The 55,628-nt window shown below is 67.5% G+C and carries 61 protein-coding genes, 1 tRNA gene and 2 pseudogenes (1 of these 64 only partly in view); 45 read left to right on the top strand and 19 right to left on the bottom strand.

What is annotated here, in order from left to right:
• Window positions 1-1,716 carry the 3' portion of an ATP-dependent helicase gene (locus QM714_RS08875; protein ID WP_415099588.1) on the top strand. Its footprint begins 1,557 nt before the window's first position, so 1,716 of the gene's 3,273 nt are visible here — the last part of the coding sequence; its start codon lies beyond the left edge, outside the window; its stop codon occupies window positions 1,714-1,716.
• On the top strand, window positions 1,713-4,898 hold the full coding sequence (locus tag QM714_RS08870; RefSeq protein ID WP_415099586.1) for an ATP-dependent helicase: 3,186 nt from the start codon (window positions 1,713-1,715) through the stop codon (window positions 4,896-4,898). Before QM714_RS08875 ends, QM714_RS08870 begins: the two co-directional genes overlap by 4 nt.
• 9 nt (window positions 4,899-4,907) lie before the next feature.
• Here QM714_RS08870 and deoD read toward each other — a convergent pair whose 3' ends face one another.
• Window positions 4,908-5,618: a purine-nucleoside phosphorylase gene (deoD, locus tag QM714_RS08865; protein ID WP_415099584.1), complete on the bottom strand. Its 711-nt coding sequence runs from the start codon at window positions 5,616-5,618 to the stop codon at window positions 4,908-4,910.
• A 30-nt stretch (window positions 5,619-5,648) separates the two neighbouring features.
• Here deoD and nudC point away from each other — a divergent pair, with 30 nt between their 5' ends.
• Window positions 5,649-6,569, top strand: coding sequence for an NAD(+) diphosphatase (gene nudC, locus QM714_RS08860; RefSeq protein WP_415099582.1), 921 nt, complete (start codon window positions 5,649-5,651; stop codon window positions 6,567-6,569).
• A gap of 21 nt (window positions 6,570-6,590) precedes the next feature.
• On the opposite strand, the gene QM714_RS08855 is transcribed toward nudC, so the two are convergent.
• Window positions 6,591-6,836 (bottom strand): mycoredoxin, encoded by a 246-nt coding sequence (locus QM714_RS08855; protein WP_415099580.1) that lies wholly within the window; start codon window positions 6,834-6,836, stop codon window positions 6,591-6,593.
• A gap of 78 nt (window positions 6,837-6,914) precedes the next feature.
• On the opposite strand from QM714_RS08855, the gene QM714_RS08850 reads away from it, so the two are divergent.
• The 5 genes from QM714_RS08850 (at window position 6,915) to QM714_RS08830 (ending at window position 11,056) form a co-directional block, all read left to right on the top strand.
• Window positions 6,915-8,984 (top strand): ATP-dependent helicase, encoded by a 2,070-nt coding sequence (locus QM714_RS08850; protein WP_415099578.1) that lies wholly within the window; start codon window positions 6,915-6,917, stop codon window positions 8,982-8,984.
• Between the two features lie 110 nt (window positions 8,985-9,094).
• Window positions 9,095-9,313, top strand: coding sequence for a hypothetical protein (locus QM714_RS08845; RefSeq protein WP_415099576.1), 219 nt, complete (start codon window positions 9,095-9,097; stop codon window positions 9,311-9,313).
• A gap of 117 nt (window positions 9,314-9,430) precedes the next feature.
• Window positions 9,431-9,775 carry a WhiB family transcriptional regulator gene (locus QM714_RS08840; RefSeq protein ID WP_415099574.1) on the top strand — a complete coding sequence of 115 codons (345 nt, stop codon included), beginning with the start codon at window positions 9,431-9,433 and terminating at the stop codon, window positions 9,773-9,775.
• 73 nt (window positions 9,776-9,848) lie between these two features.
• Window positions 9,849-10,013 carry a hypothetical protein gene (locus QM714_RS08835; protein ID WP_415099572.1) on the top strand — a complete coding sequence of 55 codons (165 nt, stop codon included), beginning with the start codon at window positions 9,849-9,851 and terminating at the stop codon, window positions 10,011-10,013.
• Window positions 10,014-10,153: 140 nt separating this feature from the next.
• Complete coding sequence (locus QM714_RS08830; RefSeq protein ID WP_415099570.1) at window positions 10,154-11,056, top strand: TOMM precursor leader peptide-binding protein; 903 nt, start codon at window positions 10,154-10,156, stop codon at window positions 11,054-11,056.
• A gap of 126 nt (window positions 11,057-11,182) precedes the next feature.
• Here the strand turns inward: QM714_RS08830 and QM714_RS08825 are convergent, their stop codons facing one another.
• Window positions 11,183-11,341, bottom strand: a complete 159-nt coding sequence (locus tag QM714_RS08825) for a DUF5679 domain-containing protein (protein WP_415099568.1) — start codon at window positions 11,339-11,341, stop codon at window positions 11,183-11,185.
• A gap of 464 nt (window positions 11,342-11,805) precedes the next feature.
• On the opposite strand from QM714_RS08825, the gene QM714_RS08820 reads away from it, so the two are divergent.
• The gene (locus QM714_RS08820; protein ID WP_415099566.1) at window positions 11,806-12,861 is read left to right on the top strand and encodes a PHP domain-containing protein; all 1,056 of its coding nucleotides are present in this window, start codon (window positions 11,806-11,808) and stop codon (window positions 12,859-12,861) included.
• Between the two features lie 10 nt (window positions 12,862-12,871).
• Complete coding sequence (locus tag QM714_RS08815; RefSeq protein WP_415099564.1) at window positions 12,872-13,444, top strand: M48 family metallopeptidase; 573 nt, start codon at window positions 12,872-12,874, stop codon at window positions 13,442-13,444.
• Here the strand turns inward: QM714_RS08815 and QM714_RS08810 are convergent.
• Together QM714_RS08810 and QM714_RS08805 are read right to left on the bottom strand one after the other, a co-directional pair.
• Complete coding sequence (locus QM714_RS08810) at window positions 13,409-13,939, bottom strand: NUDIX hydrolase (RefSeq protein WP_415099562.1); 531 nt, start codon at window positions 13,937-13,939, stop codon at window positions 13,409-13,411. The two genes, QM714_RS08815 and QM714_RS08810, sit on opposite strands and share 36 nt — an antisense overlap.
• Before the next feature lie 10 nt (window positions 13,940-13,949).
• Window positions 13,950-15,254, bottom strand: coding sequence for a zinc-dependent metalloprotease (locus QM714_RS08805; RefSeq protein ID WP_415099560.1), 1,305 nt, complete (start codon window positions 15,252-15,254; stop codon window positions 13,950-13,952).
• 62 nt (window positions 15,255-15,316) lie between these two features.
• Between QM714_RS08805 and QM714_RS08800 the strand changes: the two genes are divergently transcribed.
• The 7 genes from QM714_RS08800 to QM714_RS08770 all read left to right on the top strand — a co-directional run bounded on the left by QM714_RS08800 (window position 15,317) and on the right by QM714_RS08770 (window position 21,219).
• On the top strand, window positions 15,317-15,778 hold the full coding sequence (locus QM714_RS08800) for a molybdenum cofactor biosynthesis protein MoaE (RefSeq protein WP_415099558.1): 462 nt from the start codon (window positions 15,317-15,319) through the stop codon (window positions 15,776-15,778).
• 65 nt (window positions 15,779-15,843) lie between these two features.
• The gene (locus tag QM714_RS08795; protein ID WP_415099556.1) at window positions 15,844-16,104 is read left to right on the top strand and encodes a hypothetical protein; all 261 of its coding nucleotides are present in this window, start codon (window positions 15,844-15,846) and stop codon (window positions 16,102-16,104) included.
• A 36-nt stretch (window positions 16,105-16,140) separates the two neighbouring features.
• Window positions 16,141-17,199 carry a PDZ domain-containing protein gene (locus QM714_RS08790; RefSeq protein ID WP_415099554.1) on the top strand — a complete coding sequence of 353 codons (1,059 nt, stop codon included), beginning with the start codon at window positions 16,141-16,143 and terminating at the stop codon, window positions 17,197-17,199.
• Window positions 17,196-17,735, top strand: a complete 540-nt coding sequence (locus QM714_RS08785) for a PPA1309 family protein (protein ID WP_415099552.1) — start codon at window positions 17,196-17,198, stop codon at window positions 17,733-17,735. The genes QM714_RS08790 and QM714_RS08785 overlap by 4 nt, the downstream gene beginning before the upstream one ends.
• Window positions 17,732-20,686, top strand: coding sequence for a UPF0182 family protein (locus QM714_RS08780; protein WP_415099550.1), 2,955 nt, complete (start codon window positions 17,732-17,734; stop codon window positions 20,684-20,686). The genes QM714_RS08785 and QM714_RS08780 overlap by 4 nt, the downstream gene beginning before the upstream one ends.
• A 48-nt stretch (window positions 20,687-20,734) precedes the next feature.
• The gene (locus QM714_RS08775) at window positions 20,735-20,989 is read left to right on the top strand and encodes a hypothetical protein (protein WP_415099548.1); all 255 of its coding nucleotides are present in this window, start codon (window positions 20,735-20,737) and stop codon (window positions 20,987-20,989) included.
• Window positions 20,990-21,009: 20 nt separating this feature from the next.
• Window positions 21,010-21,219 (top strand): dihydrofolate reductase family protein, encoded by a 210-nt coding sequence (locus tag QM714_RS08770; RefSeq protein WP_415099546.1) that lies wholly within the window; start codon window positions 21,010-21,012, stop codon window positions 21,217-21,219.
• Here the strand turns inward: QM714_RS08770 and QM714_RS08765 are convergent.
• From QM714_RS08765 to QM714_RS08755, 3 genes are all read right to left on the bottom strand, one after another.
• The gene (locus QM714_RS08765) at window positions 21,199-22,386 is read right to left on the bottom strand and encodes an MFS transporter (RefSeq protein ID WP_415099544.1); all 1,188 of its coding nucleotides are present in this window, start codon (window positions 22,384-22,386) and stop codon (window positions 21,199-21,201) included. The genes QM714_RS08770 and QM714_RS08765 overlap by 21 nt on opposite strands.
• Before the next feature lie 39 nt (window positions 22,387-22,425).
• On the bottom strand, window positions 22,426-22,848 hold the full coding sequence (locus QM714_RS08760; protein WP_415099542.1) for a DUF222 domain-containing protein: 423 nt from the start codon (window positions 22,846-22,848) through the stop codon (window positions 22,426-22,428).
• Between the two features lie 244 nt (window positions 22,849-23,092).
• Window positions 23,093-23,407, bottom strand: a complete 315-nt coding sequence (locus QM714_RS08755) for a hypothetical protein (RefSeq protein WP_415099540.1) — start codon at window positions 23,405-23,407, stop codon at window positions 23,093-23,095.
• A gap of 200 nt (window positions 23,408-23,607) precedes the next feature.
• On the opposite strand from QM714_RS08755, the gene QM714_RS08750 reads away from it, so the two are divergent.
• The 9 genes from QM714_RS08750 to QM714_RS08710 all read left to right on the top strand — a co-directional run bounded on the left by QM714_RS08750 (window position 23,608) and on the right by QM714_RS08710 (window position 27,646).
• The gene (locus QM714_RS08750; protein ID WP_415099538.1) at window positions 23,608-23,796 is read left to right on the top strand and encodes a hypothetical protein; all 189 of its coding nucleotides are present in this window, start codon (window positions 23,608-23,610) and stop codon (window positions 23,794-23,796) included.
• 30 nt (window positions 23,797-23,826) lie between these two features.
• The gene (locus QM714_RS08745; RefSeq protein ID WP_415099536.1) at window positions 23,827-23,982 is read left to right on the top strand and encodes a hypothetical protein; all 156 of its coding nucleotides are present in this window, start codon (window positions 23,827-23,829) and stop codon (window positions 23,980-23,982) included.
• Window positions 23,983-23,990: 8 nt separating this feature from the next.
• Window positions 23,991-24,479: a hypothetical protein gene (locus QM714_RS08740; RefSeq protein ID WP_415099534.1), complete on the top strand. Its 489-nt coding sequence runs from the start codon at window positions 23,991-23,993 to the stop codon at window positions 24,477-24,479.
• A 15-nt stretch (window positions 24,480-24,494) separates the two neighbouring features.
• Window positions 24,495-24,568 (top strand) — tRNA-Met (locus QM714_RS08735).
• 182 nt (window positions 24,569-24,750) lie between these two features.
• The gene (locus QM714_RS08730) at window positions 24,751-24,969 is read left to right on the top strand and encodes a helix-turn-helix transcriptional regulator (protein ID WP_415099532.1); all 219 of its coding nucleotides are present in this window, start codon (window positions 24,751-24,753) and stop codon (window positions 24,967-24,969) included.
• 6 nt (window positions 24,970-24,975) lie between these two features.
• The gene (locus QM714_RS08725) at window positions 24,976-26,178 is read left to right on the top strand and encodes a tyrosine-type recombinase/integrase (protein ID WP_415099530.1); all 1,203 of its coding nucleotides are present in this window, start codon (window positions 24,976-24,978) and stop codon (window positions 26,176-26,178) included.
• Complete coding sequence (locus tag QM714_RS08720) at window positions 26,168-26,563, top strand: hypothetical protein (protein ID WP_415099528.1); 396 nt, start codon at window positions 26,168-26,170, stop codon at window positions 26,561-26,563. Before QM714_RS08725 ends, QM714_RS08720 begins: the two co-directional genes overlap by 11 nt.
• Window positions 26,560-26,883: a hypothetical protein gene (locus QM714_RS08715; protein ID WP_415099526.1), complete on the top strand. Its 324-nt coding sequence runs from the start codon at window positions 26,560-26,562 to the stop codon at window positions 26,881-26,883. Before QM714_RS08720 ends, QM714_RS08715 begins: the two co-directional genes overlap by 4 nt.
• Window positions 26,884-26,902: 19 nt before the next feature.
• Complete coding sequence (locus tag QM714_RS08710) at window positions 26,903-27,646, top strand: hypothetical protein (RefSeq protein ID WP_415099524.1); 744 nt, start codon at window positions 26,903-26,905, stop codon at window positions 27,644-27,646.
• Here QM714_RS08710 and QM714_RS08705 read toward each other — a convergent pair.
• The 6 genes from QM714_RS08705 to QM714_RS08680 form a co-directional block, all read right to left on the bottom strand.
• Window positions 27,643-28,953 (bottom strand): hypothetical protein, encoded by a 1,311-nt coding sequence (locus tag QM714_RS08705; protein ID WP_415099522.1) that lies wholly within the window; start codon window positions 28,951-28,953, stop codon window positions 27,643-27,645. The two genes, QM714_RS08710 and QM714_RS08705, sit on opposite strands and share 4 nt — an antisense overlap.
• A complete protein-coding gene (locus tag QM714_RS08700) occupies window positions 28,953-29,249 on the bottom strand; it encodes a hypothetical protein (RefSeq protein ID WP_415099520.1) in 297 nt (98 codons plus the stop codon). The genes QM714_RS08705 and QM714_RS08700 overlap by 1 nt, the downstream gene beginning before the upstream one ends.
• A 122-nt stretch (window positions 29,250-29,371) precedes the next feature.
• Window positions 29,372-29,947 (bottom strand): hypothetical protein, encoded by a 576-nt coding sequence (locus QM714_RS08695; RefSeq protein WP_415099518.1) that lies wholly within the window; start codon window positions 29,945-29,947, stop codon window positions 29,372-29,374.
• Window positions 29,948-29,957: 10 nt separating this feature from the next.
• Complete coding sequence (locus QM714_RS08690; RefSeq protein ID WP_415099516.1) at window positions 29,958-30,389, bottom strand: single-stranded DNA-binding protein; 432 nt, start codon at window positions 30,387-30,389, stop codon at window positions 29,958-29,960.
• A gap of 398 nt (window positions 30,390-30,787) precedes the next feature.
• Complete coding sequence (locus tag QM714_RS08685; RefSeq protein ID WP_415099514.1) at window positions 30,788-31,192, bottom strand: hypothetical protein; 405 nt, start codon at window positions 31,190-31,192, stop codon at window positions 30,788-30,790.
• A 20-nt stretch (window positions 31,193-31,212) separates the two neighbouring features.
• Window positions 31,213-31,701 carry a type IV secretory system conjugative DNA transfer family protein gene (locus QM714_RS08680; protein ID WP_415101028.1) on the bottom strand — a complete coding sequence of 163 codons (489 nt, stop codon included), beginning with the start codon at window positions 31,699-31,701 and terminating at the stop codon, window positions 31,213-31,215.
• Window positions 31,702-31,705: 4 nt separating this feature from the next.
• On the opposite strand from QM714_RS08680, the pseudogene QM714_RS08675 reads away from it, so the two are divergent.
• Window positions 31,706-32,149, top strand: a pseudogene (locus QM714_RS08675) (transposase); the annotation flags it as partial.
• 82 nt (window positions 32,150-32,231) lie between these two features.
• Here QM714_RS08675 and QM714_RS08670 read toward each other — a convergent pair.
• A complete protein-coding gene (locus QM714_RS08670) occupies window positions 32,232-32,684 on the bottom strand; it encodes a MaoC family dehydratase (RefSeq protein WP_415099512.1) in 453 nt (150 codons plus the stop codon).
• A 77-nt stretch (window positions 32,685-32,761) separates the two neighbouring features.
• Complete coding sequence (locus QM714_RS08665) at window positions 32,762-33,538, bottom strand: SDR family NAD(P)-dependent oxidoreductase (protein WP_415099510.1); 777 nt, start codon at window positions 33,536-33,538, stop codon at window positions 32,762-32,764.
• Window positions 33,539-33,660: 122 nt separating this feature from the next.
• Between QM714_RS08665 and QM714_RS08660 the strand changes: the two genes are divergently transcribed.
• The 11 genes from QM714_RS08660 (at window position 33,661) to QM714_RS08610 (ending at window position 44,747) form a co-directional block, all read left to right on the top strand.
• Entirely contained in the window at window positions 33,661-34,461 is an 801-nt protein-coding gene (locus tag QM714_RS08660; RefSeq protein ID WP_415099508.1) for a FadR/GntR family transcriptional regulator, read from the top strand.
• A gap of 30 nt (window positions 34,462-34,491) precedes the next feature.
• On the top strand, window positions 34,492-35,361 hold the full coding sequence (locus QM714_RS08655; protein WP_415099506.1) for a cyclase family protein: 870 nt from the start codon (window positions 34,492-34,494) through the stop codon (window positions 35,359-35,361).
• 33 nt (window positions 35,362-35,394) lie between these two features.
• Window positions 35,395-36,042, top strand: coding sequence for an ABC transporter permease (locus QM714_RS08650; protein WP_415099504.1), 648 nt, complete (start codon window positions 35,395-35,397; stop codon window positions 36,040-36,042).
• Window positions 36,039-37,160 carry an ABC transporter ATP-binding protein gene (locus QM714_RS08645; RefSeq protein ID WP_415099502.1) on the top strand — a complete coding sequence of 374 codons (1,122 nt, stop codon included), beginning with the start codon at window positions 36,039-36,041 and terminating at the stop codon, window positions 37,158-37,160. Before QM714_RS08650 ends, QM714_RS08645 begins: the two co-directional genes overlap by 4 nt.
• A gap of 86 nt (window positions 37,161-37,246) precedes the next feature.
• The gene (locus QM714_RS08640; protein WP_415099500.1) at window positions 37,247-37,936 is read left to right on the top strand and encodes an ABC transporter permease; all 690 of its coding nucleotides are present in this window, start codon (window positions 37,247-37,249) and stop codon (window positions 37,934-37,936) included.
• 53 nt (window positions 37,937-37,989) lie between these two features.
• Window positions 37,990-38,967 (top strand): glycine betaine ABC transporter substrate-binding protein, encoded by a 978-nt coding sequence (locus tag QM714_RS08635; protein WP_415099498.1) that lies wholly within the window; start codon window positions 37,990-37,992, stop codon window positions 38,965-38,967.
• Window positions 38,968-39,047: 80 nt separating this feature from the next.
• Window positions 39,048-39,890 carry a 3-keto-5-aminohexanoate cleavage protein gene (locus tag QM714_RS08630; RefSeq protein WP_415099496.1) on the top strand — a complete coding sequence of 281 codons (843 nt, stop codon included), beginning with the start codon at window positions 39,048-39,050 and terminating at the stop codon, window positions 39,888-39,890.
• Complete coding sequence (locus QM714_RS08625; protein ID WP_415099494.1) at window positions 39,865-41,859, top strand: AMP-binding protein; 1,995 nt, start codon at window positions 39,865-39,867, stop codon at window positions 41,857-41,859. Before QM714_RS08630 ends, QM714_RS08625 begins: the two co-directional genes overlap by 26 nt.
• Entirely contained in the window at window positions 41,856-42,659 is an 804-nt protein-coding gene (locus QM714_RS08620) for an SDR family NAD(P)-dependent oxidoreductase (RefSeq protein WP_415099492.1), read from the top strand. Before QM714_RS08625 ends, QM714_RS08620 begins: the two co-directional genes overlap by 4 nt.
• 90 nt (window positions 42,660-42,749) lie before the next feature.
• A complete protein-coding gene (locus tag QM714_RS08615; protein ID WP_415099490.1) occupies window positions 42,750-43,970 on the top strand; it encodes an acetyl-CoA C-acetyltransferase in 1,221 nt (406 codons plus the stop codon).
• Between the two features lie 15 nt (window positions 43,971-43,985).
• The gene (locus QM714_RS08610) at window positions 43,986-44,747 is read left to right on the top strand and encodes an SDR family oxidoreductase (RefSeq protein ID WP_415099488.1); all 762 of its coding nucleotides are present in this window, start codon (window positions 43,986-43,988) and stop codon (window positions 44,745-44,747) included.
• Window positions 44,748-45,367: 620 nt separating this feature from the next.
• On the opposite strand, the pseudogene QM714_RS08605 reads toward QM714_RS08610, so the two are convergent.
• A pseudogene (locus tag QM714_RS08605) lies at window positions 45,368-45,706 on the bottom strand (DUF4192 family protein); the annotation flags it as partial.
• A gap of 371 nt (window positions 45,707-46,077) precedes the next feature.
• Window positions 46,078-46,371, bottom strand: coding sequence for a hypothetical protein (locus QM714_RS08600; RefSeq protein WP_415099486.1), 294 nt, complete (start codon window positions 46,369-46,371; stop codon window positions 46,078-46,080).
• A 94-nt stretch (window positions 46,372-46,465) separates the two neighbouring features.
• Between QM714_RS08600 and QM714_RS08595 the strand changes: the two genes are divergently transcribed.
• The 5 genes from QM714_RS08595 (at window position 46,466) to QM714_RS08575 (ending at window position 52,407) form a co-directional block, all read left to right on the top strand.
• Window positions 46,466-47,743 (top strand): tyrosine-type recombinase/integrase, encoded by a 1,278-nt coding sequence (locus QM714_RS08595; protein ID WP_415099484.1) that lies wholly within the window; start codon window positions 46,466-46,468, stop codon window positions 47,741-47,743.
• 195 nt (window positions 47,744-47,938) lie between these two features.
• Window positions 47,939-49,561, top strand: a complete 1,623-nt coding sequence (locus QM714_RS08590) for a hypothetical protein (protein WP_415099482.1) — start codon at window positions 47,939-47,941, stop codon at window positions 49,559-49,561.
• Window positions 49,528-50,133 (top strand): tyrosine-type recombinase/integrase, encoded by a 606-nt coding sequence (locus tag QM714_RS08585; RefSeq protein ID WP_415099480.1) that lies wholly within the window; start codon window positions 49,528-49,530, stop codon window positions 50,131-50,133. Before QM714_RS08590 ends, QM714_RS08585 begins: the two co-directional genes overlap by 34 nt.
• Window positions 50,133-50,393: a hypothetical protein gene (locus tag QM714_RS08580; RefSeq protein ID WP_415099478.1), complete on the top strand. Its 261-nt coding sequence runs from the start codon at window positions 50,133-50,135 to the stop codon at window positions 50,391-50,393. The genes QM714_RS08585 and QM714_RS08580 overlap by 1 nt, the downstream gene beginning before the upstream one ends.
• 400 nt (window positions 50,394-50,793) lie before the next feature.
• Complete coding sequence (locus QM714_RS08575; protein WP_415099476.1) at window positions 50,794-52,407, top strand: hypothetical protein; 1,614 nt, start codon at window positions 50,794-50,796, stop codon at window positions 52,405-52,407.
• 460 nt (window positions 52,408-52,867) lie between these two features.
• Here QM714_RS08575 and QM714_RS08570 read toward each other — a convergent pair whose 3' ends face one another.
• Window positions 52,868-53,761, bottom strand: a complete 894-nt coding sequence (locus QM714_RS08570; RefSeq protein ID WP_415099474.1) for an abortive infection family protein — start codon at window positions 53,759-53,761, stop codon at window positions 52,868-52,870.
• Window positions 53,762-54,241: 480 nt separating this feature from the next.
• Here QM714_RS08570 and QM714_RS08565 point away from each other — a divergent pair, with 480 nt between their 5' ends.
• On the top strand, window positions 54,242-54,448 hold the full coding sequence (locus tag QM714_RS08565) for a helix-turn-helix transcriptional regulator (protein ID WP_415099472.1): 207 nt from the start codon (window positions 54,242-54,244) through the stop codon (window positions 54,446-54,448).
• Complete coding sequence (locus tag QM714_RS08560) at window positions 54,441-55,628, top strand: tyrosine-type recombinase/integrase (RefSeq protein WP_415099470.1); 1,188 nt, start codon at window positions 54,441-54,443, stop codon at window positions 55,626-55,628. The genes QM714_RS08565 and QM714_RS08560 overlap by 8 nt, the downstream gene beginning before the upstream one ends.

Raw genomic sequence — 55,628 nt, 5'->3', positions numbered from 1 at the left:
ATCCCCGACCCGTCCTCAGGAGAGCGACGGGCAGGTGCACTGGCGCGGCTGCTCGCCGACACCCGGGCCGCGCTGGAGGCCGGAGCCTCGGTCGAGGAGCTGCTCTGGCTGCTCTGGGACGGCACCGCCTGGCCGGATCGGTTGCGCGCCGCGGTCGGTCGCGGCGGGCTGACCGCACGGTTGGCGCACCGCGATCTTGATGCGATCGTGGCGCTCTTCGACGCCGCCGCGCGGACCGAGGGCCAGCGTGGTCACACCGCGGCGGCGGCGTTCTTGGACACCCTGCGCGCCCAGCAGATCCCCGCCGACACGCTGGCCGAGCGCGGCGTCCGCGACGACTCGGTGCGGCTGCTCACCGCCCACCGGGCCAAGGGCCTGGAGTGGCCGTTGGTCGTCGTCGCGCACGTCCAGGAAGACAGCTGGCCCGACCTCCGTCGCCGCGCCACGCTGCTCCGGGCGGACCGGATCGGGCCCCACGGCCTGGTCCCGCCGGTGTCGGTGCGCGACCTGCTGGCCGACGAGCGACGGCTGTTCTACGTCGCCTGCACCCGCGCACGTGAGCGACTGGTGGTCACCGCGGTCGCCTCCACCGACGACGAGGGCGAGCAGCAGTCCAGGTTCCTCGAGGAGCTCTATCCCGACGACGACGGGCACCGGATCAGCCATGTCGCCGGCCGGCCACGCCGACCGCTGTCCCTGGCCGGTCTGGTCGCCGAGCTGCGGCGTACTGTCTCCGACACCGACGCCGCCGAGCCGCTGCGGCAGGCCGCGGCCATCCGTCTCGCGCGGCTGGCCGAGGGGCAGGCAGCCGTGCGGGTGCCGGCTGCCGACCCGGCCACCTGGTGGGGCACCCGCGCCTGGAGCCGGTCGGAGACGCCCGTCCGCGACCCCGACGAGCCCCTGCCGATCAGCGCCAGCGAGCTGACCGCCATCGGCACCTGTCCGGCGCAGTGGTTCTTGCAGGCCGAGGCCGGGGGAGCGCGGCTGACCACGCAGGCCCAAGGCTTCGGCAACGTCGTGCACGCACTCGCCGACCGGATCGGCGGAGGCGATGAGCCCGTCACCGACGACCTGGTCGACCGACTCATGGAGCACGTGGACCAGATCTGGGGACAGGTGCCGTTCCGAACCCCGTGGTCCGGCGAGCGCGAGCGCGCCGAAGTCGAAGCAGCGTTGCGGCGCTTCCTCGCCCACCACGACCGCGCCGACGCCCGTCGACTCATCGCGACCGAACAGCGCTTCCGCACCACCGTCGACCTGCCGGACGGGCAGCGGGTGATCTTGCAGGGGTACGCCGACCGCATCGAGATCGACCACGAGGGCCGAGTCGTCGTGGTCGACCTCAAGACCGGCAAGGGCGCGCCGACCCAGGCCGAGGTCGCCGAGCATCCGCAGCTCGGGCTCTACCAACTCGCCGTCGAGAGCGGTGCATTGGAGGAGGTGCTGGCTGAAGAGACCGAGGTGGCACGTCCGGTGCAGGCCGGTGGCGCCGAGCTCTGGCAGTTGCGCCAGGAGCTGCGGACCGGCATGCGCGTGCAGGTTCAGCCGCCGCAGGCACCCGACGAGGAGGGGGTGCGCATGGTCGAGCGACAGCTGATGGATGCGGTGGGCCGGCTGCGCACCGAAGACTTCCCCACCCGGCCCGGATCGCACTGCGACTACTGCACCTTCGCCCGGTTCTGCCCGGCCCTCAGCTCCGGGACGGCGCTGTCGTGAGCTCGTCTCGAACACTGAAGACGCCCGCCGACCTGCAGGCGGTGATGCACACCGACTACCAGGTCAGCGACCAGCAGTGGGCGGCGATCAGCGCCCCGCTGGAGCCAGCGGTCGTCATCGCCGGCGCCGGGTCCGGCAAGACCTCGGTGATGGCAGCCCGGGTCGTCTACCTCGTCGTCACCGGGCAGGTGCGCCCCGACCAGGTCCTGGGTCTCACCTTCACCACCAAGGCTGCGGCCGAGCTGCGCACCCGTATCCGCTCCGCCCTCGATCGGGCCGGTTTCTCGCGAGGTGACCTCACCGACGACGGCGCCGAGGAGATCCTCGAGCCGGTGGTGGCGACGTACAACGCCTATGCCTCTGCCCTGCTCGCCGAGCACGGGCTCCGGATCGGTCACGAGCCGGACACCCGGGTGATCGCGGACGCCGCTCGCTATCAGCTCGCCGGCCGGGTGATCGACCGTCACGACACACCGGTCCGGCTGCTGTCGGACAGTCCCAAGCACGTCATCGACTACGTGCTGGCGCTCGACGGCTCGCTGGCCGAGCACCTGGTCACTCCCGTGCAGTTGCGGGCCTTCGACGCCCGCGAGGCGCCACTCTTCGACGCCGAGCTCACCGGTGCGGTCAAGGCCGACGTGGCTCGCGCGTTCGGGCGTCGCGCGGAGGCCCTCGATCTGGTCGAGGAGTACCGCTCTCTCAAGGCGGCGCTCGGCCTGATGGACTTCTCCGACCAGATCGCACTGGCGGCCCGGCTCGCGGAGGAGCATCCGGCGGTGGGTGCCCTCGAGCGGGAGAAGTTCCGGATCGTGCTGCTGGACGAATACCAGGACACCTCGGTGGCGCAGGCGCTGATGCTACGCGGGCTCTTCTCCGGCGCGACGGCGGCCGCGGGGCGAGGCCACCCGGTCACCGCGGTCGGCGATCCCAACCAGGCGATCTACGGCTGGCGGGGCGCCTCGGTGTCCAACATCTTGCGCTTCGGAGAGGACTTCTCGACCGCTGCCGGCAGCCCCGACGTGGCGGCGTACCCCCTCACCGTCAACCGCCGCTCCGATCGCCGGGTGCTCGAGGCGGCCAACGCGCTCGCCCGGCCGCTGCTGGACGGCTTCGCCCAGGTGCAGCCGTTGGAGCCGGGTGGCGACGGGATCGGCTCGGTGCAGGTCGTCGTGCACGAGACGTACGCCGACGAGCTGGACTGGCTGACCACGGCGGTGCAGGCCGCCCACGACGGCTCGACTCGCGAGGTGGGGGAGCGGTGGCGCGAGATCGGCGTGCTGACCCGCGACAACGCGCACGCGGCCGACGTGTTCGACGCGCTCACCGCTGCCGAGATCCCGGTCGAGATCGTCGGCCTGAAGGGGCTGCTGCGGCTGCCGGAGGTCGGCGAGGTGCTCGCCACGCTGACCCTGGTGTCCGACCTGACCGCCAACAGCGAGCTGCTCGCGCTGCTCACCGGGCCGCGCTGGGCGGTCGGCCCCCGTGACCTGGCGCTGCTGGGCCGGCGGGCCGAGGAGCTGGCCGCCGGCCGAAGGGGCCGGGTCGAGAGCGCGACCCTCGACGAGGCACTCGCCGCCGCGGTCGCCGGCGCCGACCCGACCGAGGTGCCTGCTCTCTCCGACGCGCTGGAGGATCCTGGCGGGCTGTCCTATTCCACCGAGGCGCGGGAGCGGTTCGGTCTGCTGGCCGCGGAGCTGCGGATGTTGCGTGCCCACGCAGGCGAGCCGCTGTTGGAGCTGGTCCGGCGGATCATCGACGTCTGCGGCATCGATGTGGAGCTCGCCTCGTCGGTGAGTGAGGCGACCCGAGCCCGTCGGGAGAACCTCGACCTCTTCGTCAAGGCGGTCGCGGAGTTCCAAGCCGTCGACGGTGCGGTCACCCTGCCGGCGCTGCTGGCCTGGCTGGAGGCCGAGCAGGACGGCCAGGGCCTCGACATCGCCACCCCGTCCGAGGCCGACTCGGTCAAGCTGCTCACCGTCCATCGGGCCAAGGGCCTGGAGTGGGACCAGGTCTTTCTGGTCGGGGCCTGCGAGGAACGCTTCCCCAACACCCGCAGCCGTGGCATCTGGCCCAACCGTGTCGAACTGCTGCCCACCCCGCTGCGCGGCGACCGACGCGACCTGCCCGCACTCGGCGGTCACGACAAGGCGGCGATCGAACGACTCCGCCTCGACACCAAGCAGCACGAGCAGACCGAGGAGCTGCGGTTGGGGTACGTCGCCCTGACCCGCGCCCGGCATGCCCTGGTGGTGTCGTCGTTCCTGTGGACCGAGGGACGCAAGAGTCCGCTCGGTCCCTCGCCCTATCAGCAGACCCTGCGCGAGGTCCTCGCCGGCTGGGATAACCAGCCGCTGGCCTGGCGCGACAAGCCCGAGAAGGGCACCCCGAACCCACTGCAGGCCAGCGTGCGCGAGGTGCCGTGGCCGGTGACCGAGCAGACCGCCGAGGCCCTGCGCCGACTCGCCGCTGCCGAGTTGGTGCGGTCGGTCGACCCCACGACCGAAGACCCGGAGCTGGACACGGTGCAGGCCGCCCAGGTCGCCGAGTGGGACGAGGAGCTGGACCGGTTGCTCGCCGAGGCGCGCCGCGAGGTCGCCACCGAGGTGGCGGTTCCGCTGCCGCCGACCCTCTCCGCGACCGCGCTGGGTCGGCTCCGTGAAGACCCTGCCGCGTTCGCCGCCGAGCTGGTCCGCCCGATGCCTCGTCGCCCGTCACCAGCGGCCCGGTTCGGCACCCGCTTCCATGCCTGGCTCGAAGCACGCTTCGGTCAGCAGGACCTGATCGACCCCGACGAGCTGCCGGGCCGGGCCGACGCGGGCATCGACGACGACGCCGACCTGGACGCGCTGATCGAGCGGTTCGAGCAGGGTCCCTTCGCCGACCGGCCCCCGCACCGGATCGAGGCGCCGTTCTCCCTGGTGCTGGCCGGACAGGTCATCCGCGGCCGGATCGACGCGGTCTACCGCGAGCCGGACGGCTCCTTCTTGATCGTGGACTGGAAGACCAACCGCGCCGCCGACGCCGATCCGCTCCAGCTGGCCATCTATCGACTCGCCTGGGCCGAGCTCCAAGGTGTCCCGCTCGACCGGGTCCGGGCGGCTTTCCACTACGTGCGCACCCAGCAGACCATCGAGCAAGCCGACCTCCCTGACCGTGCGGCCCTGGAAGCCCTGGTCAGCTGACGGCCGCGGTCAGCTGAAGGCGGCGCCGAGGGCGATCTCGATCATGGTGCCGAAGGTCTGCTCCCGTTCGCCGGACGTGGTCTCCTCGCCGGTGAGGATGTGGTCGGAGACGGTGCACACGCACAGCGCGCGCCGACCGTGCTGGGCGGCAAGGGTGTAGAGCGCGGCGGCCTCCATCTCGACGGCGAGGACGCCGTACTCCGCCATCCTTGCCGACAGCTCGGGGCGCGGGTGGTAGAAGGAGTCGGAGGAGAGGATCAGGCCGACCCGGATCTCGTGGTCGTGCTGCAGCGCCTGGCTGACGTCGTACGCCGCCCGCAGCAGGCCGAAGTCCGCGACCGGGGCGTAGTCGAGCCCCTCGAAGCGGATCCGGTTCATCGAGGAGTCGGTGCAGGCACCGATGGCCAGCACGATGTCGCGCAGCGCGAGCCGCTCCGTGAGCGCGCCGCAGGAGCCGACTCGGATGATCGTCGAGACGTCGTACTCCTCGAAGAGCTCGTTGGCGTAGATCGCGAACGACGGCTGGCCCATCCCCGAGCCCTGCACCGAGACGGGGTGCCCTCGCCAGGTGCCCGTGAAGCCGTACATGCCGCGGATCTCGCTGTAGCAACGGGCATCGTCGAGGAAGGTCTCCGCGATCCAGCGCGCCCGGAGCGGATCGCCCGGCATCAAGACGGTAGGTGCGATCTCGCCGGGCGCTGCGCCGATATGGGTGCTCATGAGGGCACAGCGTAGGTAACCTCGGCGGACGTGACACAGCCGCATCTCCATCTCGCCGTCCCCGCGCACGACCGGACCGCCGCACGCCGCACCGATCAGGCCTGGCTCGAGGCCCGCTGGGCAGATCCGCGGACCCGCGTGCTGGTGGTCGCTGGATCTCGGATCCGAACCGTCGGCGACCGGGTGCCTTGGGTCGAGCCGAGCGTCGCGGAGCAGGCCGGCGACGGCCTGCGGGTGCTTCTCGGCGAGCGGGACGGGCGGACCTGGTTCGCGCTGGTGATCGACCCGGCGACCGCGCCGGGCGACCGGACCGAGTGGCTCGGTCTGCGGGCGCTGCTGCCGCAGCTGGCCTCGGTCGACGTCGAGGACGCGCCCCTGGTGCTGCACGCGCTCGGGCTCGCCGAGTGGCTGTTGGTGACCTGCTTCTGTCCACGCTGCGGCGGGCGACTGGTGCCGGGCGCTGCCGGCCACCAGCTCGACTGCCCCGACTGCGGCCGATCGCAGTTCCCCCGCACCGACCCGGCCGTGATCATGGCGATCGCCCACGGTGACCCCGGTTCACCCGACGAGCAGATCCTGCTCGGCCACCAGGCCGTCTGGCCGGTTGGTCGCTTCTCTACGCTCGCGGGATTCCTGGAGCCGGGTGAGTCGCTCGAGGACGCCGTCCGCCGCGAGGTGTTGGAGGAGGTCGGTGTCCCTGTAGGCGAGGTGACCTACCAGGGCAACCAGGCCTGGCCGCTGCCGGCGAGCCTGATGCTGGGCTTCACCGGCCGCGCGCTGAGCACCGAGATCGTGGTCGACCAGCACGAGATCGAGGAGGCGCGCTGGTTCACCCGCGCCGAGCTGCTGGCACACGCCGAGTCCGGCGAGGTCGCGTTGCCGGCGCCGATCTCGATCAGCCGGTCGCTGATCGAGACGTGGTACGGCGGCCCGCTCCCGGGCCGTTGGTGATCAGGCCCGGCGTGGTCAAACTCAGGCCTCGGCCAGGCTGGCCAGCTTCTCCTTGACCATGATCAGCGACGGGTTGGTGACGGCCGAGCCGTCGGAGAAGACCAGGGTCGGGACCACCTGGTTGCCGTCGTTGACCTGCTCCACGATGGCGGCGGCCTCGGGGTGCTGCTCGATGTCGACGACCTCGTAGGCAATGCCCTCGCGGTCGAGCTGCGACTTCAACCGGTGGCAATAGCCGCACCAGGGGGTGCTGTACATCGTGAACATCGAGAACTGTCGCCTCCGCCATCTAGGGTTGCCTGCGAGCCAATCACGCTAACCACCTCGGTCCCGGAGTTGTTCCCTGTGTCCACGTCCGCACCCACGGAAGTCGCCCTGCTGGGCGCGCTCGATCCCGAGCAGCGGCAGGTGGCCGAGGCGTTGCGGGGACCGGTCCGGGTGCTGGCCGGGGCGGGCACCGGCAAGACCCGGGCGATCACCCACCGGATCGCCTACGGCGTCGCGACGGGCGTCTACGTGCCGACCGAGGTGCTTGCGGTCACCTTCACCACCCGGGCGGCCGGTGAGATGCGGGGTCGTCTGCGCCGCCTCGGCGCCGGCGGGGTGCAGGCCCGCACGTTCCACTCCGCGGCGCTGCGCCAGCTGCGCTACTTCTGGCCGTTGACGCGGGGCGGTGAGCTGCCGACGCTGACCGAGTCGAAGATCGGGATGCTGGTGGCCGCGGCCCGGGGGCTGCGGGTGAAGACCGATCAGGCTCTGCTGCGCGACCTCGCCGCGGAGGTCGAATGGGCCAAGGTGAGCAACGTCGGCCCTGAGGACTACGCCCGGATCGCACCCGGGCGGGGCCGGCTGGTCGCGGCGCTCGACCATGCGACGGTGGCCAAGGTCTTCGAGGCCTACGAGGAGGTCAAGCGCGCCCAGTCCCGGATGGACATGGAGGACGTGCTGCTGCTCACCGCTGGTCTGCTGGCCGAGGAGGAGCGGGTCGCTGCCCAGGTGCGCCGGCAGTACCAATGGTTCGTCGTCGACGAGTTCCAAGACGTCTCGCCGATCCAGTCGGCGCTGCTGGACCTGTGGCTCGGCGGCCGCGACGAGATCTGCGTGGTGGGCGATCCCGCGCAGACGATCTACTCCTTCGCGGGCGCCAACGCCCGCTACCTCACCGACTTCCCGACCCGCCATCCGGGCACGACCTCCATCGAGCTGGTCCGCAACTATCGCTCCACTCCTCAGGTCGTCTCGGTCGCCAACCGGATGCTGGCGGGCACACCGAGCCGCAGCGTCGAGCTGCGGGCGGTCGAGCCCGCCGGTCCCGAGGTGACCTACGCGTCCTATCCCGACGAAGTGGCCGAGGCCGAGGCAGTCGCCGCGGCGGTCGAGCGGCTGCGCGACAGCGGGACACCGGCCGCCGAGATCGCCGTACTCTTGCGGATCAACGCGCAGACCGAACCGTTCGAGGAGGCGCTTGCCGGCCGCGGACTGCCCTACGTCGTCCGCGGGGCGGCCCGCTTCTTCGACCGACCCGAGGTGCGCCAGGCGGTGACCCTCTTGCGCGGTGCCGCCCGCGCCGGTGAAGGTGGCGACGATCTGGTCGCCGCGGTGAGTGGGGTGTTGGCCGGCATGGGCTGGACGCCCGAGGCGCCGGCCGGTCGCGGACAGACCCGCGATCGGTGGGAGTCGCTGCAGGCACTGGTCGACCAGGCAGCCGAGCAGAAGTCGACGACGCTCGCCATGTTCGTCGACGACCTCGACCGGCGCGCCGCCGAGCAGCATGCGCCCGTCGCCGACGGGGTCACCCTGGCCACGCTGCACGCCGCCAAGGGGCTGGAGTGGGACGCGGTGTTCCTCTGCGGACTGCAGGAGGGCACCCTGCCGATCGTGTACGCCGACACGCCCACCGCCATCGAGGAGGAGCGCCGCCTGCTCTACGTCGGAGTCACCCGGGCCCGTCAGCACCTGGCCATGTCGTGGGCGCTGGCCCGCAACCCCGGCGGCCGCGCCCAGCGCCGCCCCTCCCGCTTCCTGGACGGCCTGCGCCCCGCCGACGACAGCTGGGGTCAGGGGGGTGCCAACGCTCGACGCTCCAAGCAGCGGCGGGCAGTCATGTGCCGCGAGTGCGGCAAGCCGCTCGCGACCGCCCGCGAGAAGAAGGTCGGCCGGTGCGGCGACTGCCCGGCTTCCTACGACGAGGAGCTCTACGAGCGGCTACGAGCGTGGCGGCTCGGACGCTCCCAGGCCGACGGGGTGCCCGCCTTCGTCGTCTTCACCGACGCCACCTTGCAACTCATCGCCGAGCACTGCCCGACCACCGAGGCCGCTCTACTCGCGATCAGCGGCATCGGTCGAGCCAAGCTGGACCGCTACGGCGACGACGTCTTGGCCCTGCTCGGCGACGAATCCGCGAAACCCTCTTAAAAGAATTGCCTGCCTGCTGGGCGGACGGTAAGTTATCCGAGGCAGCAAACCACTGTGCGCATCAGGAGCCTGACAAACTCTGCGCCCGATCACCGAAGGAGGTGGCCCACATGAGCAACATCGCGATCCTGGCGGCGAACCCGTCTTCCATCTGCGTGCCCACGTATGGCCGCGCCTTCGGCATGTCTGCCCGCTTGCGTGCGGATGTCCTCGAGGTCAGCGACCTGCGGGGCATCACGGGCGAGCACACCTTCGTGAAGCCGACTGCCACCGGCGTTGCCCGGGGCGACTTCTGGGGAACCTCTGCCTGGAGACCACCGATCTGTTGAGACCAACATGTCGGCACCTCCAGGCCGCGGAACCCACACGAAGGGTTCCGCGGCCTTTTGTTTTCGCAACACCTGTTTCGCACCACCAGCCAGCGATCAGTATGAGGAGGAGAACCGATGTCCATCAGCGTTCTCGATCGAGCCGACGAGACCGCCGAACGGTCCCTACTGGGTCCGCAGTCTCTGGGAGGCCTGCACGACACCGTCACCTGCTCCGCCACGGAGCTGCTGCCGTGCCGTGCCGGTGACCCGGAGCTGTGGTTCGCCGAGTCCCCGAGCGACGTGGAGCTCGCCAAGGCGCTCTGCCTGGACTGCCCGGTCCGTGCACTGTGCCTGCAGGGCGCTCTCGAGCGTCGCGAGCCGTGGGGCGTGTGGGGTGGGGAGCTCTTCCTGCAAGGCGTCGTCATCCCCCGCAAGCGGCCCCGTGGCCGGCCGCGGAAGGACGCCGTCGAGGCGGCCTGACGCCATGCGGCGTGACTCGACAGATCCAGCAGCAAGCACGAACACAGACATGAATCGAGAAGTGGAGAAGACAATGAATCTCATGAACGAGGACCTCGCGCGCGCACAGATGTCCGCGCGCCTGGGAGAGGCGCGTCAGTTGCGGCGTGGCCACCAGTTGGCCCGCTCTCGCCGCTTGAGCCGCAAGGCCGAGCAGGCAGCGCAGCAGGCGCGACTCGCCCTCGCCCGCGCGCTGTAACGGATTCACCGAACAGCCCTGATCGCGGGCAACACCCGGAGCCGGGCACGACCACGTGAGGTCGTGTCCGGCTCCCTCTCATTTCGAAAGCTGTGGACGGCGAACGACGCGGAGGCGGCGTGCTGTGTCAGGGTGCCGCCATGATCGACTCGAGTGGGTTGCCGCTTCGCCCGATGCTGCGCCCCGGCGTGCGGGCGGTCCGCAACGACGACCACCACCTGCGCATCGGCCTCGGCCCCGGCGCAGTGGTGCTTCCCGACCGACCCGAGGTGCGCGCCCTCCTCGCCGCGATGATCGACGGGCGCGACCAGGTGAGCTGGGACGAGGCCGTGCTGCCACACGGGATCCGGCTCGCCGAGGCAGGTCTGCTGGTGGACGGCGCCGACTTCTGGTCCGCCGTACGCCGTTGGCGGGCCCGCGGTGTCACCGACGCGGTCGTCGCCGACGAGTTCACTCACGGCCCCGGAGCCACCGACCGGCTGGAGAGCCGCATGATCGACGCTGTCGCGCTGAGTGTGCCGACACCGTGGCGTCCGGCGCTGACCAAACTCCTAGGCGATGCGGGGATGCGGGTGACGAAGCCACACAGCCGTCGCCCGCCGCTCGCCCGACTGATCGGCTCGCTCGGTGAGATCCGTCGCGAGTCGCTCGACCCGCTGATCCGCGCAGGCGCCCCGCACCTGCTCCTCACCGTCGTGGAGGGCCGGGTCACGGTCGGACCGTTCGTGCTTGCGGGCCGGACGGCCTGCCTGCGGTGCGTGGACGCGCACCTGGCCGACATCGATCCGCGGAGGCCGCTCGTCTCGGAGCAGTACGCCGACCCGGTCGCCGACCGGCTGGTGCCCGAGCCGGTGGACCCGCTCCTGCTCTCGCTGGCCCAGGCGATGGCGGTGCGAGACCTGGCGACCTTCGCGGGAGGAGAAGAGCCAGCCACCTGGTCGCGTGTCATCGACGTGGATCGCTCGCTGCGGATGCCGATCAGGAGATTCGGCCGACACCCGCACTGCGGATGCGGCTGGGACGAGCTGCTCGACGTCGGTTGACGGGTGGCATCGGAGTGGCCTACCAATGCTCCGAGTCCAACTTGCCCACCACATGCACAGCGGCGCCGCCTGGCCGTTGACCGGCCAGCCGACGCCGCTGAGAGTTCATGGGTCAGCGTGAGGCGATCACGCCTTGCCGAGGATGCGGTTGAGGTTGGTGCCGCACACCGGGCAGACGGCCTTGGCCATCCTGGTGCCCTTGTCGTTCACCCTGACCTCACCGTCAGCCTGGCGCTTCTCCTTGCACTTCACGCAGTAGAACTCGCCGCTCCAGGTCTCCGCCATGACGGCCTCCTTGCCTAGTTACTCGTTCGGTCGTCGCGACGGGGTGTCCGGGGAAGCCCGTCGGAGCCCGAACGGCTGCGCCATTCGGACCGTCTTGAACCCTAACCCACGCCCGTCGCGACACGTGGGAGGCACACCGCCGCGGCCCCCAACAAGAGAGGAGGCCCCCGCCGCTCATCGAGACACTTGCCTTCCCCTTGCGAGCGTCTCTTTGTGCGGCCGGGGCCCCATCTGGCGGCAACGCTAGGAGGTCGGTCGGTCGCCGGTCAACTGCGGGTCGTCCGGCTCCCGACGGCGCTGTGGAGAGACCTGTGGAGAGCCTGTGTAGAACCCCCGACAACCGGTGGAAGAGCGGGGGATGAGCGGCCCGCAACTGTGGAAACCGCGGCGACGGATCCGCCGTACGCCGCGATGACCAGCCACAATGGAGTCCACCGGTTGTGGAAGAAAGAAAGTCGCCCAACGTGTCAGAGTCCGGACCAGAAGTGCACCCCGTCGTCGCGCTGCGCCGGATGGCGTTCTTGTTGGAGCGTGCGCGCGAGGACACCTACAAGGTGAAGGCCTTCCGCGCAGCTGCCGCCACCTTGCTGCCGCTGTCGGACGAGGAGCTTCGTGACCATGTCGAGGCGGGCACCCTGACCACCCTGCCCGGCATCGGGGCCAGCACGGCGCGCGTGGTCGAGGAGGCCGTTTCGGGGATCACGCCGACGCGGCTGGTCGAGCTGGAGGAGCAGTACGGCGGTCCGGTCACCGCGGCCGGCGCCGAGCTGCGCGCGCGGCTGCGGGGCGACCTGCACTCACACTCGGACTGGTCCGACGGCGGCTCACCGATCGAGGAGATGGCCTTCACGGCGATCGAGCTGGGCCACGAATACCTCGTGCTGACTGACCACTCGCCTCGGCTCAAGGTCGCCAGGGGGCTCTCGGCCGAGCGGCTCACCCGCCAGCTCGGGGTGGTCGATGCGGTCAACGAGCACCTCGATGGTGGCTTCACGCTGCTCAAAGGGATCGAGGTGGACATCCTCGAGGACGGCCGTCTCGACCAGACCGACCGGATGCTGGAGCGATTGGACGTGCGGGTGGCCAGCGTGCACTCCAAGCTGGCGATGGAGCGAGAGGCGATGACGCGCCGGATGGTGAGCGCGATCGCCAACCCGTTCACCAACGTGCTCGGCCACTGCACCGGTCGACTGGTCACCGGCAACCGAGGCACCCGACCACCGAGCCGCTTCGACGCCGAAGCGGTCTTCACCGCCTGCGTCGAGCACGACGTCGCCGTGGAGATCAACTCGCGGCCCGAACGTCGCGACCCGCCCACCCGCCTGCTCGAGCTGGCCCGCGACCTCGGCTGCCTGTTCTCCATCGACTCCGACGCCCATGCCCCCGGACAGCTCGACCTGCTCGGCTTCGGCTGTGCTCGCGCCGAGGCGGCCGGCATCGATGCCGACCGGATCGTCAACACCTGGCCCCAAGAACGTCTCCTCGACTGGGCGGCAGGCGGCGTCGGTGGTCCTGGGTAGCGTCGCCGATATGACGAGCCAGGAGGTAGAGGTGCGGCGCTCGCGCCGCCGGCGCCGGACGGTGTCGGCCTATCGTGATGGCGAGAAGATCGTCGTGCTCGTGCCCGCCTCGCTCACCCGCGCCCAGGAGGCCGAGTGGGTGGAGACGATGGTCAAGCGCGTCGAGCGCAGCGAGGCTCGTCGGCGTCCCTCCGACGACGACCTGATGCAGCGTGCCCAGCAGTTGAGCCGCAAGCACCTCGACGGCCGGGCCCGGCCGGCCACCGTGCGGTGGGTGGACAACCAGCAGGCCAGGTGGGGCTCCTGCACTCCCGCGGACCGGTCCATCCGGCTATCCAGCCGGCTGCAGCCGATGCCGGCGTGGGTCGTCGACTACGTGTTGGTGCACGAGCTCGCCCACCTCCTCGTCGCCGGTCACGACGCCGAGTTCTGGGCGTGGGTCGACCGCTACCCCCAGGCCGAGCGCGCCAAGGGCTATCTGGACGGCTTCTCGGACGCCGCTCGCCTGAAGAGTCCGGATCTGGCCGATGGGTTGGCCACCGACGAGTCAGCGGACGAGAGCGAGCCGGACCAGCTCTTCTAGCTCGGGGTTCGGCAGGGCGTCGACCGGGAACCAGCCCAGTCGGAGTGACTCCTCGCTTGCCCGATGATCGGCGTCCTCGGGAGCGATGGCTAGGAAACGTACGTCGAGGTGGCGGCTGCCGCCCCGCGGATCGCAGAATGGCACGGCGTGCTCGCTCAGCTGCACGGGCGTCGGATCCAACACGAGGCCGGACAGGCCGGACTCCTCGGTGGCCTCACGCCGTGCGGCGCCGACCAGCGTGCCGTCGTCGGCCTCGCAGTGACCGCCGAGCTGGAACCACCGCCGGGCCTTCGCATGCAGGGTCAGCAGCACCTCCGAACGGTCCGCGGAGACGACCAGCGTGCTCGCGGTGAGGTGATCGGGATAGCAGCTGCGGCGCAGGCCATCGGGGTGCGCGACCAGATGCTCGACGTACCGCTCGCGTAGCCGCTCCTGCTCCGGCGTCGGCGCGGACCAGGCCTCGAGCGTGGACAGCGCGTCGGCGTGCAGCGTCACAGCGCGAGAGTCACGCGTCGTCGTCGCTGCCCAGACCCCCATCGAGGAGATTCTGCAGCTCGGCGTCGAACTCCTCGGCGGTCATCGTCGCCGGGGCGCTCGCCCCCTCGCGGAAGCCGAGCGGGTCGTCCAGGTCGTCCGCGGACGGCAGCAGGTCGGGGTGCATCCAGACCCCGTCCCGCGCCTCGGCGCCTTGCCGGGAGCGCAACGAGCCCCACAGGGTGGAGGCGTCGCGCAGCCGCCGCGGCCGGAGCTCGAGGCCGACCAGGGCGGCGAAGGTCTCCTCCGCCGGTCCGCCAGCGGCACGCCGTCGGCGGATGGTCTCCTGCAGTCGGGTGGCGGTGGGCATCCGGCCCTCGGTCGCCTGCCCGACGACCTCATCGACCCAGCCCTCGACCAGCGCCAGGGTGACCTCCAGCCTCGACAGCGCAGCCTGCTGGGCGGGGGTGGGCTTGGGCTCGAACAGACCGCCCTGCATGGCGTCCTGCAGCGCCGCCGGGTTGTTGAGGTCCAGCCCGCGCATCTGGTCCTCCAGCCCCGTCACGTCGATCTCGATGCCACCGGCGTAGTCCGCGACCGCCCCGATCAGGTGGTCGCGCAGCCAGGGCACATGGGCGAAGAGCCGCTGGTGGGCCGCCTCGCGCAGGGCGAGATAGAGGAGTACGTCGCTCTGCTCGAGGTCCATCCCCTCGGCCCACGTGGTGATGTTGGTGGACAGCAGCGCCGCCTGGCCGGTCGGACCTAGCGGCAGTCCGATGTCGGAGGCCGACAACACCTCGCCGGCCAGTCCGCCCAGCGCCTGACCGACCTGCGTCGCGACCATCAGGTCGGTGACCTTCTCCAGCATGCCGAGCAGCGGGCCGGCCATGGACTGCGCCTCGGCGGGGAGGGCATTGCCCATCGCCGAGACAAGATGACCGACGACCGGGTCCACCAGCACCTTCCAGACCTGCTGAGTGTTGACGATCCATTCGGCCCGGCTCCACGCCGCCGTCGTCTGCACGCCCGACGGGAAGCCGGTGGCGCCGTCGAGCCAGTGGTCGGCCAACTGGACGGCGTCCGCGATGGCGTCCTTCTGGCGCTGGGTGGGTGAGGGGTCGGGCTGCTGCGCGACCAGTTTGCGTGAGGTGTCGATGGCCAGGTCCCAGTTGATCGGGCCGTCGTGCGGCTGCATCAGGGACTGCATCTGGCTGAACAGGATGGTCAGGTCGGGCATGCCCGATCCGCTGAAGAACTGCTCGAACGGGGTGCCTCGGAAGGGGTTCTGGTCCGCCGGGCCACTTTCGTCGGACGGGTCGGCGGGGTCGTTGCTCATGTCTCCAAGGTACCTGGCGGCCGTCGTACGACGTCGCGGACGCGATCCCATAGGCTCGCCTGGTGACCACAGATGACGGCGGGGCAGAAGGGGGCACCGTCGCCGAGCGGGTCCGGTTGGTGGCCTTGCGGGACGAGCCGCTGAGCGTGGACGAGGCGCTCGCGGCGATGGCCGACGCCAGCAGCGGAGGGCTCAGTCTCTTCGTCGGTCGGGTGCGCGACCACGACGGCGGTCGTGGCGTGACCTCGCTGGACTACTCCGCGCATCCGACCGCTCTGGACCGGATGCGCGAGGTCTGCGAGCGGATTGCCGAGGAGCACGATGTCCGTGCCGTGGTGGCGATCCACCGGGTCGGACACCTCGACGTCGGCGACATCGCCGTCGTCACCGCCACCGCGGCGGCGCATCGGGGTGACGCCTTCACGTCCTCCCGGGCGCTGATCGACACGCTCAAGGCCGAGGTGCCGATCTGGAAGCACCAGCGCTTCGGCGACGGCTCGGAGGAGTGGGTCGGCACTCCCTGACGCCCATCTCCGGCTGATGCGCGTGTCCGGCCTGCTGGGCCGTTGACGCCACCTACCCTGGGGCGATGGAGATCCTGCTCTGGCTGGTGCCTGCGGCCGTCGTGACGACGGCCGCCATGGTGTGGGCGGCGTGGGTCGGCCGCGACCAGAGCAACCACGACGAGGATCGGGTGCGCACCGCCGCGCGGCTGGGCCGGGCGCTGGCCAGTGACCGGCCGGTCCGCTATGCGCCCCGACCGGCCCCGCACACCGAGAGCAACGGGGTGGCGATCCGCCCTCCGAGCACGGTGGACTCCGAGCCGGAGACTGGTCGACGGGCCTCCTGACCGGCACTGGTGGGGGCGGATGAGAGGCTTGGCCGCATGAATCAGCGGCTCAACGTCACCTTGGTGGCGGTGGCGCTGTTGGTCGGCCTGTTCTTGGCAGCGACGTTGCTGCCGGTGCCCTACGTCACCTACTCACCGGGGCCAACGGTGAACGTGCTCGGCGAGAAGGACGGCAAGGAAGTGATCCGGGTCAGCGGGCACAAGACGTTTCGCGACGACGGCGAGCTGAGGATGACTACCGTCCTGGTCACGCCCGCCGACGGCAGCGTCAGCCTGTGGAGGGCGATGGAGGCCTGGCTCAGCCCCGAGGAGGCGGTCTATCCGCGCGAGGTGCAGTATCCCGCGGGCGAGACCGCCGAGCAGTCCAACCAGGAGTCGGCCGCCCAGATGGCCAGCTCCCAAGACACCGCTGTGGCCGCTGCGCTCACCGAGCTCGGCTTCGAGGTCACTCCGATCATCCAGGTGCTCGCTGTTCAGGAGGGGCTGCCGGCCGAGGGCAAGCTGAAGGTCCACGATGTCCTCCTCCGCATCGGCGACACTCGGCTCAAGACGGCGCAGGACGTGGTCGACGCCGTGACCGCCGTCGCGCCCGGGCAGCCACTGAACTTCGTGGTCCGGCGTGGTGGCAAGCGGGTGAGCGTCGAGGTCACCCCCACGACCGTCGACGGGCAGACCCGAGTCGGCATCCAGCCTGGAGTGGTGGGCTACAAGTTCCCGTTCCGGGTGAGCCTCAATGTCGGCCCGAACATCGGCGGTCCGAGCGCTGGCCTGATGTTCTCCCTCGGCATCTACGACACGCTCACCCCCGGCTCCCTCACCGATGGCCAGAACGTAGCCGGCACTGGGACGATCACCGACCACGGCAAGGTCGGCCCGATCGGGGGCATCCAGCAGAAGATCGTCGCCGCGCGTGACGCCGGTGCCCGGCTGTTCTTGGTGCCGTCCACCAACTGCGGCGAAGCCCGGGGCGCGCCGAACGGCGACATGCGCCTGGTCCGGGTCCGCAAGCTCGACGACGCGATCGACTCGGTCGAGGCCTGGACGAAGGATCACGACGCCACCTTGCCGACCTGCGCCGCGAAGGGAGCGGGATGAGCGATCCGCTGACCGACCTGGGGCTGGCCTCGGCGGTGCGTGAGCTCGAGGCCCACGCCGCCGAGAGCGGCTGGGATCAGCCGGCGCGCCTGTTCGCACTGGTGCCCACCGCCGACCTGGTGCGCCGCGAGCCGACGCTGGCGGCAGCGCTAGGCCTCATGGACGGAGAGGCCCCGGGAGCGCTGACCCCGATCGAGCAAGAGGTCACCGACGAGCAGCTGGAGCGGCTCCTGCAGACGATCAGCTGGCCCGACGAGGTCCTCGGCTGCGCCGCCGTCGTCGAGAGACTGGTGCTGCCACCGGGTGCCGACGAGGAACTTCCCGACGACAGTGCGTCGGCGACGTCGTACGCACGCCAGCACCCCGACCGCCAAGAGGTGCGTATCGTCGCTGCCATCACACGGACCGGGGCGTCCTACTGCGCGCTGCGGATGCGTGCCCACGACGACCCCGACTCGGTGCTCAGCGGACCCGACCTGGTGCCGGGACTGCTGGAGCTGCTGGCAGAGACACTGCAGGAGGAGTCCACGCGATGAGTGAGCTGTTCGACGACGAGGGTGACGAGGCCCCGCTCGCACGCCCGCCGAGACCAGCGCGTCGCCGGGCTCTGCTGCTGACCGTCCTGATCCTGGCGGCCCTCTTGCTCGGCTTCATGATGTTCTCCGCGCTGTGGACCCAGAAGCTGTGGTTCGACTCGGTGGGCTACACCCGTGTCTTCGGCACGCTGGTCGGAGCCCGCATCCTGCTGTTCGTGGTCTTCGGGCTGCTGATGGCGGTCACCGTCGGTGCGAACATGCTGATCGCCTACCGGCTGCGGCCGATCTTCCGGCCCACCTCGCCCGAACAGGTCGGTCTCGACCGCTACCGGGAGGCTGTCAACCCGATCCGCAAGTGGCTGCTGCTCGGCTTCTCGCTCCTGGTGGGAGTGTTCACCGGTGCGTCGGCGGGCGGCCAGTGGCGCAGCTTCCTGCTCTGGCGCAACTCGGTCTCTATCGGCCAGTCCGACCCGTTCCTGCATCGAGACATCGGCTTCTACCTCTTCCAGTTGCCGTGGCTGCACTTCCTGGTCGACGTGGTGACCGCGGTGGCCGTGGTCTCCCTGCTGGCGGCGACCGTGGTGCACTACCTCTTCGGTGGCATCCAGCTGGCCGCCCGGCGGGATCGATTCACCCCGGCCGCGCAGGCCCATCTGTCCGTGCTGGCCGGGATCTTCCTGCTCGCCAAAGCGGTGGGCTACTGGCTGAGCCGCTTCGACCTGCTCACCCACCAAGGCGCCCGCTTCACCGGGATGAACTTCACCGGTGAGCATGCCGATCTGCCGGCCAAGAACATCCTCACCGGCATCGCGCTGATCTGCGCGCTGCTCTTCTTCCTCAACACCTGGCGACGCACCTGGCGACTGCCTCTGGTCGGGCTGGGCCTGATGGGGCTCTCCTCGGTCCTGCTCGGGATGATCTGGCCCGCGGTGGTGCAGCGCTTCCAGGTGGAGCCGACCGAGGCGGACAAGGAAGCGCCGTACATCGAGCGCAACATCGAGGCGACCCGCGACTCCTACGGCATCGCCGACACCAAGGTGACCGACTACAACGGGGTCTCCTCACTGAACAACGAGCAGCTGGCCGCGAAGGCGGTCGACAACCCCGGCGTTCGGCTGGTCGACCCGCGCCTGGTACAGCAACTGTTCGAGCAGAAGCAGCAGGTCCGCGGCTACTACTCCACCGCACCGATCCTCGACGTCGATCGCTACCAGATCCTGGGCCGGGAGCGGGATCTCGTGCTCGGTGTGCGCGAGCTGAACCAGAACGGCCTGCCCGACAACTCCAAGAACTGGTCGAACCTGCACACCGTCTACACCCACGGCTACGGTGTCATCGCCGCCTACGGCAACCAGCGCCCCGCCGACAACGGCAAGCAGGCGACCGGCACCGACCCGGCCTGGGCGGAGAAGGACATCCCGCCGCGCGGTGAGATCACCGACGAGTCCGGCGGCTACGAGGGCCGGATCTACTTCGGCGAGCAGAGCCCCGACTACTCCGTCGTGGGCAAGGCCTCCAGCTCCTCGGCCGACGTCGAGCTCGACCTGCCCGGTGGCGCGGAGTCGGACGACGAGCAGACCACGACGACGTACGACGGCCAGGCCGGCGTGCCGATCTCCAACCTGCTCAACAAGCTGATGTTCGCGGTGCGCTTCGGTGACGCCAACCTGGTGCTGTCGCAGCGGGTGCACGACAACTCCAAGATCCTGTTCAACCGCGACCCGCGCTCGATGGTCGAGAACGTCGCGCCCTGGCTGACCGTCGACGAGGATCCGTTCCCGGCGGTGGTGGACCACCGGATCGTGTGGGTGATGGACGGCTACACCACCAGCGACGGATACCCGAACGGTGAGCTGGAGTCCTTCGAGTCGATGACCAACGACGCGTTGGCGCAGAACAGTGGCTTCCAGACCCTGCCCACCGACGAGATCAACTACATGCGCAACGCGGTGAAGGCCACCGTGGACGCCTACGACGGCACCGTCACGCTCTATGCCTGGGACGAGTCGGACCCGTTGCTGCAGGCCTGGCGGTCGGCCTTCCCCGGCACGGTGAAGGATCGCAGCGAGATCCCCGACGAGCTGTTGCCGCACTTGCGCTACCCCGAGGACCTCTTCAAGGTGCAGCGCTATCAGCTGGCGTCCTACCACGTCACCGACGCCGCCGACTTCTACGAGCGCAACGACCAGTGGTCGGTGCCGGCCGATCCCGACCAGCACGACAGCCTGCAGCCGCCCTACCGGCTCACCGTGTCGCCGTTGGGTGGGGAGGAGGCGCCGGCGTACTCCCTGACCTCGGTGTTCGTGCCCACCAACCGCAGCAACCTGGCCGCCTTCTTGTCGGCGGACTCCGAGGCCAACACCGACGGCTACGGCACCTTGCAGATCCTGCGGCTCGGGTCCAACGAGCAGATCGCCGGGCCGGGTCAGATCGCCAACCAGATCGGTGCCGACGAGGACGTCAAGGAGGCTCTGCTCAGCTATCGCCAGGGCGACTCGAAGGTGCTGCCCGGCAACCTGCTGACGCTGCCGATCAACGGTGGGCTGCTCTATGTGCAGCCGATCTATGTCCAGCGGTCCGGCGGCGAGGGCAACTACCCGGTGCTGCAGTTCGTCGCCGTCTCGCTCGGCAAGGAGGCGGTCGGCATCGGCACCACCTTCGATCGGGCGATCTTCGATCTGCTCGGCCTCAGCGGTTCCACCGAGACCGGCAATGGGACTGGCAACGGGAACGGCAACGGCAACGGCAACGGCGGGAAGGGTGACGGCTCGGTCGCCAGCCAGGTCCGCAACCTGCTCTCCCGTGCCGACCGGGAGTTCCAGCTCGCCGACGATGCGCTGCGGACCGGCGACCTGCAGGGCTATGCCGACCACGCCCAGAAGGCACAGGAGTACGTCTCCCGAGCACTGCGGCTTGCCGACGAGAAGGCGGCGGATCGTCGGGGCGGGTGAACCGTTCGGGAGGCTGAACCGTCTCCTCCGCTGGCAGCCGACCTCTCGATGACCAGCGTGGTGTGGGGCACACGGTTGGACCTGGTCTGCGAGTACGCCGGCGGCGGCGCGCGGTCCGAGGGGCCGGACGAGACCTTCGCCAGGTATGTCCGAACCGCCGACGGCGACCAGGAGCGGGTGGCCACCTGGCGTGCCGTGCCAGGCAAGCCGATGCGGCTGACCGCCGCCACCGCCACCGGGGTCGACGACATCGTCACGGTCGTCGCGAGGGTGACCTGCACGAGCGCGGGGCGCAGCACCTGATGGTGGAGGGGGGTGCCAGCGTGCACACGCCGTTCCTCACCGGGGATCTCGCCGACGAGCTCCAGCTCGTGGTGGCCCCGTTCTTCGTTGGCGACTCGCGGGCGCGGCGCTTCGTCGACGACGGGAGGTTCCCCTTCGACGGGGAACGGCGGGCGACGCTGGCCGACGTACGCCGGATCGGGGACGTGGTGCTGCTGCGCTATGCGCTGTCAGCTCGCTTCGAGGGCTGAATCGGCTGTGTGGTGCCCGGCGCGGCGGGGGAGCGACAGCGCGACGAGGAAGCCGGGCACTGCCCAGAGCGCGAGCACGGTCAGCGCGGCGACGGGGTGGCCGATGGCGGCCTGCACCGACAGCACCACGATCACGCCGCCGAGGTTGCCCGCCATCAGCAGCACGCCGGTGGCGGTGCCGGCGCGCTCCGGTCCGACGTGGATCTCCGACCAGTCGAGCACGACCGGGAGCGTGCCGAGGAGGGTGAAGCCGACGGCGGTGAGCAGCGCACCGACGAGTGCCGGTGGATGGACGACCGCGATGACGAGTAGCGCGGCGGCGAGCATGAGCGTGGTCACGATGCCGAGTGCACGGCGCAGTTCGCGGGCGGCGACGAAGCCGGGGATGACCGCTGCGCCGGCAACGCCCGCCACCGTCATCACCGCGATGGTGCCGCCGGCGACGCCGCTGTGACCGAAGTCGTTCATGATCGCGTCCAGCCAGGTGGCCAGGGCGTTGTAGGCGCCGAAGCCGATGAAGAGCATGCCGGCCAGCTTCCAGATCAACGGGTCGCGCCGCAGCCACCCCAGCCCGGCCTGGCCGTGAGTGTCGGTAGCGTGGTGGGGGAGTCGCAGCGAGGCGATCACTGCAAGCGCGGCTAGGACCGCGAACGCCGCGTGCACACCGAGCAGCAGGCGGAATCCACCGAGGTCGAGCAGCCACGACGACGCCAGCACCGCGCCCAGGATGCCGAGGAACTGGGCGCCGGAGGCGATCGAGATCGCGGTGGTCTGCTCCTCGGGTGGGAAGTAGCGTGCGGCGATCTTGGTGCTGGCGTTGAGGACCAGCGGCTGGCCGATCGACATGACGGCCTGGCCGGCGAACACCCAGGCGTAGGACGTCGGGTCGACCAGGCGGAGCAGCGCACCACTAGCGGTGAAGATGGCTCCGGCGATCAGGGCGTGGGTGTAGCGCCGGTCCATCCATCGGCCGGTCGGGATGGCAAGCAGCACGAACATGGCCGGGTTGATGACCGCCAGATCGCCCACCGCACCCTCGGAGACGCCGAGTTGGACCTGGGTCTGCTCGGTGACGGAGGCGAAGGTCAGCCAGAGCAGCTGCGTGGTCATGACCAGCAGTGCGAACGCGCCGAGCGCGATCCAGCGGGTGCGAATGCGGTCAGGCATGTCGAGAAGCATCACACTCGGGGGCTGCGAGTGCACGCATCAGGTCCGCAATCGCTGGAAGCGGAGCTGACCGTTGGGCAGCACCTGATGCTGGTAGCCCGGGTCGTGGGCGCGGTGATGGTGACGGGAGCAGAGCAGGGCACCATCGGCGAGGTCGGTCCGGCCACCGGCCGCCCACGGTCTCTCAAGGTGGTGGGCCTCGCACCAGGTCGCGGGGATGGTGCAGCCCTCGGCGCGGCATTCTCGGTCGCGCAACGTCATCGCAAGTCGCTGCGCTGGTGTGAACAGGCGGCTTGCCCTGCCGACATCGAGGACTTGTGACGGGCCGCCGAGCACCGCCGGGATGATGGTGGCCATGCAGGCCAGTCGTCTGGCCTCGCCGGCGCTGATCCGGCCACCTCCGGAGATCTCGGCTGCGCCGAGACCGTCGCGGAGCTGCTCGTAGTCGATGGTGACCACCATCGTCGTCGAGCTGTCGCCGTGCTGGGGGAGCAGCTCGGCAGGATCCGCTCGAGCAGGGCGCAGAACGCCTCGCCCAGACGCTTGGAGTAGGGCCAGCGCCGCTCGCGACCCATGTGGGAGTCGGCGTGAGGGTCCCAGCTGGGCTCGGGGTCGGGATCGGCGTCCCCGGGGCGCTGCCGGGGCGAGGCGAAGGACTCGAGATAGATGCGCAGTCGGTCGGCGATCGTCTCAGCCTGGTCCGCAGTCACCGCCCGTGGAGCAGGGCGTCGTGGAGCTGGTGCCAGCGATCGACGAGTGCCTCGCCCAGGCGGGCTGACCGGACTGCGGAGCGATAGTCAGATCGGGTCGCGTGGGCGAGCCAGTCGGCCGAGGAGCGCGCGCCATGCTCCGCCGCGACGTCTTCGGAGACGGCGACTACCGCCATCGCCAGGCCGTCGATCCGATCCCGCAGTCGGAACAGTCGGGTCACCGCCTCGTTCTTCTCGCGGATGCTCATGAACACCGGGTTGCCCGAGACCGCCTCGTCGACCAGGGCCTCGAGGTCGTCGAGGCGCGCCACGATCGGGTTCCCCTATGGCACCACTGCTGACCTGGACATGCATCCACGCTAGAGCAGACTTCCGACATTTTACGACTACCAGTTCTGAAACTGTAGACAGCGTCTCGTGAGGGTCTCGTGAGGGTCAACTGTGAACGTTTCGCGGTGCATTCCGGGCCACGGGCCGAGCGCCGGGGGCGAGGACCCGATAGGAAGGACCCATGAACTCTTCCGTCGCGACGAGCGCCCGCGCCGACGATGCGGTGCGCCCGCTGGCGCCGGGCTACTTCGCTTTGGTGATGGCGACCGGCATCGTGTCGGTCGCGATGAACAACGCAGACCAGCCCGTGCTGTCGGGTCTGTTGCTGGCGATCGCGCTGGCGGCGTACGTCGTGCTGGTGGTGCTCTAGCTGCTGCGCATCGTCCGGCATCGCGACGCGATGGCCGACGACTTCGCCGACCCGGCCCGCGCCTTCGGCTTCTTCATGTTCGTCGCGGCCACTTGCGTGCTCGGCAGCAGGCTGGTCGAGCAGCGCCACGGTGTGGCCCTGGTGATGCTCGTCGTCGCAACACTGGCCTGGTTGCTGCTCGCCTAGGTGATCCCGTGGACCGCCGTACTCGGCCAGGCGAAGCGGCCGATCATGCAGACCGCCAACGGCACCTGGTTCATTTGGGTGGCCATGGGCGCGCCACCGCCATCACCGTCGTCACCGGCGCCCGCATCGTCGGGATGGCCGACGCCCCGATGGTCGACGCCACCCGCGGCCTGATCGCTGGCGCGTCAGCGTTCTTCTGGGCCTTCGGCACTTGGCTGATCCCGCCGCTGCTGGCTGCCGGCTACTGGCGCCACTTCAGCAACGGCATCCCGCTGCGCTACGAGGCCGCGATGTGGAGCGTGGTGTTCCCGATCGGGATGTACGGCGTCGGCTCCCGCTTTCTCGGCGAGGTCGACCACCTCCCCATCATCCGCGCCATCGGCGCCGGGGAGGCGTGGTTCGCCCTCGCCGTCTGGGCTGTCACGTTCATCGCCATGCTCACCCACCTCTCCCACACCCTCCTCGGCCGATTTGGAACCCCCGCCCCCGCCGGGTAGCCTTCTCATCACCGACGCGGGGTGGAGCAGTTCGGTAGCTCGCTGGGCTCATAACCCAGAGGTCGCAGGTTCAAATCCTGCCCCCGCTACTCGTTTCAGGCCCGAGATTCAGTGAATCTCGGGCCTGAAAGGTTTAGAGATTTGATGCATGGGCCAGAAATGGGCCACTCTTGCCGCTCCGCAGCGGTGATCGAGGCCTCGCCGCGAGATCTATGCCCGCTACTGCACGTTGTTGCTCGCTCAGGCGGGGAGCACGGCACACCTAGCGTGCATGGACACCCACACCGCGTTGAGCGGCCTTGCGCCGCTGATCGGGATCGAGGAGCTCGCCGAGTACCTCGACCTGCCTGTGAAGACGCTTTACAAGTGGCGTCAGGAGGGCGTCGGCCCGGCCTCGGTCCGGGTCGGGCGTCACGTCCGGTACTTCGTCAGCGACGTGCAGGACTGGCTCTTGGAGCAGCGAACGTCGACCCGGACCGAGGCGGGGTGAGCGGTCATGGCTGGTAGGCGACGCACAGCCATCGGAACCTTCGGGGCCGTTCACTACGAGAAGCTGCCCAGCGGCCAGATCCGGGCGCGCACGCGCTACCGCGACGACGACGGCAGCCTCCGTCGAGTGTCGACGGTGGGTGCGACGCAGAGGGCGGCCGAGCGCAATCTCAAAGAGGCACTGGCTGCGCGTGCGAGTCGGACGACGTACGCCGAAGTCACGCCGGACAGTTCGTTCGCCAGGTTGGTCGAGCTGTGGCTTGACGACCTGGACCTGGAGGGCAAGATCGCGGAGAGCACGCGAGCGCTCTATGAGCGCAACATGCGCCAACTGGTGATGCCGGCCTTCGAGAACTACACACTCCGTGAGATCACAACTGGCCGAGTCGATCGCTTCCTGAAGGCGATGGCGAAGGCGAAGAGTTACAGCACCGCGAAGCAAGCCAAGACCGTGCTCAGCCTCGCTCTCGGTCTGGCGGTGCGCTACGACGCCTTGCGCGAGAACCCCGTGCGGGAGACCGCGAAGCTCCGCAAGCCTCCGTCGCAGGCCAAGGCTCTGACGGTCGAGGAGATCGAGGTCATCCGCGAAGCCGCACGCGGTTGGCGACGTGGCTCGGGTTTCGCAGGGCCACCGCCGGACGGGCAGTTGGAGCAGATCATCGAGGTCATGCTCGGCACGTCCGCCCGCATCGGCGAGGTCTTGGCGATCCGCAAATGCGATGTCGACGTCACGGTCTCTCCGGCGACGGTGCGCATCTGCGGAACCATCGTCTCCCCAAAAGGCAAGCCCACACATCGTCAACATCACCCCAAGACGCAGAAGTCGCCCCGGACCGTTTCCGTGCCGCCCTTTGCTGCGGAGGTGCTCCGTCAGCGCCTCGTGCTCATCGCAGAGGAACACTCCGAGCACCTGATCTTCTTCAGCCGCAACCGCACCCCGTTGACGACCAACAACATCCGACGTCGGCTCAGGTCGGTTCTGGAAGATGTCGAGATCGAGGGTGTCACTCCGCATTCGTTCCGCCGGACGGTGGCGACGTTCCTGGACCGGGCCAGCGGCCCGGACCTCGCGGCCGAGATGCTGGGACACAGTTCGACCAAGATCACCAAGGAGCACTACATCCAGCCTGACGAGCGGGTCGACCCGGTCACAGCAGACATCCTGGAAGCGCTGGCTCCTCGGCGGGGAGGTGGCCAGGATGCCGTCTGACCATGAGGAAGCCGCAAAGGACCGGGCAGAGGTCACGGCACTACCATTGCGTAATGAAATGCATTACGATAAGCGTGTGTTCGAGCGCGTCGACTGGTCGAAGCGCGGCGAGTACATGCAGCGCAAGCACGGCATCACACCCCAGGTGGCCGATGACGTGCTCGACGACCCAAACCGGATCGTCATCGACCCCGACTACAACAGCACAAGCGGCGAGAGTGTCCGAATCATCGGCTTCTCGACCATCGCCGACGACATCGTCACGGTCATCGTGCTTCAGCACGACGGAACCGAGTACGGCGTCAACGGGTGGTCAGCCAACGAGAAGGACCGCCGCATCTACAACGAAGGCAGCTACGCCGGCGAGGAAGGAGAAGCCCGATGAGCAAGAAGATCGACGACCTGCTCGCCGCCGAGGCCAAGGCGGTCGAGGAGGCCGAGGCAAGAAGCGACCCGAACGAGCCGTTGCCGGCCCACGTCAAGGTCACGCGCGGACACCCGCGCGCACGCAACCTCCAGGTCCGCTTCCGCGACGACGAGTTCGACGAGCTGACGCAGTACGCCGAACAGCGCGGTCTACCTGTCTCGACGGTGGTGCGCTCACTCGTGCTCCAGGCGATCGCTCCCGCCGATGACCTCAAGTCCGCACTGGACAAGCTGGAGACCGACCTCGCGGCAGTGCGGCGCAAGGCCCTCAGCGCCTGACCGCCGGTAGGTTCAGTTCGTGGCACTCGCGGCGTTCACTCTCAACGGCACCCGGTACGAGTTGTCGAGCGACGTCGTGGAGGCGCGGTTGGTCGGCGTTGTGCCGGAGCCCATCCGCGAGCACGCCGCCCAGGTGAACGGGGTCTGGTATCCCGTGATGCAAGCCTTCGAGGTCGCCGTGGGCGTGCCGCGCTCAGAGTTCATCTCCCACACGGCACGGCGACACTTGGCGACGCTCGGCTTCCCGCTTCAGGGAAGGGTCGAGGGCCGGGACGAGGCAGCAGCCGCGACGGCGACAGCCAAGCCCGACTTGACGGTCGTCCGCGACTTTGGCGGTGAGGAGTGGCACACCGAAGCCAACGTGCAGGCATCAGTCGTGACTGCGCTGGCCGCGCGCGGCTATCGCGTTCTTTCGGTGGCTAACACCGCGACCAGGGAACACGGTGTCGACGTGGTCGCCTCCCGCGACGGCGCAACCGTCGGGGTTGAGGTCAAGGGTTACCCGAGCAGGAACTACGCCGACCCAGCTAGGCCCAGCGAACGCAAGAAGACCCAGCCAAGCACCCAGGCCGGCCACTGGTTCGCCGCCGCCGCCCTCGCCGCGATGAGACTGCGCGGCAAGGAGCCAGGGTGGAAGAGCGTGATCGCACTTCCCGACTTCAATCGGTACCGCGACCTCTTCACTGAAACGCAGGGGTCGTTGTCCGCTGCGGGAATCTCTGTGTGGTGGGTCGACGAGGACGGGACCGTCGACTTCGGCTAACGCCCGATCGCGGTGCCTCGGGGCTCCGGACGATGTTCGATCGCTGCCTCGAAGTCGAGGCGGTGCTGCGCGGCACCTTTCGGAGGCTTTCGTTGGACCGGCATCGGGCGCAGGTCGTGGTGCACGATCGCGAGCAGTTCGGTCTGAACGGGACCGGTGATGGGCAGCCACTTGCGTCGTGGGCCTTTGACCAGGTCGCCGTTGTCGTTCTCGATCGCGGAGACGATAACGCGCTGGAGGTAGAGGCGTTCTTTGATGCCGAGTTCGACGGCGGTGCAGACGCGTTCGTCGATGCCGGCGCTGATGCGTTCGAGTCGCCGGAGCTGCCCGGTATCGCTGAGACCGTCGTTGGGCAGCTTCTGCATCCGGGCTGCCGCGACTGAGCCTTCGCCGGCGGCGAGTCCGCCTTTGCCGTAGAGCCCGCCGACGTCGCGGGTCTGATGGACGAGGTGCCCGTAGGTCTCGGCACGCCGCTGCCACCGGGCTGCGAGCTCGGGGCTGCTGTCGGTGAGTCGTCGAGCGGCTTCGAGGGAGACGATGCGTTGGGAGTCCATGACGACGCGGAGGCTTTGGGCGTCGGGGAACTTGATCAGGTGGAGCAGCAGGTTGTGTTGGGCCTGGAGCACACCGGTGGTGCCCGGCAGGCCTGGTCCCTCGATGGGGCGTGTGGGTGGTTTCCAGCCGCGTCGGTCGACGGAGTAGTCGGGGTTGCCGTAGCCGGAGTACGCCGCGCAGACCTCGGCCGCGCGGCCGAGGCGTCCTGGGTCCTTCAGCTGCTTCCAGCCCGGGATGTTGGAGTAGCGCCGGTCCAGGCCGACCAGGGCGCGGGTGATCTCGGCGGCGTCGTGGATCACGGTCATGCACTCAGCTTCGGAGAGCCGTCCGTAGCCGACTCCGGCGTCGAAGTCGTGCTCTGCGAGGGCACACGCGCGGGCGGCTTGCCGCCACAGGTCGACCATCTCGAACCGTTGGCCCGAGACGAGTTCGTCGGTCGTCGGCAACCCGGCGGGGTCGGCGTCGATGGCAGCGTCGAGGCGGTAGCGCAGTTCCTCGGCCGGGCCGCGGGTGCGGGCGCTGGTGCCGGTCAGGTTGATCCGCGGGTTCGCGGCCCGCATGGCTTGGTGGCACCAGGTGAGCACGGCGTGGCGGTAGCGGGCGATCTGTTCGCCGATCTGTTCGCGTTCGGTGACGGTGGTGGTCGCCGGGACGCTGTGGAGCCCGGCACCGCCAATGCGTTGCTGGATGCGGTGCTGGGTCAGCAACTCACGCAGCGAGTCCCGCAGCAGCCGCGTGTTCTCGCCGTACATCACGGGGCATCCAGCTCGCGGGCGGAATGCAGCATGTCCAAGACCAGCTCGACGGTCAGACCATCGATCCCATGCGTGGCGAGGTCCTCGATGGCCGACTCCGCGACCGTGAACAGCACGCCGCGGTCGGTGGCCGCGACCGGGCTGATGGCGGGGATGAGGTCGCCGTGGATGAAGTCGATCTGGAGCAGGACGCGGTCGTACTCGATGGAGGCGTCGATGGTGACGGCGTTGTCGGCCAACGCGGCAAGGTAGGAGCGGGCCTCGGCGAGGGTGACCGCGTGGGCAAGCAACATGTGACGGTGCCTTTCGACAAGAGGGGTGGCGGAACGTCCACCGTGGAGCCGGAAGCCGCTGACTCCGGCAGAAGCTGGCGTGGGTGTGGACAACCCGCCGCAACGGAATGGGTGTGTAGGCGCTACGAGGCGGCTCGGACCTGTTCCTCGATAGCTCGCCGGGCGGCCACGTCCTCGGCCACGAATGCCGCGAAGTCGGCGTCGCGGTCGAGAATCTCGACCTCCGGTGCGGGCTCGTACGGCGCCTCACCCGGCCACGCGGTCTGCCGCGTCGGCCGGTCGCGGTCCAGCCGTGTGCCACTGAGCGACACCCACTCCCGAAGTCGCTGCTTGGCCTTGTGGAACTCGCGGTGCCATGCCAGCGGGCCCGCCGGGGAGCCTTCGGGGTCATACGCGTTGACCCGGGCGATGTGGAGCGCCGAGAGCTCCCAGATCAGCTCGTCGTGGCGGTGCCACAAGGGAGGAACCACAGCCGGCGGGAGCCCGTACGAGTGGCATAGCCACTTCACGAACCTGTTCAGGTCGTCCCACTCCAGGAGCGCTTCGTCCGCACTCAGCACGTTCCAGTCGACAGGGCGCAGCGGGCGCTCGTCGTCGAAGTCGGCGGCCCCAAAGACGGTGTCGGGACCGCCGAACTCGAACAGGTCGCCGCGCTCGAACTCCAGCGTCTGCTGACCGGATTCGACGTCGGTACTCACCGCTGCGTCCTCAGAGGCTGACGGACTGCGCCGGCTCGTTGACCAGGTTGAGCTCGCCGTTCGGCGGGTCGGGCTGCTGGGCCGGGGTCCGGTCCACGACGTAGCGGGTGCGGGCGCAGTCGTGCCCGATGCGACGGGCGACGAACTGCTCCCGGATCTGGCGGGGACCGCCGGGGCGGTCCTGCTCGTACTCGTGGATGTAGCCCGACGCGACGATCTGGTCGCCGGGCTTGAACCTCGGGTAGGCCCGCTCGGCCGCGCGGTCGAACAGCACCAGGTCGCAGTAGACCGGGTCGAGCAAGGTGTTCGACCCGTCGACCTCCTTGCGGTGCTGCTCGATACCGACCCGGCAGAACAACCGCGGGTGGCCCTTGCCGGTGAAGGTCAGTTCCGGCGCGGTCGCGATGTAGCCCTGGAGGCTCATCTGGGTGGGAATCGTCATCGTCTGGCTCCTGACATCGCGCAGTCGCCCGGACGGCAACCGCTCTCAGGAGTCAGGTGTGACGGCGGTGCCGCGCTGTTAGCCTTGAGGCGTCCCTCCGGCTCCGTGGACGTCACAATGCGGGTGAGCCGGGCGCATCAGCGCATACCGCCGCCGTGCCGTTCGTCGATAGAGGCGAGGCGTCACTCCAATCAGTCACTTCTGTTGGAGGTCGCCATGTGCACCAAGGTCCCGTACGCGAACCGCTGGCTCGCGCGCCAGGCCCTCACGGCTCTTCGAGCGTCCGGTTGGACGGTCCGCTCGGTTCATCCCTGCTTCGAGAACCACCCTGGCTGCTGGCACGTCACACGCCAGAAGGGTCGAGGCTGGTGAAGCCACGACCTTCCGGGCCTGGTCTCCTAGAGGGCTCCGGCTGCGTTGCGGAGGTCCCCGGCGGTGTGACGCATGTTGGTGATGACGTATCGGCCGCCTTCGATGAAGTCGCCGGTCCAGGGGTCAAACAGCACGTCGCTCTCGAACTTGTCGGCGCCGGCGTCGATCTCGCGGGCCGCGCGCACCGCGACGCGCACGGGCACCGGCAGGGCTGCTTGGGACTGCGATCCCTCGGTCACGACCGAAGCGAGCGCGCTGGCCAGTTCCAGGACCTCCAGAATGGGGTCGCTGCTGGCCTCATCGAGCCAGCAGAGCTTCTCAGCGGCGATCCCCAGCAGGTGCTTGAGGGCAGTTCCGACGCTCTCGGCGTTGACGTGCGTGACCCACTCGGAATCCGGGGTTTCGGCGGTGAGGCCATAGGGGTTGTGCATGGCGCTTCCTCTCGGCTGGTTTATCTACGGCGGAGTGCCGCTTCAACTTGGGTGCGGTGCTCGCGGATCTGGTCGGCGTTCTTGCGGCCGGTCCAGGGGCGCAGGTCGGTGACCAGCGGCGGGGCGCTTCGGAGCAGCACGAGGGCGGTGCCGAACGGCAGGGTGCGGATGACCTCGGGCGGCATGACCGGAACCCGCCGGATGGAGCGCTGCAACGAGCGGGAGCCGTAGTCGCCGACCGAGATCGTGTCGGTCTTCTCGTCCCGCTCGCCGATCAACGCGGAGAGATCTTGGAGATCCTTGGCTGAAGACGTACCGCCAAGGACGACCTTGACGATGCTGGCGTCCCAGATAGCACCGGCGGCGTGGTCGCCCCACTTGTCCCGTGCCTGGGAGAGCGACTGAAGCACCGGCACGGTGGTGATCCCGGTGCCGCCGCCTTCGGCCATGAGGACCGGGAGTGACGGCAGCGGTGAGAGGTTGCCGATCTCGTCGAGTGCGAGCAGCAGAGGCACCACAGTCGCTGAAGTGGTGATCGCCGAGACCGGCGGCGACTTCACCCGATTCCCCACCCCGGGTCACCTCGCGTCCTGGGCCGGGGTCTGTCCCGGACATCACGAATCCGCAGGCCGGGTCAAGTCGACCCGGACCCGTCCCGGGAACCGACACCTCAAAGGAGCCCTCGGCACCGCAGCCATGGCCGCCGGACGCAGCAAGAGCACCTACCTGGCCGCCCGCTACCGACGCATCACGGCCCGGCGAGGCAAGACCAAAGCCATCGTCGCCATCGAACACTCTATCCTCACCGCGATATGGCACATGGCCCGCACCGGCGCCCTCTACGACGACCCCGGCCCCGACTTCTACACCCGCCTCCACCCCGAGAACACCAAGAAACGCGCCATCCACCAGCTGGAGGCCATGGGCTACCACGTCACCCTCGACAAAGCCTCCTGACCGACACCTCTGGCTGAGAGAATCTTCGACTCAGCCGGGAGAACTCGACTCCCGCCGAGGGCGTCCGCCGTCGCGAACTCGATCACGGCACAACAAGGGTCAGGCATTCCGCGACGCATGCGGGCTTGGCGCTGGCCGCCAGTTCGACGATGACTAATGTCCGCACGTCCAAGCCTGGGTCTCGCTCAGTGACCGACTGCAGTTGCACGCCGGCGCGTACTCGGGATCCAGCAGGCACGGGCGCTGGAAAGCGAAGTCGATTCGCGCCGTAATTGATGACCATCCGCACGCCCTCGACCCGGTAGACCTCCCAGGCGAGCATTGAGACCATAGAGAGCGTCAGGTATCCGTGTGCGATGGTCGTACCGAACGGCCCCTCCGCGGACCTCTCGCGATCGACGTGAATCCATTGGTGATCGCCAGTCGCCAGCGCGAATCTGTCAATCATCTCCTGCGTCATGTCGTGCCATTCGGAATAGCCGAGGTGAACGCCAGCTGCGTCGACCAGATCGTCGATGCTTGTGAAGATCTGCATGCTGCTCCTAGGTGAACGGCGCTTGTGGGGCGCCTTGTGTCGCAGTTGGAGCGGCGACGCGACGATTGGTCGGCACGTCAGACCACAGCCCCCGCGCTGGTGTGAATTAGCTGTCCGGTGATCTGTCGACTTGCACGAAGGCACAGAAAGGCGATGACGTTCGCGACGTCCTCCGGCTCGGACAGGCGCCCCAGGAGGTTGGCGGTTGGCCCCTCGCGCACGCTTCTTTCGAGGGTCTCGTCGTCGCCGACGATCTGGCGGGCGATCTCGGTCCTTGTGAGTCCAGGTACAACGCAGTTCACGTTGATGTCGAATCTGCCGAGTTCACCGGCCGCGATCCTGGTGAGCGCCTGGAGGCCGCCCTTGGACGCGGCGTAGGCTGGCGTCGCGTCCGTCGCCCGGAATGCGGCGCTGGAGCTGACGTTCACGACGCGACCGCCACGTCCTTGGGCGACTAGGCGGTTGGCGACGGCCTGGGTCACGATGAAGGGCGCCCTCAGGTTGACGCGATAGATCCGGTCGAAGTCCGCTGCAGTGGTGTCGACCAGCGTGCCCGGTGTGTTGATCCCGGCACTATTCACGAGAGCCCACAGTTCACCTGGCTGTTCCACGGCGTGCCCGACGATCTCGTCCGCCGACTCCAGCTCCGACAGGTCAGCTGCGATCGATGTTGCGCGGCCGCCGGACTCCTGGACTGCCTGAACCAACGCCTCGAGACCGGTGAGATCCCGGTCAACAGCGACGATATCGGCGCCGTTGGCAACTAGCTTGAGCGCGGTTGCTCGTCCGATGCCGGCCGCGGCCCCAGTGACGATCGCGGTCTTGCCTTGGAGCTCTCGGGACTTCTCCGACACGTCTAGCTCTCCCTCGGTTCGAAGCGGTGGGCCATACGAAGTGGCGCTTGACACATGATGCCCGTCACATGCAGTGTTGTTCAACAACACAGTAGTAGGGAAGTTGGGAAGGAGGGGTGCAAGTGGTCGCGAAGTCAGGGTCGATTGCAGCCGCGGGGACAGGTGGATCTCGCCGCCCGTTTGAGCCGTTGAACATTGCGCCCGCGTACCGGCTCATCTACGAAGCGATCGAACGCCAGATCGTCGAGGGCTCCCTCCGTGACGGAGAGGAGTTGCCATCGGAGACTGAGCTGGCAGCTGCGTTCGGGGTCACGCGAAACACGCTTCGCGAAGGGATCCGACTTCTAGAGCAGAGCGGCTATGTGACCAGGCAGACCGGAAAGCGCCTGGTCGTCACGCGCCCGCACTACACCGGACAGTCGCACATCGCATCCAAGGCTCTCGTCATGCACGCGGTCACTTTCCGCGAGCTCTGGGAGGTCTCGCTCCTACTAGAAGCCGGATCTGCGGCTATGGCTGCACCGCGAATCTCCGACGACCTACTCCTCGAACTGGACCGCAACGTTGAGGCAATGCGGGAGAACCTGGAAGGGGGCCGCGAGATCATCACCCTCGACATCGAGTTTCACAACATCATCGGCTTCAGCTGCGACAACAAGGCCATGGAGCTGGCCCGTGAGCCGATCAGCCTCCTGTTGTACCCCGGCCTGAAGAACCTGTTCTCGCACCCAAAGGCTGTGAACGCTGGGTCCCGGATGCTCGAGGCGCACCGCGACATCGTCGAGGCCCTGCGCCGACGAGACAGCGAGGCCGCGGAAGCAGCGATGCACCGCCATATGCGCGACTTTAAGCGCGGATACGTCTACTGCGGGATCGACATCAACGCGCCGCTGGACGCGAAGACGGTCCTCGATCAGTCGTAGTGAAAGCACCCGACCTCCAAAGGAATGACCGTGCCCGAAAGTCTGTCCAGGCCACTCATTGACGCCGAAGTCGCAGCGCTCTCGAACATCCGCGGCCTTCGGGTGTTCGACCTTGAGACTGTCCGTTTCCCTGGAATGCCCCAGTACGCGGGCCATTTCCCGTTCACAGTTCTGACCTACCGATCTCCGCGTGGCATCCAACAGGCCGGCGACGAGGCGTGGCTCGCCGACGGGAATGAGGTCAACTTCAACTTCACCTCAGAGGTGATCAGTTGCACGGTCCACACCGGCGCTCACGTAGACGCCCCAGCCCACGCCACCATCGGTCCTGACGACCACTGGCATGGCGGCGGCAACGCGGCCGACCACCTAGGCGACTTCGGACCGCAGCACGGCGACGCCGCCACTCTGCCGGTGATGATCGGTCGGGGAATTCTCGTGGACATCGCAGCTCATCTCGGTCGCGATCGCCTCCCGGGCGGGTATGCGATCTCGCTGGACGAGTTCGACGGAGCCCTGCGCGCGCAAGGACTCTCAATCCAGTCGCACGACGTGGTTCTCGTCCGCACGGGCCAGATGTCCGCCTGGCCAGACGGCGATGAGATGGACAAGACCTTTGGCGCAGGGATCACGCTCGAAGTCGCCGAGTACTGCATGAGTCGAGGTGCCTCAGCACTTGGAAGCGACAGTGCAGCAGTCGAAGTGATGCCTTCGGTCCGCCCAGGACACCCACACCCGGTTCACGAACTGGTGCTCATCGAGCTCGGTCGCCAAATCATGGAGAACCTCTACCTCGAGGACCTCCACGAAGCGCAGGTATCGGAGTTCGTCTTCTTCTGCGCTCCGCTAAAGATCAGGGGAGCCACCGGGGCCATGATCCGTCCGATCGCCATCGCGTGATCGCGTGAGGACCGGCAACGAAGGAGCGTTCTCATGAGCTTCTGGGATTATCTCAACTCAAGATCACCTGAGCTGCAGGAATCTGCCTGGGGACACATCGAAGTAACGGCGGCGGCTCTGGGGATCGCAATCGTCCTTGGTATAGGACTAGGGATCCTCGGTCATTTGGCGGCTTGGACCAGAGGAGTGCTTGTTGGACTGTTCGTCATCCTCTTCACGGTGCCGCCGCTCGCTCTTCTCAGTCTGTTGATTGCACCCGTCGGGCTCGGTTTCCGGCCCTCGGTCATTGCACTCGTCATGTATTCAGTGCTGCCGATTTTGCGAAACACGCTCGTCGGTCTTGGCAGCGTGCCTGCCTCGCTTACGGATGCTGGCGTCGGCATGGGGATGAGCCGACTCGAACTTCTGTTCCTTGTGCAGTTGCCCGTGGCGTGGCCGATCGTCATCGGAGGTGTGCGGGTCGGCGCCCAAATCGCCATCTCGGTGGCAGCGGTCGCGGCCTACATCGGATGCCCGGGCTTCGGAAATCAGATATTTGAAGGACTTGCACGCTTTGGGGCCGTCAACTCCTTCAACGCCGCACTAGCAGGAACCCTCGGAGTCGTTCTTGTTGCGGTTCTCTTCGACGTCGTTATCGCGGGGGTCGGGCGACTCGCCGCACCGGAAAGGGTGTTCAAGTGAGCTTCAACCCGACTAGCGAGAACTCGGCACATCCAATGATCGAGTTCCGCGGAGTCTCGAAGGAGTACGGCCGGGGGAGTGCGCCGGCCGTCAGGAACTTGAACCTGACCGTGGGTCGGGGCGAACTGCTAACTCTTGTGGGACCGTCCGGTTGCGGCAAGACGACCAGTCTCAAGATGATCAACCGGCTCATTGAGCCGACGTCAGGCGAGATCATGGTCGACGGTCGAAACCTGCGGGACCTCAAGGCGGTCGACCTGAGGCGTCACATCGGCTACGTGATCCAGCACGTCGGACTGTTTCCGCACATGAGCGTCGCAGGAAACATCGCGGTCGTTCCCAAGATCCTTGGTTGGAAGAAGGACCGAATCGGCCAGAGGATTGAGGAAGTGCTGACCCTGGTTGATCTCGATCCGGCCGAGTTCGCGGGACGACGCCCGCGGGATCTCTCCGGCGGCCAGCAGCAACGGGTCGGTGTGGCACGCGCGCTCGCAGCAGACCCGGCCATCGTGCTCATGGACGAACCCTTCGGAGCAACAGACCCACAGACTCGTCAGGCTCTCCAACTTGAGCTGATCGCGCTCCAGAAGAAGGTCGCGAAGACGATCGTCCTCGTCACTCATGACGTCGACGAAGCCCTCAAGCTGGGCGACCGAATCGCCGTCTTCGGACCGAACGCGGAGTTGAAGCAGATCAGCACCCCTGCCGATCTTCTCAACCGCCCTTCGACTGAGTGGGTTCAACGGTTCATCGGTGGATCACCGGTGCTCCGCCACCTGCAGCTCCAGCACTTTGGGGACGTGAAGCTTCTCGCTCCGGTCGACATGGTGGGTGGCCAAGTCTCGTTCGGGGGCATGTCCCTGATCACAGAGGACGGGCGCCCTATCTGCTGGCAGGGTGCGGGCAAGGTTCCGATTGTGGCAACCATGCCCGTGGGCACAAACCTCGCCGATGCGGTTGGACGGATGCTGCGGCAACCGCACGTGCCCATCGTTGTCGTTGATGATGAAGGCCGATATCTCGGCATTGCTGACATCCAGCTGATCAGCAGCACTTTGGCCGAGGGCGACTTGGACGGGACATCCGACGCCCCGGGGCGGGTCGCGGGTGACGACTGATGGCGACGATTGCGACCGACGTCCGGTCCCCACGGCTTCGTCGGCCTCGCGTAGGCGGGCTAGCGGCGAACGTCCTAGTTCCGGCCGTGATCTTGGCCGCAGCAGTCGCGCTCTACGTATGGGCGCAGGGTCAGGATCTTGACGAGATCGAGCAGCGCACGCTCAACCGCGACTTCATCGTGACCTCGCTCGAACAGCACATCAAACTCGTGATCGTTGCCACTGCCGTCGTTGCCGTGACAGCGATTCCGATCGGCACCTTGCTCACGCGCGGCCGGTTGCGCGCGTTTGCGCCAGCAGTCGTCGCGTTTGCGAATGCGGGTCAAGCCGTTCCGACCCTCGGCGTGATCGTGCTGTTGAGTTTCTGGATTGGAATCGGATTCGAAGTGGCGGTCGTCGGGCTCGCGATCTACGCGTTCCTGCCTGCGCTTCGGAACACCATCGTCGGCTTCAGCCAGGTCGACCCAAGCATCCTTGAGGCCGCACACGGGATGGGAATGAGCGGCTTCCGCACGCTCACGCGGGTCGAGTTCCCACTCGCCCTCCCGATCATCATCGCCGGCCTTCGAATCACCATCGTCTTGAACGTCGCCAACGCGACTATTGCGACCTTCGTAAACGCAGGCGGGATGGGCGCGTTGATCGTGAACGGCATCCAGCTCCAGCGCACGCCCGTGCTCATCGTTGGCGGCGTGACCGTGGCGCTCCTAGCAGTGTCGTTTGACTGGCTTGCGGGTCGCGCAGAGGCACTCGCAGCGCATATGGCGTGGGGATAGGCGCTCGGTCCGCCGAAGAAGTAGTTGACCATCCGAACAACATGGAGTGTGCAATGACTGGAAGATATCGACGGCTCCTCGGGGCGTTCGCCGCGGTGGGTCTGTTCGCCGCCTTGGCCGCATGCGGAGGAGGTTCTGACGACAGCGGAGCCTCCGCCGGTGGCGGCTCGATCAAGAAGATTCCGGCGCTCGAAGGCGTCACCTTCAAGCTCAGCGATAAGACCTACACCGAGAACGCGCTGAACGAGAAGATGACCGCCCTGGCACTGGAGGCCGCCGGCGCGAAGGTGGACTACCTTCCAAGCTTCGCAGCAGCGGAAGCCGCTCGGCAGGCGCTGGTCGCCGGCCAGATCGACATGTACTGGGAAGGGATGGCCTCCGGTTGGGTCGGATACCTCGGAAATAGTGAGCCGTTCGACACTGTGGACGCGATGTACGCGGCTCTGTCCAAGCAGGACTTGGAGGAGAACGGCATCAAGTGGCTTCCTCCGGCGCCGTTCAACGACACTTACGCGATCGCCGCGAAGTCGGAGACCGCAGACGACCTTGGCGTTCACTCCCTCTCCGACCTCGCCAATCTAACGAAGACGAATCCGGACGAGGCCACCATCTGCATCGAGACGGAGTTCCAGACGCGCAACGACGGCCTTCCTGGGATGTCGAAGGCCTACGGCATGGACTTCCCCTCGGACAACGTCAAGGTCGTCGACGCCGGCGTCGTCTATACCGAGGTGGCGAAGGCGGACACCTGCAACTTCGGCGAGATCTACTCGACGGATGGCCGCGTGAAGGGCCTGGGGCTGACCGTGCTCGACGACGACAAGGGCTTCTTCCCGATCTACAACCCGGCGCTCACCATGAAGAACTCGCTCTTCGAGAAGTACCCGGAGATCGAGGACTTAATGGCACCGATCCAGGCGAAGTGGACGGCTGATGTCCAGACGGCCCTGAACGCCAAGGTGGACGTGGACGGCGAGACCGTCGACCAGGTCGCGGAGGACTGGATGAAGGAGCAGGGCTTCATCGGCTGAAGCCCTGCTCCCAAGCGAGGCGGTGTCCAGACCGACTCGCACTGCAACCCAACAGTCCGCTCTCAAGTAGGAGAAGCAGCGTGCCAATTGAGCCGTTGATCGTCACGGTGGCTCCAACTGGTGGGAAACACACCAAGGATAGCCACTCGGGGATACCCCTCACCCCTGAAGAAGTCGCAGATGTCGCGGCGAAGGCTGAAAAGGCTGGCGCCTCCGTCATCCATGTGCACGTGCGCGACGTCCATGGCGGCTCCACGCTCAACCCAGCCCGCGCCGAGGAGTTCATGGCTGCGGTTCGTGACAGCTCGAACCTGATCTTTGAGTTGTCCACAGGTGGAAATCTCCAGCACCTGCAGGCAGAACGCTTGCAGGTGCTGGAGATCCGACCCGAGGTCGCGACAATCTCGTGCGGATCGGTGAACCTGGCGGATGGCGTATTCATCAACACCCGGGAGTTCTATGGCGAGTTGTATCGCGAGATCCGCAGGCTGGGCATCGTGCCCTCGTTCGAGATCATGGACCTCGGACACGCGACCGCCGCAGCACGCCTACTCCGCGGCGAGTTGGCGCAAGAGTCTCCGCTCTTCGAGATCATCGCTGGGACCGAGGGTGGAATGCCGAGCAGCACACTCGCTCTCCTCGCATGCCTCCAGGAGCTTCCGGCTAACTCTCACGTGTCGGTGAGCGGAGTCGGCGCGGATCCGACCGAAGCTTGGCTCTTCGGGCTGGTCAGCGCGAGCGGCATCAGGGTCGGGATGGAGGACAATCTGGTCAGCTCCGGCGGTCCCGACAACATCGACCTCGTATCGCAGGTAGTGGGTCTCGCGCGAAGCGCTGGGCGCCGGGTTGCAACGACTACCGAGGCGCGGTGGCTTCTGGGTCTTCAGGGACCGAGCAATGCGGAAGGCCCGGAGCGTGAATAACTCTCACGAAGTCCGCGCAGCCATCGCGGACGGTACGGATGCGCTTCAGGTCTATCGATTCATGCGCGCTGCCGGTGTATCTGACTACGGGACGCTCGTCGACCGAAGCATGGATCACGAGTGGTTCTACCCAAAGATCCTGGAGCACCTCGATCTCGAGTGGCCGGTGCCGTTTGAGCAAGTCGTTGACCTCAGCTCTGGTCCGTCGGCAGCACGATGGTTCACGGGCGGAAAGACCAACGCCACTTGGCTCGCGGTTGATCGATGGCTCGCGACGGACCGCGCGGACGACCCCGCCTTGATCTGTTCGAGCGAGGATGGGTCCGCGAGCAGATTGAGTTTCCGGCAGCTGGCCGCCAAGGTCGCGCGAACGGCGGCCGGTCTGGAAGCAATCGGGGTTGAGCCTGGAGACCGCGTCGCGCTCTTCGCTCCCATGATTGAAGAGGCCGCCGTCGGCCTCCTCGCGATTGCGCGGATGGGCGCCGTCGCGGTGCCGTGCTTCTCGGGCTACGGTGCGCAGGCAATCGAGGAGCGCCTCAACCTCTCCCGCGCCAAGGTGATGATCTGCGCTGGCGGCGCTATGCGCGGCGGGCGGCGCATCCCGATGTACTCAACTGCCGCCCAGGCCGCGCGACGGGCCGTGCACCTTCGCACGGTGGTTGTGATCGGCGACGTCTCAGGTTCACAACCGGAGCTCGCGACCGGACAGAACAGGGTGGGTTGGGACGAACTCCAAGTACTCGCTGGTGACCGGGGTCCAGGCAGTCAACCACCGTTGTTCGACCCAGACCATCCGCTCCTCATTGCGTTCACGTCTGGCACGAGCGGTCGCCCCAAGGGCGCCATTCATACGCATGGCGGCTTGCCCTACCGGGGCGCCATTGACATGGCATTGCTCTTTGATGTCGGGCCGGCTGACCGAGTCTGCTGGGTCACCGACATGGGCTGGATCATGGGCCCCTTCCTCGTGATGGCTCCCATGACGCTCGGGGCGACGACTGTGCTCGTCGATGGACTGCCATCCTTCCCCTCGCCGGACCGGATGTGGCGCCTCGTCGAGGCTGAGCAGATTAGTCAGCTTGGCGTATCTCCGAGCTTCCTTCGAAGCCAGGCCGATCTCGGGGTCGCACCATCGCTTTCAAAGGACGCGAGCCTCCGACTCATGGCGACAACCGGCGAGGTTCTAACGACATCGTCTTGGGAGTGGGTCCGCGATCATGTGCGATCCGGAGCAGTCCCACTGATCAACTACAGCGGTGGGACGGAGGTCGGGTGCGGAATCCTTGCCGGGTCGCCGGCGAGCCCTGTGGCCGGCGGACGCTTCGCCGGGCCAAATCTCGGAATTGACGCTGCGGTCCTTGGAGATGACGGCCATCGCCTCGTTGATGAGGTTGGCGAGCTGGTCGTCAGGCAACCGTGGCCTTCGATGACCCGCGGTCTGTGGGGCAACGACAACCGGTTCGAATCGACGTACTGGTCGACCTTCCCTGGCATGTGGCGAAACGGTGACAGGGCAATCGAACACGCGGACGGAAGCTGGGAGATCGTCGGGCGCTCCGACGACGTCATGAAGCTTTCGGGCAAGCGCGTCGGCCCAAGCGAGGTCGAGGCAATCGCGATGTCCGTTCGCGGTGTCAAAGCGTCGGCGGCCGTGGGCCTCCCGGATCCAATAAAGGGGGAGGCTCTCGTAGTGGTGATCACTCGACACGAGACGGACCAGTCGAACGACGACCTCGAAGCGCTGGTGTCATCGAGGATCGCTGCCGGCCTCGGTAAGGCGATCAAGCCAGCCGTTGTTCGTGTCGTACCCGAGTTGCCAGTTACAGCCTCGGGAAAGATCGTCCGCCGGGCGGTGCGCGACTGGTGCGTTGGCGGCTCGGGCGGCGACCTGTCAACGCTCCAGAACCCGGACGCAAGGATCGGCATCGTTGCTGCACTGTCCGCAGAGGTCTCGAGGCCCACAGAGTGACTGACACCTTCGGCGCTCCTCGAGCTGACGATATCCAGGACCCACGAGACCTTCTTGACCTAACCGGCAAGACGGCCGTGGTTACTGGAGGCTCGTCGGGCTTGGGCGTCGGGATTGCTCTAGGTCTGGCGAAACTTGGGGCCAACGTGTGCGTGACCGGTCGCAGAGAGCCGCAGCTTGTGCGCACGGTTGAGGAGATCTCGGCTGTTGGGGCCATGGGTCGCTACGTGGTCGCTGACGTCTCGCGAGAAGACCACGCCCACACAGTCGTGGAGCAGACGCTCGACTCATTCGGCAGTGTTGACGTCCTGGTGAACAACGCTGGCCGCTCCGGAGCGGCGCCCGCGACTCGAGAGTCCTCCGACCATTTTCGCGTGATTGTCGAGACCAACCTGCACGGCACCTACTGGATGTGCCAAGCAGTCGGTCGCGTCATGGCGCCAGGATCCGCGATCGTCAACATTTCGAGCGTGCTTGCGCTCACCTCGGCCGTCCTTCCCCAAGCGGCATACGCGTCTAGCAAGGCCGGCGTTCTGGGCCTTACGCGCGACCTGGCCCACCAGTGGACCGGCCGCAAGGGAATCCGCGTGAACGCAGTCGCGCCCGGTTGGTTCGGCACGGAAATGACGGCCGAAATGTCCGACGACATGCTGCGAGGCATCGTCGACCAGCGGGTCTTGGCAGGTCGCCTGGGCTCGATCGCCGAGCTTGTTTCTGCGGTCTGCTTCCTCTCCACGCCCGCAAGTTCCTACATCTCAGGCGTCGTCCTCCCCGTAGACGGCGGCGTCCTTACAAACTGATAGGTGAATCAAAAGTGTTGATGTCGCATCCGAACCAAGCACGCCGCGCGGTGCCCCGCGCGACTCGGACTATCGCGCTCGGAGTGGTCGATGCCTGAGGCCGTGATCGTGTCAGCAGTACGGTCGCCGATTGGCCGTGCGGTAAAGGGCTCCCTGGTCGACATGCGTCCAGACGACCTAGCCGTTGAGATGGTCCTGGCCGCACTTCGCCAGGTCCCCGAGCTTGACCCGGTGGAGGTCGAGGATCTGATCCTCGGATGCGCCCAACCAGCCGGAGAAGCCGGATACAACCTGGCGCGGGCCGTCGCCGTGCTCGCCGGGTTTGACTCACTTCCCGGAACCACCGTCAACAGGTACTGCTCGTCAAGCTTGCAGACGACACGTATGGCGACCCACGCGATCCGCGCAGGCGAAGGGGAGGTCTTCATCTCTGCCGGCGTTGAAACGGTGAGTAGGTTCGGATCGGGTATGGCGGACGGCATGCCCGGCACGGCCAATCCTCGAGTTGATGAGGCTGTCGCCCGGAGCCGAGTGCGTGCAGGGGAAGGAGCGGCCGCGTGGACCGATCCCCGCTCGGTTGATGAGCTCCCCGATATCTATCTCGAGATGGGTCAAACGGCAGAGAACGTTGCCCAACTGATGGGTATCACGCGACTCGAACAGGACGAGTTCGCGGTCCGTAGCCAGAACTTGGCTGAGCTCAGCATGGCGAACGGGTTCTGGGCACGCGAAATCACTCCGGTTTGCACCCCTGACGGGCGGACCATCGGCTCGGATGACGGTCCTCGAGTAGGCACCACGCTGGAGGGTGTCGCCAGTCTTCGGCCGGTATTTCGACCAGACGGCACCGTTACTGCTGGCAACGCCTGTCCGCTCAACGACGGTGCTGCAGCGCTCGTCATCATGAGTGACCAGCGCGCAAGAGAGCTTGGCCTTACGCCGCTGGCGCGTGTCGTCTCGACTGCGGTCTCAGGGCTCTCGCCCGAGATCATGGGCCTCGGTCCGATCGACGCTTCGCGGACGGCGCTTGCTCGGGCGGGTCTCACGATGGGCGACATCGACCTGGTGGAGATCAACGAGGCGTTCGCCGTCCAGGTGATCGGCTCGGCCCGTGAGTTGAACATCCCGATCGACAAGCTCAACGTCAATGGCGGAGCAATCGCCATCGGTCACCCGTTTGGCATGACGGGCGCGCGGATCACGGCCACACTGATCAACTCCTTGAGCTTCCACGACAAGGAACTTGGCCTTGAGACGATGTGTGTCGGTGGCGGGCAGGGCATGGCGATGATCCTCGAGCGTCTTAGCTGAGGGCGGCCAGACATCGTGACCGTGATCGAGAACTACGACTCGTCGAACATCGCGTTTGACTTCGTCGGGCGCACCGCTGTCGTCACTGGCGCTGCGCAAGGAATTGGACTGGAGATCGCGCGACTGTTCATGGACTCTGGGGCCGCCGTGCTCCTTGTCGACCTCGACGAGGCGGCACTGGACCAGGCTGCCTCAGACCTCGCATGCAACGCCATCACCGCGGATGTGAGCAAGACCGACGACGCCAAGCGGGTGATCGAGGCGGCCGTTGAGATGAGTGGACGTCTCGACATCTTGGTCAACAATGCGGGCGTTCTTCGCGACAGGGTCCTGTGGAAGCTGTCCGATGAGGACTTCGACCAGGTGTTGGCTGTACATGCAGGCGGGACTTTCAGGATGACTCGTGCCGCCGTGACTCAGTTCCGGGAGCAGGGCTTTGGTCGAGTCATCAACGTGACGTCATACACGGGTCTCCATGGCAATTGGGGCCAGTCGAACTACGCGATGGCGAAGGCGGGCATCATCGGATTCACGAAGACGGCGGCCAAGGAATTGGCTGGCTTCGGCGTCACGGTGAATGCGATCTCTCCGAACGCTGAGACGAGGATGATTGCCGCGATACCGAAGGAGCGTCGCGAGGAGTTGCTTGCCCAGATTCCGGCTAGACGATTCGCACTGGCCAGTGAGATGGCAGCAGCGGTTGCGTTCCTGGCTTCGGCAGAAGCCTCCTACATCACTGGCGCCGTGCTGCCCGTCGATGGCGGGATCTCGATGTGACTCTGCAACCAAGCGCGCCCGAGACCCCGCTGCGGCCGGCACTCGGGATGGTGCGGAGTTTGCTCGATGGTCGCCGTCGAAGGCGGTGACGACAGTGGCAACGTCTCCGACATCTCGCGCGTGGACTCACTTCTAGTCCACGTCTCAATTTTCGATGACCCGAATCGTGGCGGGGGAGATGATTCGTGAGCCCATCTCAGAGGTGCACGCCAAAGAGGCCGGGACCCTGATGACGATGTGCGGTCTGTCGACCGTCACCTGGTTCAAGCTTCTGGGATCGACCATTCCAGTCGGTCGAGGATCATCGCTGTACACGCTGCGAGGCTATTGTCGCGACGCGCATCAAGGACAGGCGAAGCTTCCCGTCGAAAGAGGATGTGAGCCCTGCTGTGGTGCGTTAAAACGCGCGCAGTCTTCAGTTGTCGCCAGTAGGCCAGCGCCTTACCAAACGGCGCAATGTCAGCCAGATGAAGCCGCCGAAGCTTCCCGTTGCCACGGGCCGCAGGAGCGGTTCGCTCCACCGGAGAGTCCTGACTCTGATCGATGTCGTGGGTCGGTCTGGCGGAAATCACTTCGACTCCTCCGTGGCCACGCACGAGGTCATCACGGTGAATGGCGTTTTATTTTGTCCGCGAGGTGGCACCTTCAGAACGGCTTCGATCGGGCTCGTCGATGAGCGACGTCGGTACGAGAGGTCCATTGCCCGCCCCATCACATTCCAGGCACTGGCCGGAAGGCACCCTGTTGGATGGTTGTACGGTAGGGGCGAACGTCCCTACGTCCCGGCTGCTCGACAGGGTCTTCGATGCCTCCCACTCGCGCGGGTGCATCCCGCTCTGTACAGCGGCGGCCACGAGGTTGGCTAGGGCGTATGGCTTGTCCTTGGGCACCTGGTCGAGTGCACACCACGCCAAAGATCCGTGTCCGCTCAGCCAACTCGCGAAGGCGAGCAGTGACGCAGGAGCGGCTCTGACCTAATCGGGCGCCCGTTGAGTCCGTCCAAAGTGCGACGTTAGTGGAGGCGTTGCTGCGGTTCACGTCGAGCCAGAGCCGGTCTCGGGTCGGGATCGACTCAACAGCGACGAGCAGTCCCGCTGCGTCGGCGTCGGAGAGGCGTACGCCGTCGCGGTGGAACCGCTGCATCCGGCTCAGCGCCCACCGTCCCTCCAGCTTCGCGGTGTTCTCGCGTGCCGCATCGCGAGTCTCGGGAAGGAGCCGAGCGACGGACTCGCGGTCGCCGACGAAGGAGGTCGCGAGCGAGTCACGGGTGGCGGCCGGCTGGGGCCGACCGGTCAGGACGGTCGCAACGGCGATTCGGTCTCGGGCTGCGTCAGTCTGGAGGCCCATGTCGCCGGCGTCGAGGTCGGCCCATCGGGTGTCGTCGGCCCACAGCAGGACGCGGGTGTCGATGCCGATGGAGTCGAACCCGTTCGGCGAACTCGTGGCTGACGTCGGTGGCCATCTCGCGGTCCGCGGTCAGGCAGACGATGGCGAGGCTGGAGCCGGGTTGGGAGTAGCGGCCGTAGGCGTCGCGGATGGATCGCCACACCAGCTCGCGGTCGCGGGTAGTGGTCGGCAGGTCGACGCGCGCCACGGGAAGGTCGGAACCCATCGGCAGGAACACGCTGGACTCCTCGAGCCATGTTGACCGGACTACCAGCGGGAGGGTGGTTGGTAGATGTAGGCGCCCATGAGCAGTCGTCGTTGGGAGTCTGGGCTTGTCGCGTGATCTTGAGCATCTGGAGGTGGCCCGCTGGGGGCGTGTCGGCCCTGGCGCATCTGGGGTCGCGTGGCTGGTCTACGACGAGGCCGGCGATCCTGTCACGCCGGTCGCGGAGTTCCTGAGGGACTTCGCAGCCCGTGGCAACAGCCCGAGCAGCGTCAGGTCGTATGCCTACGGGCTGCTTCGCTGGTGGCGCTGGCTCACCGCTGTCGAGGTGTCCTGGGACCGGGCGAGCGCGGCTGAGGTGCGCGACCTGACGTTGTGGCTGCAACTGCATCCCAAGCAGCGGCGTGCGGTGAGGACGGCCTCGGCGGCGACGGCCGGCACGGTGAACCAGGTGACCGGGAAGCGCTATCTGGACGACCACTACGCGGCACGCACGATCCGGCACAGCAACGCGGTGGTCTCCTCGTTCTACGAGTTCTGGGCCGAGCAGGGTCCGGGACCGCTGGTGAACCCAGTAGCGCGTGACCACCGCGGCCGGGGCCGTCCGAACGCGCATCACAACCCGATGGAGCGGTTCCGTCCCGAGGGCCGGGTGCGGCACAACCCGAAGGTCCCGCGCCGGCGGCCGCGGGCGCTGCCGGAGCAAGCTTGGGCGGATCTGTTCGACGCGATGGGCTCGAACCGGGACCGCGCGCTGCTAGCCCTGACGATCAGCAACGGCGCCCGCGCGGCGGAGGTCCTCGGCCTGCGCGGCAGCGACGTGGACTGGGGCAACCAGCAGGTCCGGGTGATCCGCAAGGGCAGCCGGGCCGAGCAGTGGCTGCCCGGCAGCAACGACGCGTTCGTGTGGCTACGGCTCTACCTGGCCGAGATCGGCGACGGGGCTGGTGGCGTGGGTCCGGCTGACCCGTTGTGGGTGACGCTGCGCCGGCGACGCGGCGCCGACGGGAAGCTGGCCCGGCGCCCGCTGACCTATGAGGCGCTGCGGGCGGTGCTGCGCCGCGCGAACGCGAAGCTAGGCACCAACTGGTCCATGCACGACCTGCGCCACACCTGCGCGCTGCGGATGGCCGCTGATGAGCACGTCTCGCTGCGCGATGTCCAGACGATCCTGGGCCACGCGCACCTGGAGACAACTGCGGAGATCTATCTCGTCGAGGACGAGCGCCACACCGTGGAGCGGGTTGCTGAGCATCTGGCCCGTCTGGCCGAGCCCAGACCAGAGCCCGAGCCGGTCGACCGCGGCTACCGGACCGCCGACCTGGCAGTGCTGTTCGGGGACGGCGTGCTCGGTGACGCCGGGCCCGGGGATGGGGTGCTGTCGTGAAGAGCGTGTTGACCAGCGAGCAGATCAAGGTCGCCGGACCCTACTATCGCGAGCATCCCGAGCTGGTGGACCAGGTCTTCGCCGGGCCACACGACACCGCCGCGACGGACGAGGTGCTGCGGCTGGTGACCAAGCTTCCCGGACTGGCCGGCGACCGTGAACGGGAGCAACAGGCTGCTGGAAGGAGCCGGATGGGTGCTCGACTGGCTGCTCACCTTCCCCGGGGCCGGCTGGCGCGACCGCTGGGTCGCATCCGGCGCCGATGTGAACCCGCTGAGCTGGCTGCCAGAGCGTTGCGGCAAGGACCACCGCGACCCGACGACGGTGCGCCAGATCGCCGTCGAAGGGATGCGCACCTTGATCGTGGCGCGGGTGATCTTGCCTGGCCACGAGTTCTTCGTGACCTGGAAGACCAAGGGCTACCAGCAGATCCTCGACCAGCAAGACGCCGCGCTCATCGCCCGGATTGAGGCCTTCGCCGATCAGCACCAGATCAGCCAGCGCACGCGGCGCGACGCATGGGCGGTGCTGGCCCGGATCATGCTCCACACCGGCAAGGACCTCCCTGACGTGGCTGCGGAGGACATCTTCGAGCTGCGGGCCCACTACCGGGAGAAGCACGGCGTCCCGGCCCAGGGACTGGGGTGGACGTGGACCATGCTGGCCGGGGCCGGGATCTTTCCCAAGGACTCCTCCCTGCGTGCCGCGCTGCGGGTGGGTCAACGCACCCCGGCCGAGCTGGTCGACCGCTACGGGGTCGCGCCTGGGCCGGTGCGTGACCTGCTGGTGCGCTACCTGAGCGAACGCAAGACCAACGTCGACTACACCACCATCAAGTCACTCGCGCGGATGCTGGCCGGCAACTTCTGGGCCGACCTGGAGCGCCACCATCCCGAACTCGCCGGCACCGACACCCTGGCCCTGCCCAAGACGATGGTGACCGCCTGGAAGGAGCGCCTGGCCGTCATCGTCGCCCCCGACGGATCGAGGAGGCCACGAGCCGACTTCCTCGACGTGCTGCTCACCGTGCGGTCCCTCTACCTCGACCTACGCGACTGGGCGCTCTACGACGCCACGCTCGCGCCCTGGGTCGTGGCCCCGCCGGTCACGCGCGCGGACGTGGCCGGCAACAAGAAGCGGAAGCTGGCCCACCAGGCACGCATCCACCAACGCATCCGCGAGCGGGTGCCGCTGGTCCCGCGGATGCTCGCCCAGCTCGAGCAAGACCGCCGCGACGCCGAGGCGATGCTGGCCCTGGCCAAGCAGACACCCCTCGAGGCCACCTTCGGCTTCAAGGGGCGCACCTATCAGCGGACCAGCACCCGGGTCCGTGCCGGCCGCGGCCTTCCTCCCGAACTGGCCTACGACGTGATCTGCGTCGAGACAGGAGACCGTTCCAGCGTCGGCCGGATCGAGGAGGACGCGTTCTGGATCTGGGCGATCGTGGAGACCCTGCGCCACAGCGGCGTGCGTGTGGAGGAGCTCCTCGAGCTCACCCACCTGGCACTGGTGTCCCACCGGCTGTCCACCACCGGCGAGCTCGTCCCGCTGTTGCAGATCGTGCCGTCGAAGACGAACGAGGAGCGACTCCTGCTGGTCACTCCCGACCTTGCCCGGGTCTTGGCTGAGGTCATCAGCAGACTGCGCAACCGCTACAGCGGAGCCGTTCCGCTGGTGGCGCGCTACGACCACTACGAGGCCACCACCAGGCCACGGCTGCCGCACCGTTCCAGCGCGACTACGGCTCCGGGCCGACCGCCATCAGCCCCACCACCGTCCGCGAGATGCTGCGCGCCACGGCCGAGCGGATGGGCTTGACCGACAGCGCGGGCAACCCTGTGTGGCTGGCACCGCACGACTTCCGACGCGTCTTCACCACCACCGCCGTCCAAGACGGACTGCCGCTGCACATCGCCTCGCGGATCCTCGGCCACCGCCACCTCAACAGCACCCAGCCCTACACCGCCGTCTTCCAAGACGACCTCATCCGCACCTACCGCTCCTTTATCGACCGTCGCCGATCAACCCGCCCGGTCGAGGAGTACCGCGAGCCCACCCCCGAAGAGTGGGACGAGTTCGAGGAGCACTTCGCGCTACGCCGCGTCGAGCTCGGCTCGTGTGCCCGGCCCTACGGATCGAGCTGCGAGCACGAGCACGCCTGCATCCGTTGCCCCGTCCTGCGTGTCGACCCCGCCCAGCTCGACAGACTCGAAGCGATCGCAACCAGTCTCCAGCAACGCATCGCCGAAGCCGACGAGCGCGGCTGGGCCGGAGAGGTCGAACAGCTCACGATCAGCCTGCGTGCCGCTCAAGACAAGATCCTGGCCACCGCTCCACCCCGCGACCCCACCGTGCTGCTCGGCTACCCGACACTGCCCGGAGGCCGCTGATGACGAGGAGCTCCCTCGACCCGGTCGACGCCGCCGAACTCGTTGGGATGCTCGAACTCATCTCAGGCTGGATAGCCGTCCACCACCAGACGCTCGACCCCGCCCTGGCCGCCTACATCGGCAGCGACGCCTACAACCTCGACGACCTCCGCAACGACATCGAGCGGTTCATCTTCCTGCTCGGCGGCGACGCACTTTCGGTCTCCCCGACCCGTAGAAGCCAACGAGACCGATCCAGGGCATCTCGGTGTGAGCGATAGCCGGGAAACGAATCGGCTGAACGTCGGCGCACTGTGGTCTCATGGAGGTGCGTTCAACATGCCGGACCTGAGGAGCCGTTCACCGGCATCGGATGCTCTACCTTGACGACGGGCGGGAGGTGTTGGGATGGCCGAACAGCGCGACCTACGTGCTCGCCTTGAGACTGCCCAACAGCTCGTCAATGGCTTCCTGCCCGACACAGGCCAATACCTCACCGCGGTGACCAGCGGCCAGGGGTTCATCCCCGGGACGACTGTCCAACAACTTGGTGTGCGCTACGTGCAACTGCCCAGCCGGCTCCTGGTTCCCGAGCACGCGACGCAGTCAGTGGGGCCGCTCGACCAGATGCGTACCTATCTGACGCCCGAGGAGTACCTCGGCGTCCCGATCACCGGCCAGATGCTGGTGGAGAACCTTGCGAAGCTGAGCATGGAGGAGGCTGTGCACTTCGCTGCGACCTGGCTCGCCCGGCTCGAGCACCCGTCGGCATCCCACCTCGATGTGGACATCTCGTTCATCACAAGCCACCTCGCTGGTTCCGCACGAACCGCGGCACTTCACCACGTCCAGCATCCGCGACAGCCCGGCCTTCGTCCCGAACGGACCCTGATCGTCCCCCAGGCGCTCACCCTGCTGATGGTGCTGGCGCTGCGCCATAACGTCCCCGCCGGCCCGATCACCGGACCGTTCGACGAGAAACCTGCCGTGATCGTGACACTGGGTATTCCTGGACACCTCGGCAACCGCGTCACGCCCCCACCCAATGACATCATCACGATCGACGAACCCAGCGAGCTCGTCGGGGAGCTGGTCGCGAACCAGGCATACAACAGCCACCAAGACCTGCGTGGCGCACTCGCGACATTCCAACGCTGCTGGAGAGAACTCCCCATCGAGCTGGCGCAGCATCCACAGATGGTGGACCTGCCGGCCGAGTATGCGGACGCGACAGGCCTGCCTCTCGACGACATGGTCACCGTTTGCTCCGCATTGTGGGCCTCGGCAGCGAACGGCACCTGCACGGTCGAGCTGTCGTACTTCGACAATCTCGGCTGGGACCGCGAACGGATCGACGCCGTCCTCGGCCTGGTGGCGGCGACACCGGAGCAGATGCGGCAGATGCTCGACGACGAGGCACGGGACTACGGAGACACATGGTCGCGTCGCACGTTCCGGGAGTACCCGGTCGTTCGGTGGCCGAACCACCTGACAGTGCTCTCACCACATTGGCTCGTGGAGCGTTGCACCGGGCTGTGGCCGCTGTTCGAGATTCGCCGCTACTTCACCGACCGCGGAGAGAACGCCCGCGCTGGCAGGGCGACGAACGCGTTCACGCTCGCGATGGAGACCTGGGTGCTGGAGGCGTTCTCCAACATCGTCGGTGACACCAGCCGCTACTACAGCGAAGACGACCTCCGGGCCGCGTACGGAAAGAAGTCCAAGGTGTGCGATGCCGCGCTCGAATACCCGGGCGCGTGGGTCGTGGTCGAGGTCACGATCACCGGGCTCAATGCACATTCGGCTGCGGGCGTTGACCAGACAGCGATCGTGAAAGACATCGAAGGCGCCGTGAAGAAGGTCCGCCAGCTGGACGCCGCGATCGTCAACATCCGTGCGGACGAAACCAAGGTCACCGGACGTCCTGCCGTGGTTGGGCGCAAGTTCCATCCAGTCCTTGTTGTGGCCTCGTCGTTCCCGGTGAACCCAGCCACCATGGTGATGCTCCGGCAGCGTTTCGAGTCGGAGAACCTACTACAGGGTGCCGACGTGGCGCCTCTTGAGATCATGGAAGCCGATGACGTCGATATAGCCGAGGGTGCCATCGAAGCGGGTGGCCCGGACCTGGCACAGCTGCTGCAGGGAAAGGCGAGTTCGGCCCTGGCGAACATGTCGATGCAACACTACGTCGTGTCCAACCTTCCGCATCTGAACCGTCTTCCACGACGCGTCACCGGTCGGTGGGACGCCTGGTTCAGCAGCGCCCTGGACGCGTTGCGTTCCAACGCCGCCTGACAACCGCCCGCATAGGCGCCGACAGGCCAAGACAACGTCACGTTTCGCGCGGTGGATCGCCCCCCACCCAGCAGCGTTGCCCGTGTGAGGGGGCCTCGCCCTGGGCGTGACTTGTCGGTGAGCCACTTCACCAATGCGCGGAGGCCGTCATCGGGGTACGCACGGGTCGTCACCATCGGGAACGCGCCGGCCATCGCGGCTCAAACACGAACGACTATTGGGGCTTCTTCCTGAGTCGCTCAACTCTGGTCTTGCCCGCCGGTTTCACATTGGCACGTGATGTCCATCCGAAAGCCCCTCGCCCCGTAGTCCAGAGAAGCTTGAAGCCAAGCAGGTGCGGGATGACTGCGACCAACTCGTCGGGCGAACTGATGGAGAGTGTCATGCCATGCAGGTGTGCAGGTCCGGCCGCGCAGTTGCATCGAGCTGAGCGGTCGACGGAGGCTCGGATGGCGGTCGTCTACGACGAGCGCTGCTCCAACGTCTCCAGAACGAACTGGCACCACACATGCGCTGACCCGACCGCGAGTCGGGCGTGGCGCGGCGTCACCCAGGTGGGCACTTCGGCCTGCCCGTGCCCGGTTCCGACCTGATTGCGCAACTCGGCCATCCCCACGCCGATCCGGGACACCGCGCCCAGCAAAGTGCGGATGCCTACCGCGTTCTCTGCGCTGTCTTCGACCTGCTTGGCGTTGATGCCGAGCGCAGTGTGCGCTTTGGCCACGAGGCTGGGCAGGTCGTCGCTCTTGCCGTAATCGACGCCCGAACGCTTCAGCACCAGTTTCGCGGTGGATTCGACAAGCTCCTTTGCCGAGCCGACCGCCAGCCTGGGGTCGTCGTCGAGGTTGCGTTCGATCCGTTCGAGGTGGTCCCGGATCGCACCGGGGTCTTCCAGTGTGGAAAGAGCCTCCTCAGTAACCTTCGGCCAGGACCCTCCGGCAACGAGAGCTTCGATGCGATCGTGGATCGGGTTGAACAGCTCGGCAAGCAGGTCGCGACGTGCCTGCCATCCGCCGCCGCCGGAAGCGCCCTTGCGAATCCAGTAGCTTCGGAAGCTATCGAAGTCTCGGAACCCGAACTCAACGTTGCGCATCCCGATGCGCGCCAGGACGGCCTTCATGCTGGTGAGCAGCTTTCGTGCCTCGGCGTTGTCGAGCTCGCTGCCGCTCGTGCCGTACTTCTGGTACTCATCGTGAGTGAGCTCGGCCAACGCCTTTGCGACTTCAATGTCGGACCAGGTGGAGGACGGCCCGACGACGAGTTGATCGAGCAACTCCGTGTGAAGCCGGGTTGTCTCGCTCGTTCCCCACGGGCTGCTGTCCGTCTCGGTGATGAAGAACTCGCTACTGTCCACGCCTCTATGGTTCCAGCCGGTGTGCCTGGGGGCGTACGTGACATCGCCGAAGGCACCCCCTCCCGCACGGCGTGCAGGTCCTGGGTTGGGCACGCCGGCCTGCGCTCGGATGGATTCGACCCATGTCCATCAAAGGTCCAGATTCGATCGCTGCGACTCCGTACCTAACGGGTATCCTGAGACTGGAAGCACGAAGGCTTTCCTCGTGAGACCGAGGAACTCCGTAGCAACCGTCTCGACTCCGTAGTCGTCGCAGGAGACCTGATCTCGTCCAGAGGTCGCAGGTTCAAATCCTGCCCCCGCTACGAAGAAAGTCCAGGTCAGCCCATGGTTGTCCTGGACTTTCGCTTTGGGGGCGACATGCGATCCCATCGTTTTCCCATCACATTGAGCAGGTGTGCCGCTCAGACCGCGCAGGCGCGGCGGCGTTGCCTCCGGTCGGTTCGGGGCGGCTTGGTTCGCCTTGCACACCTGCTTGGCATGAAGACCACGGAACTGGGGCTGGAGCCCCTCATCGGGGTCGAGGAGCTCGCTGAGTACCTCGGTGTCCCCGTGCAGACCATCTACGACTGGCGGCTGTCCGGCCGGGCGCCGCGAGCCTTCAAGCTCGGCAAGCACCTTCGGTTCGCGGCCAGCGACATCGCCGCGTGGCTGGAGGAGCGGCACGAGGGCGGCTCCCATGAGTAGGCCACGCATCCCCATCGGCGGGTACGGCGAGATCGCCTTCATCCAGCGCTCGAAAGGCAAGGTCGAGGCCCGAACCCGCTTCCGCGACTGGGACGGGCAGACCAGGCTGGTGCAGGCAACCGCGGCGTCGCGGCCGGCGGCCGAGGTCGAGTTGAAGCGGCGCCTAGCCGAGCGCAACGCCTTCCAGCCGGTCGACACGACACTGACGCCGGACAGCCCGTTCCCGGCACTCGTCGACTACTGGCTGGCGGACCTCGACCTGGAGGCCCGGATCGCCCCGGCAACCCGGTTCAACTACGAGCGCGACATGACCCGGCTCGTGCTACCCGCTTTCCACGGCTACGCCCTACGCGAGATCGGCGTCGCCCGCTGCGACGCCCTGCTCAAGGAGCTCGGCAAGCAGTCGTACGCGAGGTCCAAGCGCGCCAAGACCGTGCTGCGCCTCGCGTTCGGTCTCGCAGTCCGCCACGAGGTGATCCACCGCAACCCAATCGACGGCGTCGCGCGCCTGCACAAACCGAAGCGGACCCCGACCGCGCTCACGGCAACCGAGGTCAACGCGATCCGGGCAGTCATCAAGGCGTGGGAGCAGTCGCGGGGCACGTCGGGCCCAAACCCTGACGGGCAGCTGGGCCAGATCGTGGAGGTCATGCTCGGCACATCGGCCAGGATCGGGGAGGTGCTCGCGATCCGGCGGCGTGACCTGGACCTGACGACGACACCAGCCACGCTGCGGATCTGCGGCACGGTGATCTCCGAGCGCGGCGTCGGGACCTACCGCCAGGAGCACCCGAAGACCGACCGCTCCAACCGGGTGATCGCGCTGCCGTCGTTCACGGCCGAAGCGCTGCGCCGTCGGCTGGCGATCATGGCCGACCATTCGCTGGATGCTCTCGTCTTCCGCAGCCGGGAGGGGACGCCGCTGACCACGGCCAATGTGCGCCGCCAGCTCCGCAAGGTCCTCGGCGACGCCGGCGTCGAAGGCGTCAGCCCACACATGTTCCGCCGTACCGTCGCGACCGTGATCAACGAGCAGGCCAGCCTCAACTTGGCCTCCGAGTTGCTCGGCCACACCGATCCCAAGGTGACGATCGAGCACTACATCCGCCGCAACGAGCAGGTGAACCCGCTGACCGCCGAGCTGCTCGACCAGGCGTTCGCCCGCACGGATCACGAGTAA

This window comes from Nocardioides sp., assembly GCF_047602075.1.
GTDB lineage: Bacteria > Actinomycetota > Actinomycetes > Propionibacteriales > Nocardioidaceae > Nocardioides.
The sequence above is the reverse complement of the archived record's forward strand: the minus strand, read 5'-3'. Positions and strand labels throughout refer to the sequence as shown.

Excerpts from the sequence above, each read along its gene's own strand:
- QM714_RS08775 (WP_415099548.1), top strand. The coding sequence starts at position 20,735 with ATGACCAGCGTGGTGTGGGGCACACGGTTGGACCTGGTCTGCGAGTAC.
- deoD (WP_415099584.1), bottom strand. The coding sequence starts at position 5,618 with ATGAGCACCCATATCGGCGCAGCGCCCGGCGAGATCGCACCTACCGTC.
- QM714_RS08765 (WP_415099544.1), bottom strand. The coding sequence starts at position 22,386 with ATGCCTGACCGCATTCGCACCCGCTGGATCGCGCTCGGCGCGTTCGCA.
- QM714_RS08840 (WP_415099574.1), top strand. The coding sequence starts at position 9,431 with ATGTCCATCAGCGTTCTCGATCGAGCCGACGAGACCGCCGAACGGTCC.
- QM714_RS08780 (WP_415099550.1), top strand. The coding sequence starts at position 17,732 with ATGAGTGAGCTGTTCGACGACGAGGGTGACGAGGCCCCGCTCGCACGC.
- QM714_RS08560 (WP_415099470.1), top strand. The coding sequence starts at position 54,441 with ATGAGTAGGCCACGCATCCCCATCGGCGGGTACGGCGAGATCGCCTTC.
- QM714_RS08650 (WP_415099504.1), top strand. The coding sequence starts at position 35,395 with ATGAGCTTCTGGGATTATCTCAACTCAAGATCACCTGAGCTGCAGGAA.
- QM714_RS08715 (WP_415099526.1), top strand. The coding sequence starts at position 26,560 with ATGAGCAAGAAGATCGACGACCTGCTCGCCGCCGAGGCCAAGGCGGTC.
- QM714_RS08700 (WP_415099520.1), bottom strand. The coding sequence starts at position 29,249 with ATGTTGCTTGCCCACGCGGTCACCCTCGCCGAGGCCCGCTCCTACCTT.
- QM714_RS08795 (WP_415099556.1), top strand. The coding sequence starts at position 15,844 with ATGGAGATCCTGCTCTGGCTGGTGCCTGCGGCCGTCGTGACGACGGCC.
- QM714_RS08855 (WP_415099580.1), bottom strand. The coding sequence starts at position 6,836 with ATGTTCACGATGTACAGCACCCCCTGGTGCGGCTATTGCCACCGGTTG.
- QM714_RS08835 (WP_415099572.1), top strand. The coding sequence starts at position 9,849 with ATGAATCTCATGAACGAGGACCTCGCGCGCGCACAGATGTCCGCGCGC.
- QM714_RS08745 (WP_415099536.1), top strand. The coding sequence starts at position 23,827 with ATGGCCGACGACTTCGCCGACCCGGCCCGCGCCTTCGGCTTCTTCATG.
- QM714_RS08760 (WP_415099542.1), bottom strand. The coding sequence starts at position 22,848 with ATGGTGGTCACCATCGACTACGAGCAGCTCCGCGACGGTCTCGGCGCA.
- QM714_RS08685 (WP_415099514.1), bottom strand. The coding sequence starts at position 31,192 with ATGCACAACCCCTATGGCCTCACCGCCGAAACCCCGGATTCCGAGTGG.
- QM714_RS08690 (WP_415099516.1), bottom strand. The coding sequence starts at position 30,389 with ATGACGATTCCCACCCAGATGAGCCTCCAGGGCTACATCGCGACCGCG.
- QM714_RS08615 (WP_415099490.1), top strand. The coding sequence starts at position 42,750 with ATGCCTGAGGCCGTGATCGTGTCAGCAGTACGGTCGCCGATTGGCCGT.
- QM714_RS08805 (WP_415099560.1), bottom strand. The coding sequence starts at position 15,254 with ATGAGCAACGACCCCGCCGACCCGTCCGACGAAAGTGGCCCGGCGGAC.
- QM714_RS08625 (WP_415099494.1), top strand. The coding sequence starts at position 39,865 with ATGCGGAAGGCCCGGAGCGTGAATAACTCTCACGAAGTCCGCGCAGCC.
- QM714_RS08825 (WP_415099568.1), bottom strand. The coding sequence starts at position 11,341 with ATGGCGGAGACCTGGAGCGGCGAGTTCTACTGCGTGAAGTGCAAGGAG.
- QM714_RS08635 (WP_415099498.1), top strand. The coding sequence starts at position 37,990 with ATGACTGGAAGATATCGACGGCTCCTCGGGGCGTTCGCCGCGGTGGGT.
- QM714_RS08580 (WP_415099478.1), top strand. The coding sequence starts at position 50,133 with ATGACGAGGAGCTCCCTCGACCCGGTCGACGCCGCCGAACTCGTTGGG.
- QM714_RS08730 (WP_415099532.1), top strand. The coding sequence starts at position 24,751 with ATGGACACCCACACCGCGTTGAGCGGCCTTGCGCCGCTGATCGGGATC.
- QM714_RS08785 (WP_415099552.1), top strand. The coding sequence starts at position 17,196 with ATGAGCGATCCGCTGACCGACCTGGGGCTGGCCTCGGCGGTGCGTGAG.
- QM714_RS08670 (WP_415099512.1), bottom strand. The coding sequence starts at position 32,684 with ATGCAGATCTTCACAAGCATCGACGATCTGGTCGACGCAGCTGGCGTT.
- QM714_RS08575 (WP_415099476.1), top strand. The coding sequence starts at position 50,794 with ATGCTGGTGGAGAACCTTGCGAAGCTGAGCATGGAGGAGGCTGTGCAC.
- QM714_RS08750 (WP_415099538.1), top strand. The coding sequence starts at position 23,608 with ATGAACTCTTCCGTCGCGACGAGCGCCCGCGCCGACGATGCGGTGCGC.
- QM714_RS08565 (WP_415099472.1), top strand. The coding sequence starts at position 54,242 with ATGAAGACCACGGAACTGGGGCTGGAGCCCCTCATCGGGGTCGAGGAG.
- QM714_RS08815 (WP_415099564.1), top strand. The coding sequence starts at position 12,872 with ATGACGAGCCAGGAGGTAGAGGTGCGGCGCTCGCGCCGCCGGCGCCGG.
- QM714_RS08790 (WP_415099554.1), top strand. The coding sequence starts at position 16,141 with ATGAATCAGCGGCTCAACGTCACCTTGGTGGCGGTGGCGCTGTTGGTC.
- QM714_RS08725 (WP_415099530.1), top strand. The coding sequence starts at position 24,976 with ATGGCTGGTAGGCGACGCACAGCCATCGGAACCTTCGGGGCCGTTCAC.
- QM714_RS08720 (WP_415099528.1), top strand. The coding sequence starts at position 26,168 with ATGCCGTCTGACCATGAGGAAGCCGCAAAGGACCGGGCAGAGGTCACG.
- QM714_RS08845 (WP_415099576.1), top strand. The coding sequence starts at position 9,095 with ATGAGCAACATCGCGATCCTGGCGGCGAACCCGTCTTCCATCTGCGTG.
- QM714_RS08830 (WP_415099570.1), top strand. The coding sequence starts at position 10,154 with ATGATCGACTCGAGTGGGTTGCCGCTTCGCCCGATGCTGCGCCCCGGC.
- QM714_RS08585 (WP_415099480.1), top strand. The coding sequence starts at position 49,528 with ATGCTGCGCGCCACGGCCGAGCGGATGGGCTTGACCGACAGCGCGGGC.
- QM714_RS08705 (WP_415099522.1), bottom strand. The coding sequence starts at position 28,953 with ATGTACGGCGAGAACACGCGGCTGCTGCGGGACTCGCTGCGTGAGTTG.